This is a genomic window from Streptococcus suis (assembly GCF_024509555.1).
Taxonomy (GTDB): Bacteria; Bacillota; Bacilli; order Lactobacillales; family Streptococcaceae; genus Streptococcus; species Streptococcus suis_AD.
This window is the reverse complement of record NZ_JAMWEL010000009.1, coordinates 1-57,671: the sequence shown is the minus strand read 5'-3', so window position 1 is coordinate 57,671 and position 57,671 is coordinate 1. Positions and strand designations below refer to the sequence as shown.

Below are 57,671 nucleotides of genomic sequence, written 5' to 3'. Positions count from 1 at the left end.
GCATTGTTCCCCCTCCAGAGATAGTGGATGTCTATCCCTCAAGCAAAAGAAAAAGCATTGAAAAGTATATAAAAATATACAAAAAACGCTTGACAAAAGGCTTCGGGGGGGGGGTAAAATAGTAGTGATACAATATAAAAGGAGCTTATATGAATAAGAAAAACTTGTTAAAGACAGTTACCCTTACCTCAGCCGTTCTTGCAACAGGAGTGGTTAGTTTCTCAGGTGCTGCAGTGAGTGCTAATACACTTGATTCGACATCACCAACGGCTAATGCAACAGAAACACCAACGACCAATCAAGTGACAGCTGAGCAAGTAGCTGCTGCAAAGACAGATGTCAACACTGCTGAGGAAGCAGTGAAAAATCAAGAATCGGTAGTGACCAGTGCTTCATCTGACAAGCAGGCAGCACAAACCGCTGAGACAACAGCACAAGAAGAACTTGTAGCCGCTCAAGAAACTGCAGCAACTGCAACACCTGAAGCTATCCAAGCTGTAGAAACTGAAATTATTGAAGCTGAAGCTACAGTATCAGAAACTGAAGTCTTGCTTGAAACAGCAAATCAAGACGCATCAACGGCTCAAGAACAAGCTGACCAAGCACAAGCAGTAGCTGACACAGCAAATGTAGCTTATACTGAAGCTCAAGCACAAGCAGACGCTGCACAAGAAACAGTTTCACAATTGGAAAATGAAACAGTAAATGTTGACCAAGCTCAAGCTAATGCAGATACTGCAAAACAAGAAGTAGTTTCTGCAGAAGCAAATGTTGCAACAGCAGAACAAGCCTTGATTAAAGCACAAGAAAGTGACCAAAACTTGGTACAAGAAATTGCAGAAGCAAAAACAGCAGTAGATGAAGCTAAAGTTGCAGAAAGCAATGCACAAACCACTGTTGAAGGTTTGGAAACACAAGTAGCTGAAACAGCAAGCAAGGTAAGTGAAGCACAAGCAGTGGTTGACTCACTCCAGAATGAAGTATCATACACAATTGATATCAATTTGCCACAAGAAGTGAAAGATGCTGTTAAGAAATTCATGACAACACCAAAGACCTTGGAAACGGTTGCTGAGTTGAAACAAGCTATTGAAGCTAGTGGTGTGACAACAAATCCAGAAACATACTGGAAAGTAGTTGTTTCTGGCGGAGATGAAATTGTTGACGTTGAAAACTTCACAGAAGACCAAATCAACAAATTGAATCAAGTTGCCGTAGATGTTTATAACAAATTAGCAGAAAATATTGGGCTATCTGGAGTTGTTGCAAATACAAAATTGATTGAATTAGCCAAAGTTCGTGGTGAGATGTATGATGAGAAAAATGGTCCATTCGAACACGATAGAACAATCTTACGAGCTAGTGAAGACATTGTATTTCCAAATACAAGTGTTGCTGCGAGTGAAAACTTAGCATACGACGTGTACAAAACTAATCCAACATTTAAAACCATGGTGGAAAAAATGAGCAGAAATATATATGGTTTGACAATTAATGATGCTCTAAGCAATTATGGACATTGGACCAATTTTGATAACGCGGAAAGTATCGGATTATATATTCATAATGAAGAATCAATGAATGTTGGTGGGTATCTAAACGATGGTTTGAAACCATGGACCGTTTTCGCAACATACAGTGACAAATTCACAGCTGGAGGTCTACTCACAAATGCAGTTGAAGCTAATAATTTAGTACATGCCACAGATGTAACATTCACAAATGATTCTAGCTCATTAACTGAAGCAAACACACAATTGGCACTTGCTAATGTGGCTCACAATCGCGCACAAGCTGATTTGGCACAAGCTGTAACTGTCTTGAATCAAGCAAAAGCCGAAGTTGAGTCAGCAACAAACGCATATAACGCTTTGTTGTCTACAGAAAGTGAAACAACAAAAGCACAAGCAAACTTAGATGCAGCTAAAACTAAATTGTCTGACGCACAAGCGAAATATAACTCAGCTTTGACGGTATTGACAGCTGTGACAGAAAGTAAAGAAGCTAAAGCACAAGCCTTGACAGATGCTAAAGCAGCATTTGATACAGCACAAGCAAAAGCAGACAAATTGCGGGCAGATTATTTGGTGAAACAAGCAGACGCTGACGAATTGAAAGAGAAAGCAGAGCAAGCATCTCAAACCGTACAAGCTTTGGAAGTAATCTTGAAAGACGCAAAACAAGCCGTAATTGATGCTAAAGCAAAACTTGTAGACTTGAAAGAAGCAGAAGCAAACCTTGTTAAAGCCCAAGACGCTTATGACAAGGCTGTGAAAGCCAGAGAGGAAGCATGTGCAGCATATCAACAAGAAGCTGCTAAGTTGACCGAATTACAGGATAACTACACTCTTGCGGTGAAACACTACCTAAATCTCCTGAACCTTTACAATCTCCAGGAACAAGTGAAGGCTCCGACAGAGGAAACTGGTGATGACCAAGGAACAGGAAGCACCTCTGGTTCTCCTGCATCAGGTCAAAACCCAAATGGCACGACTGTAGTAACGAAAGGGAACAGCCAAGCACCGCTTGGTACAGAAACACCAGCAAACGTAACAACTATAGGTACTAGTCAAAAACTCGATGCTCAATCAGGCAAGGTAGTTACTATAAAGACAACTGGAATGGCCCCTACTTCTAAAGAGCAAACTCGATCCATTGATGTAGATAAAGCCCCAGTTCAGGCAGCTAGCCTACCACAAACAGGAAGTAAGGACAGTATCTTGTCTAGCTTAGCTGGTTTCACGGTACTAGGTTTAGGGTTATCCCTCGCAATCAAGCGTCGGAAGGAAGTCGAAGAATAATGGTAGACAACACTCTTCGCTATCAATTTGGGAATACAAGATGAAGAAGAGTGTTCTGCCTTTTTTACAAAGAAATTCAGTTTAAGGAGTAACAATGTCTAAGTACGATAAGTTGAATGAGTTTATGATTGAAGAGTTTCTGAAACGAACTCCTTACAAACTCTTGACCAAAGAAGGTCCGATTGGGAGTGTGGAAACCCGTTTTAAGCTAGCAAACGGCAATATTAACTTTTATTCCAATGGTTCGATCACTACGGATGGGAAAGAAGCTTCTATATTAAGTGAGCGTTTGGACTACTGGAATGAAAAGGTGACCAAGCTTAAGAAAACTATCTTCATCGTCTATGCATTTCAGAATAGAGAAAAGAAAGATGAAGTTAAACGGTTACTTTCGGAATGGGGCTTTGAGGTTGAAGTGATGGAAGACCGAGCTGGGAATGGAGTTTCTCTCTTGAATAAATTGGAGAAATCCGTTGCCAAGGCGGATTACGGAATCGTGCTTTTATCACCAGATATTGAGATTGAACCAGGGAAGTTTCTACCTCGTCCAAATGTTATGATGGAACTAGGTATGCTTTTGGGCTATTTAAAAAACTCAGAGCATCGTATCTCGGTAATAAATTATAAAACAGATAAAGAGGATGTAGAAATAGCATCGGATATTCTCGGTGTTGCCTATGAAGAATATAGTCCAGCAACAATTGCTACAAAATTGATGAATGAGGTTTATCATTTGTATGAATTTGATGAAGTGAGTATTCTTTGATTGACATGGCAAGAGGCTGGCAACCTCGTACGTGAAGAAGAATTTAGAAATATGATGCCGGCCTCACTCAATGTCATTCAGCAGCAATTGGCAAATATTTCTGTTCAACTGGCTGAAGTCAACGAATTATTAGAGCAAGGTATCACACTTAACTGGTAGTATGTCGTTAAAACAACTCAGTTTACCCCTTTAACCAAACCTCGAACGGGTTTGGTTTTCTTTAATCATAAATTGTATGAATTGCCGTATTGTTCGGATTTTTCAGAAAATTTCCATTTTTCTGTTGACAAGTAAAAAAAAGTGCGTTATCATAGTCAACAAGTAAAACACAGAAAGGAAAAGTCAAATGAAACCTGTCACTACAAAATTCTTTGCTTTGTTGTTGCGACGGTCGGGCTAGTGCTGAAAGAATGCATTAGTCCTGTTTGGCTTACCAAGCGGGCGCTGTTGACAACATCTCGCAGGTAATAGTCCTCGAGGTGTTTTCTTTTTCTTAGTATACTTTGAAAACTAAGAAAGAGAACCTAATGTCATTTAAAGTTTGTATTGTTTAGAAAGGTATTCTTATGCGTGTGATTGAATTTTTAGATACAACTTTGCGAGATGGTGAACAGACGCCGGGTGTGAATTTTTCTATCAAGGAAAAAGTGACCATTGCCAAGCAGTTGGAAAAATGGGGGATTTCTGCCATCGAAGCGGGTTTCCCAGCGGCCAGTCCTGATTCGTTTGAAGCGGTTCGTCAGATTGCGGCGGCGATGACTAAGACGGCTGTGACAGGTTTGGCTCGGTCAGTGAAATCAGACATTGATGCTTGTTATGAGGCTCTGAAAGATGCCAAGTATCCGCAGATCCATGTTTTCATTGCGACCAGTCCCATCCACCGTGAATTTAAACTTCAAAAGTCCAAAGAAGAAATTTTGGCGCAAATCACTGAACATGTCAGCTATGCACGTGAGCGTTTTGAGGTGGTCGAGTTCTCGCCAGAGGATGCGACACGGACGGAGTTGGATTACTTGCTTGAAGTGGTGCAGACAGCGGTAGATGCTGGTGCGACCTACATCAACATTCCAGATACAGTCGGCTTTACGACTCCTCAGCACTACGGAGAAATTTTCCGTTACTTGACAACAAACGTCAAATCGGACCGTGAGATTATTTTCAGTCCGCATTGCCATAATGACCTAGGTATGGCTGTTGCCAATACCCTTTCAGCTATTAAAAACGGTGCCGGTCGTGTCGAGGGGACCATCAACGGTATCGGTGAGCGAGCAGGGAATGCGGCCCTTGAAGAAGTAGCTGTTGCCCTTGAGATTCGGAAAGATTTCTATGATGTGACTAGTCCGATTGTTCTTAAGGAAACGCTCAATACTTCGGAATTAGTATCTCGCTTTTCTGGGATTGCCATTCCACGCAATAAGGCGGTTATCGGTGGCAATGCCTTCTCTCACGAGTCAGGAATTCACCAAGATGGTGTCTTGAAAAATCCATTGACCTATGAAATCATTACACCTGAGTTGGTAGGGGTCAAGAAAAATTCTCTGCCACTGGGTAAACTATCTGGTCGCCATGCCTTTGTAGAAAAGCTGAAAGAACTAGACCTGTATTTTGAAGAAGGAGACGTTGCTAGCTTGTTTGCTCGTTTCAAAAACCTGGCAGACAAGAAGGAAAAAATCACGGACGCTGATATTCGAGCTCTAGTAGCTGGGACAGAAATTAGCAACCGTGATGGCTTCCAATTTAAAGATTTGCGTTTGGATAGTCAGTCTGACGGAAGTATTCAGGCTCAGGTCATCTTCATCAATCAGAATGAGGAAGAAGTGGTCGTTGTGGAGTCAGGCAAGGGCTCGGTTGAGGCTGTCTTTAATGCTATTGACCAATTCTTCCACCAAGAGATTAGCTTGGAACGCTACCATATTGACGCCATCACCGATGGAATTGATGCCCAGGCGCGTGTGCTTGTCGCTGTAGAAAATAAGGCAACGGAAACAATCTTTAATGCCTCTGGTATTGACTTTGACGTGGTGAAGGCTTCTGCAATTGCCTATATCCATGCTAATGTCATGGTGCAAAAAGAAAATAGTGGACAGATAGATAAGAAACTATCTGAGAAGGACATGCCACACATCTAGGAGGAAGTATGACGAAAAAAATTGTAGCCTTGGCTGGAGATGGAATTGGCCCTGAAATCATGGAGGCTGGCCTAGCAGTTCTCGAGGCTGTGGCTGGGCAAGTAGGATTTGATTATGAGATTGAGGAGAGAGCTTTTGGTGGCGCTGGGATTGATGCGGCTGGCCATCCTCTACCAGATGCTACCTTGCAAGCCTGCCGTCAGGCAGATGCGATTTTGTTAGCAGCAATCGGTAGCCCTCAATATGATGATGCAGTTATTCGACCAGAACAAGGTCTGCTTCAACTTCGGAAGGAACTGGGTCTCTTTGCCAATATCCGTCCGGTGAAAATTTTTGATAGCTTGAAAGACTATTCTCCCCTGAAAGCAGACCGGCTGGACGGTGTGGATTTGGTCATGGTGCGGGAGTTGACAGGCGGGATTTATTTTGGGGAGCATATTCTGGAAACAGACCAAGCCAGCGATAGCAATACCTATCAAGCAGAAGAGATTAAACGGGTTGTCCGCTCTGCCTTTGACCTAGCCCAAAAAAGACGAAAAAAAGTCACCAGCATTGATAAGCAAAATGTGCTGGCAACGTCAAAATTATGGCGGAAGGTAGCGGAAGAGGTGGCCAAGGACTACCCAGATGTGGTCTTGGAGCACCAGTTGGTAGATAGTGCAGCCATGCTCTTGATTACGGATCCTAGTCGGTTTGATGTCTTGGTGACGGAAAATCTCTTCGGTGATATTTTGTCGGATGAGGCCAGTGTACTGACAGGAACGCTAGGTGTTCTGCCTTCTGCCAGTCACGCGGTGGCAGGTCCTAGTCTTTATGAACCTATTCACGGTTCGGCTCCTGATATTGCCGGTCAGGGCATTGCCAATCCGGTCAGTATGATTCTATCTGTTGCCATGATGCTAGAAGAAAGTTTTGATATGGTCCAAGCTGGTCAGGCCATTCGCCAAGCCGTTGAAGCGGTCTTTGCAGAGCGCATTTTCACCAAAGATCTCGGCGGCACTGCCTCTACCAAAGAAATGACAGAGGCCATTATTGCCCAAATTGGAGGTGGGTAGATATGAGTGGAAAATCCATTTTTGATAAGCTCTGGGACCGCCATGTGATTACAGGGCAGGAAGGTCAGCCCCAGCTCCTCTATGTGGACCAGCACTATATCCATGAGGTGACCAGTCCCCAGGCTTTTGATGGTTTGCGAGAGGCAGGACGTCAGGTCCGTCGGCCAGAATTGACCTTTGGTACATTTGACCATAATGTTCCGACGGTTAATATTTATGATATTCGTGATGTTATTTCCAAGGCACAGATGGATGCCTTAGCTCGCAATGTGGTGGAATTTGGTATTCAACATGCACCACATGGGTCAGCCAACCAAGGCATTGTCCACATGGTGGGGCCAGAGACTGGTTTGACGCAGCCAGGGAAATTCATCGTCTGTGGAGATAGCCATACGGCAACCCATGGAGCTTTCGGCGCCATTGCCTTTGGGATTGGGACAACAGAAGTAGAGCATGTCTTTGCGACTCAAACCTTGTGGCAAGTCAAACCCAAAAAGCTCTTAGTACGGTTTACAGGTAAGCCGAAAAAGGGGATATACTCCAAGGATTATGTCTTAGCATTGATTGCTAAGTATGGTGTGGCACTGGGGGTTGGTTATGTAGTTGAGTATGTGGGTGAGGCTATTGATGCTCTGACCATGGAAGAACGGATGACAATTTGTAACATGTCTATCGAGTTCGGATCCAAGATGGGGATTATGAACCCAGATCAAACCACTTTTGATTATCTAGCGGACAAGGAAAAACGCCCCAAAGACTTTGAGGCAGCGGTGGCAGATTGGAAGACATTGGTGTCTGATTCAGATGCAGTTTATGATAAGGTCATCGAGATGGATGTTTCGAATCTGGCACCGATGGTAACATGGGGAACAAATCCTTCCATGGGAGTCTCATTTGATGAGGCCTTTCCTGAAGTTCGCGATATGAATGATGAACGAGCGTATAAGTACATGAACTTACAGCCTGGACAAAGTCCAAGGGACATTGAAATTGGCTATGTTTTCTTGGGGTCCTGTACCAATGCCCGTCTTTCTGACTTGCAGGTGGCCGCCAAGATTGTTGAAGGCAAACGTGTGGCAGATCATGTGACGGCAATTGTGGTTCCGGGTTCGAGGCCGGTTAAGTCAGCTGCAGAAGCACTAGGCTTAGACAAAATTTTCTTGGAAGCTGGCTTTGAATGGCGAGATCCTGGTTGCTCCATGTGTCTGGGGATGAACCCAGACAAGGTGCCGACAGGTGTCCACTGTGCATCGACTAGTAACCGAAACTTTGAGGATCGACAGGGTGTTGGATCGCGAACCCACCTTTGTAGCCCAGCCATGGCAGCAGCGGCAGCTATTGCAGGACGCTTTGTAGATGTTCGTGAATTGGAGGTGGTCTGATGGAAAAGTTTACAATCTACACTGGGACGACCGTTCCACTCATGAATGACAACATTGATACCGATCAGATTTTGCCCAAGCAGTTTCTCAAGCTGATTGACAAGAAGGGTTTTGGCAAGTACCTCATGTATGAGTGGCGTTATTTGGATAACAAGTACACTGAGGATCCTGATTTTATCTTCAATACGGCCCCATATCGTCAGGCAACGATCTTGATTACAGGGGATAACTTTGGGGCAGGTTCGTCTAGGGAGCACGCCGCTTGGGCACTAGCTGACTATGGCTTCAAGGTTATCATTGCAGGTTCCTTCGGGGATATTCATTACAACAATGACCTCAACAATGGCATCTTGCCAATCGTTCAGCCCCGTGAGGTTCGGGAGAAATTGGCTGCGCTGGCATCAACTGATGAGGTGACTGTCGATCTCTACCAGCAAAAAATTATCTCTCCAGTCGGAGAATTTGATTTTGAGATCGATGCAGATTGGAAACACAAATTACTCAACGGTCTAGATGATATTGGGATTACCCTTCAGTATCAGGAGTTGATTGAGGAGTATGAGAGGAATCGCCCAAGTTACTGGTAGGAATAAAATAAAGATAAGAAAACAAGCAGGTCGCTCTGCTATGAAACAAAAGAAAAGAGGAAACTATTATGACGAAACAAATTCACTGGGATGGCGCACTTTCACAAGAAGGATTTGACATTATTAAGGGTGAGGGAGGCGTGATTGTCTGTCCGACTAAGGTTGGTTATATTATCATGACTGCCGACAAGGCTGGCTTGGAGCGTAAGTTTGACGCTAAAGAGCGTAAGCGTAATAAGCCGGGCGTGGTCCTTTGCGGTAGCATGGAGGAGCTTCGTGAGTTGGCGCAGTTAACTCCTGAGATTGATGACTTCTACCAAAAACATTGGGATGAGGACATTTTGTTGGGCTGTATCCTGCCGTGGAAACCAGAGGCTTATGCTAAGTTGCAGGCTTATGGCGATGGTCGTGAAGAGTTGATGACCGACGTTCGTGGGACTTCATGCTTCGTTATCAAGTTTGGTGTAGCTGGTGAGCAGATAGCCAAGGAAATGTGGGAAAAAGAAGGTCGTATGGTCTACGCTTCTTCTGCCAATCCATCAGGTAAGGGAAATCGTGGCAAGGTAGAAGGTATCGGTGAGCGTATCGCGTCTAAAGTAGACTTGATTATCGAGGCGGATGACTATGTGGCATCTATCCAGCCAGATAAGACCATTGAAACCCGCTATGAGCAAGGGGTTATGGTGTCTATGGTAGACAAAGATGGTAAACTGATTCCAGAACAAGGTGCAGATAGCCGTTCTATCAGCCCATGCCCAGTTGTCATCCGTAAGGGGCTGGACATCGATAAAATCATGATGCACCTGTCTGATCATTTCAACTCTTGGGATTATAGACAAGGGGAATATTATTAAAATATAGTCATTCAGTTTCTCTTTTATTACGTCGACGAACGTGGAAACTCCGTTTCCCTATTTCCAACTTCAAATAATTTCATCATTATTTGACTCGCTTTGCCGTACTTTACAAGCGTTACTTACTATCGTAAGTATGATTTCTAAACTTCCACAGTCACTACTCTGACTGTTGAAGCTGTTTGCAGCTGTTGATGCGAACTTTGTTCGTTTTACTTCCAACCTCTAACTGTCTCCCAGATAGCTAGAGCAAGTACTAAAAACAAACTGAAAGACTATAAATAGGAACGATCCGAAAGGGTCGTTTTTTCGTACTCACAAAAAAACTGACCGAAGATCTCAGTCAGTTTGGTGTTGTTTGATAAGAAATTGGAGGTTGTCGAGTAGGCTTTGCTCGTCCGTCAGTTCCAAGATTTGTAGTCCTTTGTCAATCGATACCTGCTTGTTTTGGGCTATGCCTAGGTAGACATAGGCACGGGCTAGTTGGTCATAGCGTTTTTCTTGCTTGGCTAGGTCCATGAGTTTGGTGGCAAAAAAAGTAGACTTGCTGTACTGTCTTTGTTCCAAGAAAAAATAAGAAAGAGACTGATAGTGTGATAGTATGGTCGGCTGGATCCGCTTGTAATCTTTGTATTTCTCCAATCGTTTTAGAAGAAGATTGGCAGTTTCTTCAAGGCTATCAAGGGAAGAAATCTTAGACAGAAGAGTTCCGACCAAGATAATATCGTTATGGTACCAGTTGTCATATCGTTCCAATTCTGACCAAAGGAGTTTGGACAGGGTTTCAGCTTCGTCGGAAAGCTGGGTGATAGAAGAACTTTTTCGGACAGCTACAACGGTCTCCAGGAGGAGGCACTTTCTGTGAATAGGAATATCATTGGGTTCTTTTTTCAAATGGTCCTGGCAACGCTTTATCAAATCCTCCATGGTCTTCGTGGTCGGATTTCTGAGATTATCGATATCATAGAGCAGTTGTTGGCGTTGGCTGGGCTGATAGTAGTTACAGAGGTATTCAAACTCCTCGAAGGTCATATCCACTTGCTTGAGCAAGAACCGCATGAGCTCGTAGCTAGGAATGGTTTGATTTTTCTCGAAGCGAACCAAGGTCGTCCGATTGATATAATTCCCACAAATCTGCTCCTGACTCAAATGCTTACTTTTCCGAATGCTCTTATACACACTTCCGTAATCCCACCGCATAACCTACTCCTTTCAAAAAACTGTGAAAATATGTAACAAAATAAATTATATTTGTAAAAATAGTATATCATAATAATGTGGAGATATTGTTTTTTTGTATATAGAAAATAGGCTGATGAAAGGTGTAACCTAATGAAACAGCTTGATAAAAAAACCTTATTTTTAAGTGCAATTATTGTTCTTTCGTTTAGTGTCCTATTATTTCATATGGACTCGATTCAGATTGTAGATAGAGAGATTTGGCTCTGGCTACATTCATTTATTCATGTGCTATTTTTAAAACATGCTGCTAGTCTAGGCTTTCTTGTGGGGCTTTATCTGCTATACAAGGCTCTCAAGAAGTAGTCGAGCTAACTAAGCTGATGAAAGTCTGCTGCACCGCTCTGCCATTTCTCCAAGGAAGGAGTTTCTATGCTAAAAGTAGTTGATGTCTGCAAGCGATACGGTGCCCACCAGGTCTTGTCCTATGTGTCCTTTGAGCTGCAAGCGGGGGACTTGGTGGCTCTTGTGGGTCCCAATGGTGTGGGGAAATCCACCCTCCTGAATATCATCAGCAACACAGAAACCGCTGACCGTGGGTCGGTAACCATCAATGGTCGGCCCAATAGTGACCGAGCGATTTTTCAGGACATGTCTGTTATGTTGGATGCCCAAGCCCTTTATCCACAGTTGACGGGTTATGACCATCTGACCTATGTGGCTGCGACCCACAAGCTGGGGAAAAAGGAAGTGGATGCGTTGGTAGAAGAATTGGGGATGGGCTACTATGTCAAAAAGCGGGTAGCTGGCTACTCCATGGGTATGAAGCAGAAGCTGCTCTTTGCCATGGCTGTCCTTCCCAAGCCCAAGCTCTTGTTGCTGGATGAACCCCATATCGGCTTGGACCCGACCAATATCATCCAGCAGCGGGAATTTCTTATGAATTTACAGGCAGAAGGTGTTGCCATTTTGCTTTCTTCCCACCATCTGTCAGAGATTGAGAAGCTGACCAATCAGGTTTATTTTCTCAAGGCCAGCAAGTTGATTGCCACAGAAGTGGAGTTGACGGCGGATTATGATTACCATCTGGCTGTGGAAAACTCCAAGCAGGTTCAGGAGTTTTTACGGGATTATCCTCAACTCTTGTGGAAAAAGGCAGAGCAAGGTCTGGTGGAAATCTTCTTACCCGAGCGAGATTTACTGGATTGTTTGGATTGTATTCCGATCCAGCAGGTGGCTGGCCTTACAAAAGCCAGTGACTATATGGAATCTCTTTACCGTGATCTCTATGTGGAAGAAGGTGGTGAGGGGACATGAGGCTGCACTTTGAAATTAAGAAAATTCTCTGGTCGCCTCTCTACTGCCTGCTTTTGCTGGGTTTTCTAGGTCTGGCCTACCTTCCCATCTCACAAAGGCAAGCCCATCAAGCGGCCTATGTGGAAACCTATAAAGAAGAACTGAGTGAATTGGCTAGTGTCTTGGCAGATATAAAAATTGAGGAGGGGTCAGAAGAAGCACCACGGATGGTGGGCTTGAAATCCGATATTGAAAGTGTCAGTCAGGCCTTGGATGAGGGGAAGTTTGAAGCTATCCCCAACTACCGCAAACTCATGTATCAGGACCTAGATTATTTTATCGGTCAGTATCGGAAAAACTTTCAAACTCGGAATTCCTTGACGCAAACGGAAGTCGAACGTTTGGCCAGATGGAATGACTGGTTACTTGAACATCAATTAGCAGATGGTCCTGAAAACCAAGCTTGGTCAACAGGGCGTATTGTTCAAGCCTACTTAGAAAGTTTGTTTGGTTTTCTTCCTGTATTTTTGGTGCTTGGTTTTCTACTTGCCAATCAGTTATCGGAAAAGACACTGGCTCATCAAGTTTGGCAGTTGCGGCAATGGGATAGTCTGAGTTTGCAGGGGATGAGGCGTTTGGTTGCTTCCTTGTTTTCGCTTTTGCTGGTTGTGGGGATAGGCTTGCTCTTTATCCTGGTCTATGATGGGCTGACAGGTCAGTTGGCTTTATCTAGTTTTCAAGCTCCTCTTGAGATGTTGGGTCAGAGTCAGTTGATCAGCTCTTGGCTTTACGGGCTTATTTTGCTTGGTTTTTGGTTGGTATTGCTTCTTGCTGTTCGCCTGCTATTTGGATTTTTGGACCACTTGTTAGCCAGTCGGCTGATTTTTGTAGTGACGGGGTTACTATTGGCTCTGGGGCTTTCCTATCAGGCGGGTGCAGTAGCCGGTTGGTCAGGTCAAGTATTTCCCTTACTGGCCTTTCCTAGTTTTTTAGACACAGGCGTATTTTCACAGGTCTTTGTAGCGGTGGATGTCTTTCTCCTGCTGACCATTGGGCTTTTCGTTGCCTATTATGTGCTGACAGAAAAGAAAAGGCTGGTCCTGACCGTGGGGCATCAGAAGGAGTTAGACACAGGTCCTTTAGACAAGGCTTGGTCTTTTGATGTTCTCATCCTTAGTCGGCTCAAGACTTGGAAAGGGCTCGTCTTAGTAAACTTGCTCCTAGCTCTGCTATTTTCCCTAGTAACAGGCCTACAAAAGCAAGAGGTTGCCCAGGAGGAGAGGGTTTCGATGGAGTTGGTTGCCCAGTCCTATGAGCAAGACGGGGCCTATGTGGAGAGTTTGCAGTCGGAAATCAACCGTCTGAGGCAGTTGGTCAAGGAGGACGCGAGCTATCAGGAAGAGTTGGAGCGAAGAGTTGAGCTTTTACAGGAATATTATATCTATAAGGACCTCTATGTCAAGCAATGGCAGGTTTATCAGGAAAAACCTCAGGCCCTGCCGGCTAGTCACCTTGCTATGCTGGAGGCAGAGCAGGTCTATCTATGGGCTAGAGAGGAGAAGGCTTTTGCCAATGGTGATATTGGGGCCAGCCAGACGGTGGATAATCTTCGCCGTTACCAGACCCGCAATCAGGTCAGTCAGTATTACTGGCAGCAGCTGATGGAGGCTGGTGTGCCTGCAACTAAGCGGGGCAAGGATGTCATTTTGCCCAGCTTGGAAAATCGTTTTGATACCAATGATGCCTTGGTTCCGGTAGATGATCCCTCTTGGGACCGTTCCAGAGATTTGTCAGGTATCGGCAGTCTGCGCTCTCTCTTTGATGGTCCGGCCTATTTGGTGGTGCTATTGCTGGCGGTTTGGATTGGCAGTCGGGGCAAGGCGGTGGAGGTTGCAGGAAAAAACTGGCGTCTCTATCAGACCCAGCCTGTGGATTTGCGTCAGGTTCTATTTACCAAATGGTTGCTGGGACTGGGCCAGGCACTAGGTTTTACAATGCTCTTTCTAGCTAGTCTTTTCCTAGTCAATAGTCTGGTCGGAGGAATCGGTTATCTGGAAGATGGCCTTATCTTGCTTTCGCATTCGGAGAGGGGGATTTTTCTGGAACTCCTGAGGGGACAAGAACTCTGGGCTTGGTTCCTGCCCAATGCTCCTTATCTCTTGTGGATGGTGCTTAGCTTGCTTGTCTTGGAAATTGGATTGGTTAGTCTCAATCATCTTTTGCAAGTTCGATTTTCCAATCGTTTGGTCGTTTTTATCCTGTTAATTGGATTGCTGGCTCTGCTGGACTACCTCCTCTTGCAAGACCTGATTTTGGATGGGCAGGAAATTTTTAGGCAGTTAGCTCTGCTATTTTCATAAAAAAAGAAAAAACTGGCTGAAAATTTTTCAGTCAGTTTCTTATGTTTATTCAATTACCAACATGCCTTCTTTAACAGCCAGTGGGTGTTCTGGGTCGATGCGGTCGTAGAACATGACACCGTTGAGGTGGTCGATTTCGTGTTGGACCACGATGGCATTAAAGCCTTTGAGTTTGATACGGTGTGTTTCTCCATTTTTGTCCATGTAGTCAACAGTCACGCGCGCGTGGCGGACTACGTAGCCTTGGACTTCGCGGTCAACAGATAGGCAACCCTCGCCCCCTTCCATAGCCGCTTCTTGGACAGAATGTGCCACGATTTTAGGGTTGTACATGACCTCTTGGAGGGAGTAGGCTTGGGCAGGTGGATTGCCTTCCTCATCTTCTGGATTTGGGACCAAGACAGCAATGATGCGTTTGGAAACATCAATCTGAGGCGCTGCTAGACCAACTCCGCCACGGAGTTTCATTTTCTCCGCCATGACTGGATCCTGCGAATGTTTGAGAAATTGCAACATTTTTTCGCCTAAAATAATTTCTTGATCAGATAGGGGAAATACAACTTCTTCAGCGACCTGGCGTAGGGTTGGATGCCCTTCACGGATGATGTCATCCATGTCAATCAAATGGGCAGCTTTTGTCAATCGTTCAATAACAGACATAATTCTCTCCTTTGGGTATTGATAGATTAAGTATAGCATGAAATCTAGGAGAATAAAAGTCTCAGTCACCTATCTATTCTGTCTCAAATCTGCTATACTAGTAAAAGACGAACGTTGAAAGGGAGAAAAATGAAAAGAATTTTAGAAAAAGCCAGTTTGCTGGCCCTGTCCACCATGCTGGTTTCGACATTTGCTGTCTCGCCAGCTATTCCACAGATGATTGAGCATTTTGCCCAGCAGGGAATTGCAGCGGCCCAGGTGGAAAACTTAATTACGGTGACCTCTTTTGCTATTATGGTTACTCTATTGGCAAACGGTCTAGTTGTCCGTTTCTTGTCTGAACGAAACATTATCATTGCAGGGCTTTTGCTTATGGCCATCGGTGGAGCTTTGCCCATGTTTCTAACTGCTTATCCTCTGATTTTATTGGCTCGTATCTTGCTTGGTTTGGGGATTGGCCTAATCAATGCGCGTGCTATTAATATCATCGGTAATTTTTTCACTGGTCAGGAGCGGGTGCAGATGATGGGCTTGCGTGGTTCAGCAGAGGTTTTGGGAAGCGCAGGGCTTACCCTCCTTGTCGGTTGGTTGACCCAGTTTGGTTGGCAACCTGCCTTCTTGGTCTACCTTTTTGCCTTGGTTATATTGGCTCTCTTCCTCCTCTTTGTTCCCAAGGAGGAATTGCTGGCTCGCATGGAGGTGAAGGTTGAGGAGAACGCGCCCAAGGTCAAACTGGATAAGACCATGTGGATGATGGGCATTTATCTGGCATTCTTAGCCTTCTTTGTTATCAATGTCAATACCTTCCTGACCATTCGTATTCCTCAGATTGTTTTGGCAAAGGGTATCGGTACTGCTCAGCAAGCCAGTCTCATTCTCAGTCTTATGCAGGTTATGGGGATTGTGGCAGGGACGGTCTTTAGTAGCCTGGTTGGTCGTTTGAAGGGTTGGCTTTTAGCGGTTTCCTACGTGGTCTTTGGACTCGCGGTTGTCGGCATTGCCTTTGCGGATAATCTCTGGGTGCTGGGACTTGGTGGTATGGTGTCAGGATTTTTCTACAGCATCATTCTAACCATTGTCTTTAGTCAGGTAACAGACCGTGCACCCAAGGCCTTGCTCAATGCGGTCATGACCATCGTCCTTATGGGTTGCAATATCGGTGGTGCCACATCTGCTATCTTGCCGACTTATCTGGAAAAACTCAACCCAACCCCAACAGGAGCCTTTGGTATCTACGCCATCGGCTGTGCCTTGATAAGCGCAGGCTTGATTTATAAACAACTGAAGAAATAGGAGCGGATTTCCGCTCCTTTTTGGTATAATATTCCTATGTTAGAAAACAACCGCTTAAATGAATTAATACTTCGCTTTCCCGAGGATGCTCAGTTGATTTTTAAAGACATGATTCCCTCTTATCAGTTGGGCTATGTGGATTATGTCTATCAGACAGATCATTACGCCACCCAAAACCGTCGGATTAAAAATTTGGCAAAAAATTTTCGGCGGATGGATTATTTTTACATCATGCCCCTGCCCCAGGATCTGGCATTGGAAATTGCTAACCATTGGCGCTATCAACCACCTTTGGATGCCTATACGATTAGTGCAAACCCCAAGATTTATGCTGAGATGATTTCACCAGAGGCGCGTGGGGGCCGCTTTTTTGCAGTCATCCGCAATGCTGCCCTCATGGGCTATTTCTGTATTGACCAAGATGGCGAGACAGTTGACATTCGTTTGGGCATGAAACCTTCTTTGACAGGTCAAGGAAATGGCAGAGCTTTCTATCAGACTATTGAAGACTATTTAGTAGAGCATGTTCAGCCAGCTAGTATCAAACTGACAGTTGCTAGCTCTCATCAAGTTGCCCAAAAACTCTTTCATGCTCTTGGTTTTACAGAAATAGAAAAGCAAGCAGAATATATCAAAATGGAAAAGAAAGTCGTATGCGATTAGATAAATTTTTAGTGGATTGTGGTGTTGGCAGTCGGACAGAAGTCAAGAAACTCCTGAAAAACAAGCAAGTCACAGTCAACGGCCAAGTAGAAACCTCCCCAAAACAGCAGATTAATGAAAAGTCAGATCAGATTGCAGTAGCAGGCCAGGTCTTGAGTCATGAAACCTTTGTTTACTATCTGTTAAACAAGCCCAAGGGTGTGATTTCAGCCACCGAGGATGACCGTCATCGGACTGTCTTGGACCTGCTAGATGATACAGCTCGCCATAAGGAAGTTTTTCCTGTTGGACGCTTGGACATTGATACCCATGGCTTGCTCCTCTTGACCAACAACGGTCAGCTGGCTCATGCTATGCTTTCTCCGAAAAAACATGTTGATAAACTCTACCGTGCACAGGTTGACGGGATCATGACCCAAGAGGATGTCGAACGATTTGCGGCAGGAATTGAGCTGAAAGACTTTACCTGTCAACCAGCTCAGTTGACCATCCTCTCTACAGATGAAGCTAAGCAGACCTCGCTCGTTGACATCACCATCCGAGAAGGGAAATTTCACCAGGTCAAACGCATGGTGCAGGCCTGTGGAAAGACGGTGACAGACTTGCAACGATTGACCATGGGGCCTCTTCGCTTATATCCCAAATTAGCGCTTGGAGAATACCGCAGGTTAACAGAAGCAGAATTGATTAGTCTGGAAGTCTTTGGTGTGGAATTATAGATAATATAGAAGAGACTTGCTCCCGATTGGAAGCAAGTCCTTTTAAATATCCGCAGCTGCAAAAACAACCTGTCCATCTTGGAATTTTTCAATACGAGCGAGAGAAGTAACAGGGACACCTGCATCCAGTAAGAGCTGGCGACCATCTTGGAAGGACTTTTCGATGATGATACCAACCCCAGCCACTTGCGCCCCAGCCTGTTGGATAATATCAATCAAGCCTTTTGCTGCTTGTCCATTGGCCAAAAAGTCATCAACGATTAGAACACGGTCCTCAGGCGACAAAAACTTACTAGCGATAGAGACGGTGCTGGTGACTTGCTTGGTAAATGAATAGACTTCGGCGGTCAAAATGCCTTCGGTCATAGTAATATTTTTATGCTTTTTAGCAAAAATCATTGGCACATCTAGGCTTTCTGCAACATAGACGGCTGGTGCAATACCCGAGGCTTCGATTGTGACAACCTTGGTAATTTCTTTAGAGCGATAGGCATCTGCCAAGACCTGCCCCATTTCTTTCATCAATCGAAAATCAACCTGATGGGTCAAGAATGAGTCAACTTTTAAGATGTTTTCTCCTAATACCTGACCATCTTTTAAAATGCGTTCTTCCAAAGCTTTCATGTTTATCTTCTCCTCCAAATGCTACTTTTGTGTATTATAGCATTTTTTTGATAAAATCAAAACAATAAACGAATTCTCGGGTTGAAATATTGTATATATTGACAAAATCAGTCAAAAAACACGAACGTTTTGTGCTATTTATAACAAAATGTATTGAAAATGGTTGTGTTTTCTGATAGACTAATAGCATTATTTAGGAATAAAGAAGGAGAACTCATGTCTCAGAAAACAACAAATGAACATTCATCAGAAATGCTCTATGGAATTGATGAACAACCACCAAAAGGGATGGCAGTTTTGCTTGCTTTTCAGCATATTTTAGCAGCTTTTGCAGGAATCATCGCAGTGCCTCTTGTCGTTGCAAGTGCCTTGGGATTATCGGTAGAAGATACTTCTATTATGGTATCAGCCTCTATCTTTGTTGCTGGTATTGCCACCATTTTGCAATCTAAAGGTGTTGGCCCAGTAGGTTCACGTGTCTCTGGTATGATGGGGACGGACTTTACCTTTGCCAATCCAGCTATCAGTGTTGGTAGTCAGTTGGGAATTGCTGGTATCGTGGGTGCAACCATTGCTGGTTCATTTGTTGAGATTGCTCTCAGTCGTTTTGTAAAACCCTTGATGCGCTTCTTTCCGCCATTGATTACAGGGACTGTTGTATCCCTCATCGGTATTACCCTCATGCCAGTAAGTATGGACTGGGCAGCTGGTGGAGCTGGCGCTTCAGACTATGCTTCTGTTGAAAATATCAGTATTGCCTTTATCGTCTTGGTTTTCACTTTGGCTTTAAATCATTATGGTAAAGGAATGCTGAAAACAGCCTCTGTCTTCTTTGGGATGGTTTTTGGTTACATCTTGTGTATTTTTCTTGGGAAAGTTGATTTATCGGCTGTTGGAGAAGCGGCCTGGTTTGCTCTTCCTAAAATTTTCCATTATGGTGTAAAATTTGACCTATCTTCTATTCTAGCCTTCATTCCAGCCTATGTCGTATCCTTGATCGGTACAGTCGGAATTATGATGGCCATTGGAGAAGCTTCTAACCAGAAGATTTCTTCTGAGCGGGCAGCAAATGGTGTTCTGGCAGACGGAGTTGGTTCCTTGATTGCAGGTGTTTTTGGGGCTGGTCCAAATACAGCCTTCTCACAAAATGTTGGTCTCATTACCTTAACAAAAGTTGCTAGTCGTCATGTCATGATTTTAGCAGGTATTATCTTAACCCTACTTGGTGTCTTTCCAAAATTATCTGCCTTGATTTCCATCATGCCTCAGCCTGTTCTTGGTGGTGTTGGGATTATCATGTTCGGTTTGGTTGCAGCCCAAGGGATTAAGACTCTTGCAATGGTTAAAATTGGGGATCGTGAGCTCTTGATTATTTCCATTGCCTTTGCGCTTGGGATTGGAGTGACCGTTCGTCCAGAATTATTGAGTCATCTTCCATCAGCTCTTCAAATGGTCTTCTCATCAGGTATTTCAACAGGGACCTTGGCAGCACTTGTCTTGAATCTTGTCTTGAAGGAAAAATAAAGTAGTTTGTTAGAATGAAATCAGTTTGTTAAAAGAGGCTGAGCTCAAGTCTTAAAAATAGAAAACAGCTTAGAATTACTGGGAAGCAGATAGTCAAAAATATTGACTATCCTTCTTTTTCTGTTATAATAGTAAAAAGATTTGACTAATTAAAAAAAGAGGGGGGATGCCTATGAAGGCTGTTGTAGTTTCAAAAGCAGGTGGTCCAGAGGTTTTGGAAGTAAAAGAAGTTGCCAAACCGCAGGTTAAAACAGGCTGGTCTTTGGTGAACATTAAGGGCTTTGGCATCAACCATTCGGAGATTTTTACCAGACAGGGCCTGTCACCATGTGTAGTATTTCCACGCATTTTAGGGATTGAGTTGGTCGGCGTCATTGGGGAAACGACGGAGCCAGACAGGTTACCAGTCGGGCAAAAGGTTGTATCTATCATGGGCGAGCTGGGTCGAGCCTTTGACGGTGGTTACGCAGAGTACGCCCTGGTGCCTAATCAAATCCTCTACCCTGTCCAGACCGATTTGGGTTGGGCGGAGCTAGCTAGCGTCCCTGAAACCTACTACACTGCCTACGGTTCCATGAAAAATCTCAAGCTGGAAGCGTCAGATCGAATCTTGGTGCGTGCGGGGGCTAGCGGGGTTGGACAGGCCTTTGTCAAATTAGTGCGGAGCCAGTTTCCAGACCTACCTATCTACGCTTCTGTTCGCAAGGTAGAAAAGACCGATCAACTGTTGGCCTCTGGTTTCAGCCAAGTCATCCTCGAAAAAGAGGGGCGTTTGCAGACAGACTTGACTTTCAGCAAGATTCTTGAGTTAGTTGGGCCTGCTACTCTAGCGGATTCCCTGGCTCATCTGGAGGAGGGCGGCATTGTCTGCTCGACGGGGCAGTTGGGTGGCAAGTGGTATCTGGAGGACTTTGACCCCATTGAGCAGTTGCGGCAGAATGTCTATTTGACTACCTTTTATTCGGGCAATGTCAATCAGGACAAGTTGCAGGAGATGTTTGACTACCTAGCTCGTTATCAGGTGCCAGTTGGGCCTGAGAAGATTTTTAGTTTGGATAGCATACAGGAGGCTCACTGCTATTTAGAAGGGGTGGAGGCTTTTGGCAAGGTGATTGTGCTCAATAGGGAGGAAGATGATGACAGAACTGAGACAGCGGAGTAAGAACTTGGCCCGTATCTTTGACCAGCAGGTCGGGCTCTATGAGGGTTATGCAAGGCGACAGTGGCTAAACGGCAAGTGCCTATCGATCCTTATGTGGCTTTATTATAATCCCGGAGGTATGACACAGAATTGGATCAGTAAGAAGACTTACTCTAGTAAGCAGGTGGTCAATGCCACCATTAAGAAATTTCTTGATAAGGGCTATGTCTTTTTTGAGGAAAATCCTGCAGATAAACGACATAAGAAGGTCAAGCTGACTGAGGAAGGCCGTGTCTATGCCAGTCGGATTTTGGACCCCTTAGAAGAGGCAGAAAAAACAGCCCTGTCCCAGTTCAGCTTGCAAGAACAGGAGCAGTTACTGGACCTCTTTGGACGCTATGGGCAGGCCTTGACAGAAATCATAGGAGGAGAAACCAATGATTGAGTACCAAAATGTGTCCTTGACCTATCAGGTCAACGGACCAATCTTGAAAAATTTGACCTTTGATATCCAAGAGGGAGAATTCTTTGTCCTGATTGGACCAAGCGGTAGCGGAAAAACAACCACGCTGAAACTGATCAACCGTTTGATTGAGCAGACAGACGGAGATATTCGGATTCAGGGCAAGCGGCTGAAAGACTTTGACTTGCGTGAGTTACGCTTGGAAACTGGCTACGTCCTGCAACAGATTGCTTTATTTCCAAATATGACAGTGGCTGAAAATATTGCTCTTATTCCTGAGATGAAGGGCCTGAACAAGGAAGAAACCTTGAAAAAATCCAGACAACTCTTGACCAAGGTAGGTCTGGAGCCGGACAGCTATTTGGACCGTTTGCCCAAGGACTTGTCTGGCGGAGAAAAGCAACGGATTGGGATTTTGCGAGCGATCATTGCCAATCCCAAGGTCTTGCTGATGGATGAGCCTTTCTCAGCCCTAGACCCTATTAGTAAAGGGCAGTTGCAGGACTTAATCAAAGACTTGCATGAAGAGTTCAAGATGACGACGGTTTTCGTCACGCATGATATGGACGAGGCGGTTAAGTTGGCAGACCGTATTTGCTTGATGAAGGCAGGAGAAGTAGTCCAGCTGGGAACGCCCGATGAGCTTCGCAACCAGCCTGCTAATGACTTTGTTGTTGAATTTATGAAAAATCGGGGAGGTGCCTAATGGATCAGTTGATAACAACCTTTCTGGAACGCAAGGCGGACTGGCTGACAGCCCTCTTCGAGCACCTGCGGATTTCCCTTCTGGCCTTAATTATCGCTATTGCTCTTGCGGTGCCACTGGGCTTGGTCTTGTCTAACAAGAAAAAGCTGACCGAGTGGAGTTTGCAGGTGACAGGCGTTTTCCAGACCATTCCGTCCTTGGCACTGCTGGGACTTTTCATTCCCTTTATGGGTATTGGTACGCTCCCTGCGGTGGTGGCTCTGGTTATTTATGCTATTTTCCCCATTTTGCAGGGGACGTTGACCGGACTTTCAGAAATCGATCCCTCGCTGGAAGAGGCTGCGACAGCCTTTGGAATGACCAAGCTAGAAAAATTGCGTAAGTTTCAGTTGGCTCTGGCTATGCCTATTCTCATGTCTGGTATTCGGACGGCGTCCATTATGATTATTGGAACGGCAACGCTTGCTGCCTTGGTCGGTGCAGGTGGTTTGGGCTCCTTTATCCTCTTGGGAATTGACCGCAATGATTCGGCCCTGATTTTGATTGGAGCGGTGTCGTCGGCAGTCTTGGCTGTCCTCTTTGGCTCGGTCATCAAGTTCTTGCAGGACAAGAAGCCTCGCACCATTCTAGCCGCTCTCTTGGTGACACTTTTGGCAGTCGGAGCTAGCTATGTTCCGCTCAACCAGTCTTCATCGAAAAAGCTGGTCATCGCTGGGAAACTAGGGGCAGAGCCTGAAATCCTCATCAATATGTACAAGCTCTTGATTGAAGACCAGACGGATATCGAGGTGGAGCTGGAGCCAAACTTTGGCAAGACCAGCTTCCTCTATGAAGCCCTCAAGTCAGGCTCGATTGATATTTACCCTGAGTACACTGGTACCATTACGACCACTCTTTTGATTAGTCCACCGTCTGACCTGTCCAACAATCCTGAGGAGGTTTATACCTACGCAAAAGAAGTGATTTTGGAACAGGATGGCCTGGTTTACCTAGCACCGACGGATTTTCAAAATACCTATGCTGTGGCAGTGACGGAAGACTACGCTCAAGATCATGGTCTTGAAAAGATTTCGGATTTGGCAAAAGTGCAGCAGTCAGCTGTTGCAGGCTTCTCCTTGGAGTTTAACGACCGTGAGGACGGGAATGTCGGTCTGACCAATCTTTACGGGCTCAACCTCAATGTTAAAACCATGGAGCCTGCCCTTCGCTACGAAGCCATTAAAAATGGAGATGTGCAGCTAGTTGATGCCTACTCAACGGATAGCAAGATTGTTTCTTACAAGCTGAAAATCCTGGAAGACGACAAACAGCTTTTCCCACCTTATCAGGCCGCTCCGCTATTGACCAAAGAAACCTTGGACAAATATCCCAAGTTGGAGCAAGTCTTGGGGGCTTTGGCGGGCAAAATATCGACCAAGGAAATGACCAAGATGAACTATGCGGTCGATGTGGAAGGCAAGTCGGCAGAGCAAGTGGCGAGGGAATACTTGGAACAGGAAAATTTACTGAAATAGGAGAAAATCATGACTAATCAACTAGAAAATGCTAAAAATCTCTATCTCCGTGGCATTCGCGACGGGGAAATCAAGGAAGTCCATGAAAACTATATGGGAGCTACTTACACCCAGCATAGTACAGGTGTGCCGGATGAGAAAGAGGGCTTTGCGGCTTTCTTTGAGGACTTTTTCAAACGCAATCCCAAGCGGGAAATAAATATTGTGCGTGCCATTGAAGACGGAAATTTTGTCTTCGTCCATGTCCACCAGAAACTCAATGACGGTGAGGCTGAGTGGGTGACGGCGGACATTTTCCGTTCTGATGAAAACGGCCGTATCGTCGAGCATTGGGATGTCATCGATGCCTATCCAAAAACCATTGGCCAAACAGACCCGATTTATGCCGACTTTGAGTTGACAGACCTAGACAAGACTGAGGACAACAAGAAAATCGTCCGTCGTTTCTTGGTCGATGTCCTTCAAAATGGGGAAATCGACAAGTTTAACGACTATGTGGCGGCAGACCTGATTCAGCACAACCAAGAGATTGCCCAAGGCGGTGCGGCCTATAAGGACTATCTTGTCGAGAATCAAGTCACCTACGACTTTGTCTTCAAGGTGATGGGACAGGGCGACTATGTGGTGGCTTACTCGAAAGTCTGGATTGCAGGTCGGGACTACGCCCACTTTGACATCTACCGCCTCAAAGACGGCAAGATTGTGGAACACTGGGATAACAAGGAAGTCATGCCAGGGAAGAAAGACTTGACGAATCTAGGGAAGTTTTAAGAGGGAATGTCTCCTTCTTTTTTCTTGACTTGTTTGGTTTCTTGGTTGATAATAGAAAAAAAGATAGTGGAGTAGTTGCTCATGCTTAAATACCTTCGTGCTCTTCCCTTGATTGTGGTGGCAGGTGCAGTTGTTTATTTTTCGATTTTGATATGGATTGATAACGGGGATTGGACCTACATCATTGCCAGAGTATTTGGTATGACGGAGAAGCACGCTAACAATTTATCCCTAATCGCCATTGCCATTCAGTCCCTCTTTTTTACGTCCGACTGGTTTTATAGCCGTATTCGTGCTTTTCTCAATCGTCGGTTGGAACGCGCCAGGGGGCTCAATCGGCAGATTTATCTGGGCTATAAGGCTGGAGTTGAATTCCTGATGGCCCTGCCCAAACGGACCATCTTGTTTAGCTTTTACTTGCTCTTGACTATTTTGGAAAACCTAGGTGTGATTGATAGTGCCAAAGACTATGCGGTGGTCATTGTGTTTATTATTGCCGTGGACCGTGTGACCAAAATCTGGCCGGAGGAAAAGCGGAGGATGATTGAGTTTAGTCAGAAGATTAAGAAACGGATAAGAGATGCAGGTGATAGCTAAGTTTACTGCTCTGCCATTTCCCGAACAATGCTAAAAAAGTCTCGAAAAATCCTTGCCAAGATTAAGGGCTTGTGTTACAATACCAAAAGCGTAGGTTTTTAAACTCATCCCGTGAGGTGAGAAAGACAACAGGATCATTCATTAAGGGCCTATGACTATGTATATTTAGAAAGTCTGGGTCTTTTTGTGTACCCAGAATGGGAGATTTATGAGTACAAAAGCCAATCTTTTGTTTGATGTCCATGAGAAACCAGCCCCGCTTCAAGGGATTTTGTTGAGTTTCCAGCACGTGTTCGCTATGTTTGGTGCGACGATTTTGGTGCCGCTGATTCTCGGTATGCCAGTTTCGGTTGCCCTCTTCGCATCAGGTGTCGGGACCTTGATTTATCAAGTAGCGACCCAGTTTAAGGTGCCGGTTTACTTGGGTTCATCCTTTGCCTACATTTCTGCTATGGCACTTGCTATTAAAGAAATGGGTGGCGATGTGTCAGCTGCTCAGACAGGTATTCTCTTCGTTGGTTTGATTTACGTCTTAATCGCTGCACTTGTCAAAGTAATCGGGACTAAGTGGATTGATAGCCTCTTGCCACCGATTGTCATCGGTCCTATGATTATCGTGATTGGACTTGGTCTTGCCAACTCTGCTGTGACTTCGGCAGGCTTTGTCGCAGACGGTGACTGGAAAAACGTCGTTGTGGCGATCGCAACCTTCTTGATTGCGGCTTTTGTCAATACCAAAGGGAAAGGCTTCGCCAAGATTGTTCCTTTCTTGATTGCCATCATCGGTGGTTATGTGATTGCTATCTTCCTCGGGCTAGTTGACTTTACACCCGTTTTGGAAGCAGCTTGGTTTGAATTACCAGGTTTCTACCTACCATTTGAAACAGGTACTTTCAAATCCTACAATTTCTACTTCGGTCCAGAAATGATTGCCATCTTGCCAATCGCAGTGGTGACCATCGCAGAGCATATCGGAGACCACACGGTTCTAAGCCAAATCTGTGGCCGCCAGTTCCTGAAGGATCCTGGTCTCAGCCGTACCTTGATTGGTGACGGTGTGGCGACTGCCGTATCTGCCTTTATCGGCGGACCGGCCAACACCACCTACGGTGAGAACACAGGGGTTATCGGTATGACCCGCATTGCATCAGTATCCGTTATCCGCAACGCCGCCCTGATTGCCATTGCCTTCTCATTCCTAGGTAAATTTACAGCCCTTATCTCCACTATTCCAAGTGCTGTTCTTGGAGGCATGTCTATCTTGCTCTACGGCGTTATCGCTTCAAACGGCTTGAAAGTTTTGATTGAAAGCCGTGTTGATTTTGGTCAAGTCCGCAACCTGATTATTGCAAGCTCAATGCTGGTATTGGGTCTTGGTGGAGCAGTACTCAACATCGGAGCCATCACCCTCTCAGGAACAGCCCTCTCAGCCATTGTCGGCATCGTTCTCAACCTCATTTTGCCAAAGGCGGAAAAGTCAGAATAAGATAAAGTGAAAGTCAGCAAAAGCTGGCTTTTTTTGAAAATAGCAGAGCTACTCAGCTAGTTTTCAAATCAGTTGACAAAAAAGACAATCCTTGATAGAATAAATGAGGTCCAGAAGGACAAATCTAGCTTTTTCTTGGTTGCAGGTCGCCAACCTGTCACTCGGATTAGGCTCAAAAACAAAGGAGAACATATCATGGCAATCTCAAAAGAGAAAAAAAATGAAATCATGGCACAGTATGCTCGTCATGAAGGCGACACAGGTTCAGTTGAAGTTCAAGTAGCAGTACTTACTTGGGAAATCAACCACCTTAACGACCACATCAAACAACACAAAAAAGACCACGCAACTTACCGTGGTTTGATGAAAAAAATCGGTCGCCGTCGTAACTTGTTGGCATACCTACGCCGCACAGACGTAAACCGTTACCGTGAATTGATTCACTCACTCGGACTCCGTCGTTAAGATAGGATACAAAAGCCGTCAAAAACGACTGAAAAATAGGAAACTGCCATGTCTTCGGACATTGGCAGTTTTTCTTCTTCGCTAGGATTTTAGCTCGCTCCAACAGTCTGGGGATAGACTGTTGGAGGTTGGAGATGAAGCGAACGTAGTTCGTGTCAACAATTCAGAAAGAGCCTGTTTATCAGGCTTTTTTGTTTTTCTTTTTTCCGAGTTTTTAGGCTGTGTTAGACTGCTCAAGATACGGAGGTGTGAGAAGTACAGCGAAATTAGGAAATTTTTGTAACAAGTTTACTTGTCAAAAAAATTATCTATTTCGCATAGTTTCTAGCCGAAGTTCAATTCAGATAGAACCTGGTTTTAGGTTCTTCAGATTGAAGAAAAAGTCCATTTTGGACAATTATCTTCAATCTCTTTTCTTTATGTTGAAAATAAAAAATTCTCAGAAACGCCGAAATATCAATGTTTCTAAGAGTTTAACAACTTGCTATCTTTCGCAAACTTCTTCAATTTTTTATATTTTTAGGAGTTTGTCTACGTTCTGTAGAACCTGATTTCAGCTTCTTTTTTTGTTGTCCTGTTTTTATTTTTTTCGACTTTTTAGGCTGTGTTTTGCTTATTAAGATTTGGAGTTTAGAAATGAATCGAATGTGACTCGTATCATAGACAGTCGCTTCGATTGGCTTATGCTTTGAAATCTTCAAAGAAAAAGAACGTAAAAAAAGAAATAGCCGTCCATACTTTGCAAGTGGGGCTATTTCTTTTGGTAAATAAACTACGAGCCACCGTTTGTTTTAACAGTTATAGGTTGAGGTTGGATTCAAATCCAACCTCAACTCTACTTTTTCATTTCTAGGCTCAGACTGAGACAGTTGACTGGATTAGCTCCTTTTGTTCGGGTTAAAACAGTAACTACCCTGACTATTTTATCCAACCTTGTCTAAGGTGACAAATATCTGAGGTTCTGTTATTAGATCATAGGTAGCTTCAACGGAGGCATCTATAGGATTTACCCAGGCGATAACCTTGTATTGTTCATTTTCCAAAATAAATCCAGGTGTGATTCGCCCACCGAGTCCAGTCATGCCAGGAAGAAGTGCTGAAACTTGATTTTCAGCATTTCGTATGATGAAATGGTTGGGTTTATACTCGACAAGGTCAGAAATTTTAGCCGTAAAAGTCTGAACAAACTCGCTTGCACTTTCATCCTCGCTTTGACGGAAATCATTTGTAACAGTTATCGTTCCATCTGCAGAGACTTCCATATCAATGTGACGAGCTTGTTGGCTACTTCCTTGCCATTTTCCAACTAATTCATTAGGGATGCTTGTTGCTGGAAGGGTGAGCAGTTGGCTATGGGTTGTGGTGCTACTGACAATATTTTCTCTTTCATGAGTGCCTTGGTTTTCTTGGCTCTGTTGCGTTGTTTCTGTTGAAATGCTACTTGATGCTGTAGTTTCGGTTGAACTAGAAACGGTAGTTGAGCTAGTGCTGGTTTGTGTAGTACTTGATTGACTTGTAGAAGTGTTTGTCTGAATTTCTTGTTTTTTTGATGTGCAAGCAACCAATAGGCAGCTTGTTGCTAATAGGATTACAGTTTTCAAAGCAGAATTTTTCATTTTCATTACCTCCCAATATAGATAAAGTATAGCAGGAAATGAATGTATTGTCAATACGAATTTGTAATATTTGTAACGGTTTTGTAACAAAAGAAATAATTTTGTTATATAATTTTGAAGAATTCCTCAATATCTGCCTCTTGGATGCCAATCATGGGGTCGATGGTTAGTAGGTTGTCTACAGTCAAAATGTATTCTGTGGGTTGGGGACTTATTTTTTCTGGTTGGTCTTGATCAAGAAGGGAGAGTTGTTGGCTGTTTTCTTTGAATACTTTAACCTGTTCTTTTCTGTCTGGCTGTGTAGGTGGCTGGGTTTGCGTGGTTTCAGTTGTTTTGTTTTTGTCTTTTTCAGTCAAAGCTTCCTTATTGTCCTGCTCTGCCATTTCTCCTTGGAAACGTGGGACCAGATAGGTTTTTCGGAGGGTACCGGCGTTTTTGACGGCATAGTCAAAGGCGGAGATTTCGCCCAGGAGGATGAGCTTGCTCTTGGAGCGGGTGATGGCGGTGTAGACCAGATTGCGCTGGAGCATGCGGTGGCTGGTGCGGGTGATAGGAAGGATAACGACCTGGAACTCGCTGCCTTGGGACTTGTGGATGGACATGGCATAGGCCAGGGTAATCTTGTACCATTCATTGCGTGGATAGGTGACCTCGCTACCGTCGAAGTTGATGGAGATTTCATCCTGCTTGGAGTCGGTGTACTTGGCCGGTAGGAGGTCGGTGATGTAGCCCAAGTCGCCATTGAAGACATTGGCTTCGGCGTCGTTGACTAGATGAATGACCCGGTCGCCTTGGCGGAAGGCTTGCTCGTTATGGAGGAATTCTAACTCTCCCTCTTCCAGTGGATTGAGCAGGGCCTGGGTCATGGTGTTGAGTTGGTCAATACCTGCAGCACCCCGGTACATGGGAGCGAGGATTTGTACTTCGTTTGCAGGAATGCCCGACTTGATGGCTGCGCCGACAATGCGCTCAATCAGGGCTGGAATTTGTTCGTTTTGAGCTTCAAAATAGGAGCGGTCAGCCTTTTTCTCACGGAAATCGCTAGGCAGGGCTCCTTGACGAATCTGGCTGGCAAGTGTAACAATGGTCGAATCGTCTGATTGGCGATAGATACGTTCCAGAGTGATGCTGGGTAGCTTGTCAATCTTTAAGAGGTCAGCTAGGACTTGGCCGGGACTGACAGAAGGCAATTGCTCTGCATCGCCGACAATCAGAACTTGGGTTTGGGAGGAGATGTTTTGGAAGAGTTGATTTGCCAACCAAGTATCGACCATAGAAAATTCGTCTACGATGATGAAGTCAGCTTCGAGGTAATCATCTCGATAGGATTCTTCCTGTCCTTCGACAAGCCCCAGATGGCGGTGGATGGTGGCGGAAGGTAGACCTGTCAATTCGTTCATTCGTCTGGCTGCTCGTCCAGTTGGAGCTGCGAGTAGGACTGGGCATTCTTCTCGATTGCGAGTTAGGTCAATCTTATGCAAGATGGCATAGACTGCGATAATTCCGTTGATGACGGTTGTTTTTCCAGTCCCTGGTCCGCCTGTCAGAATGAAAAGCGGATTGGTAATGGCTTGGACGATGGCCTCTTTTTGAATGTCATCGTAGGTCAGGGAAGACATAGTTTCCAGCTCAGCTATAGCAGTCTCAACGTCTGCGCGTGGGAAGGGTTTAAAGCCATTTTTTCCCATCAGGCGAGTTAGGTTTGTATGAATTCCTTGCTCGGCAAAGTAGAGGCTGTTGTCGAAAATCTTGGTGCCTTCTTGCTGTACCTTGCCATCTTCTATCAGACCGGTCAATTCTTGAGCAACAGCAGCGGGGTCTAGCTCGGTATGGCGGGATTTTTCAAGCAGTTCGAGGGTAGCCTCTAATAAATCTCTAGCTTCGACATAGGTATCGCCTTTTTCCATAGAGCGATGAATGAGGCTAAAGAGCATACCAGCTCGGAAACGTTGGGGAGAGTCACTGGCAATGCCCAAATTTTCTGCGATTCTATCGGCAATAGTAAATCCAAGTCCCTGTACATCTTCGACTAGCTGATAGGGATTTTCCTCAATAATTTGAAGCGTTTTTTCCTTGTACTGGTCTTGGATTTGAAAGGCCAACTTGTTTGGAATGCCGTATTCAGCTAGTTTGGCCAGTATCAGCTCCGTTCCATAATTGAGGCGGAGTTTTTCGATAAAGGCCTGCCTATTTTTGCTGGATAGTCCAGAAATTTGGGTCAGTTTTTCAGGCTCGGCCAAAATCTTTTCAATAGTATCATCGCCATATAGCTCCACAATTTTCTCGGCTGTCTTACGACCAATTCCTTTGAAATGGTTGCTGGAAAAATACTTGACTAGCCCTGTGGAGGTTGGTTTGCTCCGTTCATAGCGTGTGATTTGCAGTTGCTGACCGTATTTGGGATGGGTGACTAAATTGCCATAAAATCGATAGTCTTCCCCTTCGATGACATCCGCAATAGTGCCTGTTATAATGATTTCGTAGTCTTCATAGTCTGCGTCTGTTTCCTCAATCTCAAGGAGCAGGATTTTATAAAAATTGCTAGGATTTTCAAAAATAATCCGGTCAATAGTCCCGGTAAAATAAACTTCGTTCATAGAGTATCATTCCTACAACTAGTGAAAAAAGAAGTTTGGAACAATGCTCCAAACTTGTTTGTGTTATACTCAATGAAAATCAAAAATAGCCTAGGAAACGAAGCCGATGATAGAACTCTGTTACTGTCTTGTTTCAAGGTAACAGGCTGAAAAGCTCCACCGGAGCTTTTCACTCATCAAGGCTCTTGACAACGGATAGTTTTGATTTTCGAAGAGTATTAATCGACAGTTCCAACACGGTTGACAGGCCAAAAGCGGAAGACAACTTCTCCCTTGATTTTATCCCGTGCGAATGTTCCTACGTTACGGCTATCTAGAGATACCAGGCGGTCATCACCTAAGAGATAATATTGTCCTTCTGGCACTGTGACGCTGAAATTAATAGAACGATTGGCATCTTGTGTAAAGGCTTGGGCCGCTTGTGCAACTGCTTGGAATTGCTTGTTGTATGCATACTCCTCTTGCAGTTTATCCTTTTGAAAGGCAGCGAGATATTCATCTAGGTAGGGTTCGTCAACTTCCTGATCATTGATATAGAGAACATCGTTTTCATAGCGAATGGTGTCGCCGGGCATGCCGACAACTCGTTTGACAATGAGCTTTTCTTTACCATCGCTATCTGTTTCGCTGGCCACGACAATATCAAAACGATCTATAGATGTTGTCTTGAACATAACCAATTTTTCTTGGTGTTGGAGAGTCGGATCCATAGAATGACCATCAACGGATACAGGGTCCCATAGAAAATATCGGCTGGCAAATATTGCTAGCATAAAGAGAATGAGGGGGCCCCATTCTGCAAGAAAGTTAGCAAAGCTTGAACGTTTTTTATTTCTGGTCATAAATTTTTCCTCATTTCACTAATTTTTGTGCTTTTTGTGTATTGGCAAAGTGGAGTTTGGCGGTTTGGTTGAGTCCAGCCATACCGTAGTCTTTTAAGATGCTGGCTGCGACTTGGTCGGATTTACTGCCCGCACCAGAAGGTAGGTTTCTGCCTACCAGTTGACCAAGCTGGACAAGATTTTCTAAAAACATAGCTCTAGCAATGATTGAAGATACTGCCACAGCCAGATACTTGCCCTCAGCTTTTTCTTCTAGAGTGATGGGGTTGGCAAATTGATTGGCTTCCTTCTTCAAGTACTTTTGATAATTTTGACTGGAAGTGAAGGCGTCAATGACAATCTTCTCAGGCTGGACACCCTTTTGCAAGAGTAGGAAAATAGCCTGATTGTGCAGGGCGACCTTGACAGACACCGCATTGTAGCCTTGCTCGATGACTTCGTTGTATTTTTTCGGTGACAATAGCAGAGCTTGGTGGGGGATTTTCTCTTTTAAGAGAGGGGCGATTTGGCAGATTTTTTGGTCTGTCATTTTCTTGGAATCATCCACACCAAGCGACTTGAGAAAGGCATGGTCTTCTGGGCGGACAAAACTAGCAACGACTGCCAAACCTCCAAAATAAGACCCGTTTCCAACCTCATCGGTACCAATCATGGGCAGGTTTTGACCAGGTATGGTCGTCTGTCCAGAGCTTTCTGGCTCATAGCCCCAGAGCCCTGCTTCCTGCTCTGCCATTTCCCCCTGAAAAACGACTTTTCCAGAAGTGTAGATGGACAGGCTGGCACCGGTCAGTTTGAAAAATGCTTCTATGTAAGGATTTTTGCTGGTCTGCCGATAGCGGTCATAGTGAGCCATCATGGCTTGTTTTTGCTGGGCAGATGCCTTTAGTACAACGGTATTCATGTTCTTATTGTAACACAAATGCTAGTTAGAGTGTGCAGAAAAGGGTGGAATTTACTATAATGGTAGAAGAAAGTGAGGTACACTATGGAAGTGCAAATGAAGTATAAATGGGCGACTCTGGGAACAGGTGTCATTGCCAATGAATTGGTTCAGGCCTTGCAGGCTATGGGAGGAAATCTTTATTCGGTAGCCAACCGTACCTATGACAAGGGTGTGGAATTTGCGCAAAAATATGGCATTGAGAAAGTTTATGAAGAAATCGATCAAGTATTTGAGGATCCTCAAGTGGATATTATCTATATTTCTACACCTCACAATACCCATATCAATTATTTGAGAAAAGCTTTGAAGGCAGGGAAACATGTCCTCTGTGAGAAGTCTATTACGCTTAATTCAGAAGAATTAGCAGAAGCCATTCAACTGGCAGAAGAAAATCAGGTTATCTTGGCAGAAGCCATGACCATTTTCCATATGCCAATCTATCGTCAGTTGAGTGAAGTGGTGGCCAGTGGTAAGCTGGGAGAGTTGAAGATGATTCAGATGAACTTTGGTAGCTACAAGGAATACGATATGACCAACCGCTTTTTCAATAAGAACTTGGCAGGCGGTGCTCTCTTGGATATTGGTGTCTACGCTCTGTCATTTGTCCGTTGGTTTATGACGGAAAAGCCTAGCCAGGTCTTGTCCCAGGTCAAATTGGCTCCGACAGGTGTGGACGAGCAGGTAGGGATTTTGCTCAGCAATGATGCAGGAGAAATGGCGACTATCGCCCTGACCCTCCATGCCAAACAGCCAAAACGTGGAACGATTGCCTACGATAAAGGCTACATCGAGCTTTACGAGTATCCACGTGGTCAGAAGGCAGTCATCACCTACACTGAGGACGGCAGCCAGGAGGTCATCGAGATAGGCGAAACTGCCAAGGCTCTTTCTTATGAAGTGGCGGATATGGAAAAAGCTGTCGCAGGCATCGAAAACACCATGCACCTAGCATTTACCCAAGATGTCATGGACATTATGACTCAACTCCGCAAAGAATGGGGCTTGGTTTATCCGGAGGAAATGTAGAGCAACTTTATTTGGATAAGTATTGAGGAACAAGTGATGGCCTGTTGGCAGTTTTCTACTTGTTCTTTTTTTAATGTGTCGGTTATGTGACAAGTATATGGATTTGATGACGAAAAATGTCTAAGATTACATAGTGGATACAGTTTATTTAAAAGAGACAGAAATGCCTTGTTTTTCAGTTCTGATTTAGGTAAGATATAGCCAACCCAAATGAAAAGGAATGATTATCAGAATGAAACGTAAGAAAACAAATAAATCAATTTATATGAAACGAAAAAAGAAATCTACATTGTTGAAACAGAATAAAAAGATGTTATATACTTCCTCCCTAGTATTGTCCTTGTTTGCTGCAAGTATGGCCACTTCAACAATATCAGCCCTTGAATGGAGCCCGAGAACTGTAGAGGAGGTTAGGCCAGAGATTGTTCAAGAAAATGGACAAGCAACCTACACCATCAAATATGGAGATACCTTGAGTGTTATTGCTGCTGCTATGGATATCGATATGGAAATCCTTGCCAAAATGAACCAAATTGCAGATGTCAATTTAATTTTTCCATCAACGGTTTTAACAACCACCAAGGATCAAAATAATCATGTAACCCATATTGAGATTGAAACCCCTAGCCAGCAAAATCCAACTGAAACAGTACAAGCAAGTATCGATGTTACTGCAAATGAAGTAAATATTGACAATACTATTGTAAACTTGGATGAAGTTTCCACCGAACAACCAACAAACGAATATCAAGCCTCAGCCGAGGCTCAAGTGGCAACCGAGGCCCAAGTGGCAGCCGAAACTCAAGCTTCAGCCGAGGCCCAAGCGGTAGCGGAGGCCCAAGCGGTAGCGGAGGCTCAAGCAGTAGCGGAGGCTCAAGCAGCAGCGGAGGCCCAAGCGGTAGCGGAGGCCCAAGCGGTAGCGGAGGCCCAAGCGGTAGCGGAGGCCCAAGCGGCAGCGGAGGCCCAAGCGGCAGCGGAAGCTCAAGCAGCGGCGGCAGCCCAAGCAGTAGCGGCAGCTCAAACTCAAGCAGCAGCTCAAACTCAAGTAGCGACTAGCTCATTTGATGTAGGCTTGCAACCTCAGGTCGCAGCTTTCCGTGCAGAAGTTGCAGGAATATTTGGTATCACCTCCTTCTCAGGATACCGTGCTGGAGATCCTGAAGACCATGGTAAAGGATTGGCAATTGACTTTATGGTTCCAGTTAGCTCGGCTTTGGGTGATCAGGTGGCAGAGTATACGATTGCTAATATAGGTGCGAAAAATATTTCATATATTATTTGGAAACAGCGTTTCTATTCTCCTTATCCAAGTATCTATGGACCAGCATATACTTGGAATTTGATGCCAGATCGTGGAAGTGTGACTGAGAATCACTACGATCATGTCCACGTATCGTTTAATCCATAAAATAACTATAGCCAAACTCATCTGAGCTTGGCTTTTTGTATGCTATTGTCATTTGAATTAACCTTGACACTTTGTCACTTTTGGTTAGCCGTACTCTGCGGAAGTGACTTGCTTTGTATGTTATTTCTCCAACCTAGCACGGTAACTAGGCTGTGCTAGCAACCTACACCTCAGTTCCTTATCAGAAAACTAATTCATTCGACTATAAATGACGGAGGATAGTTACACTATATTCCCAGTCTATCTCCAAAACTTATCATAGCCTTTCTTATCTTCCATGTTAAAGGCGATGATATTGCGGAGCAGGTCCCAGTTAACTTCTTGGTCTTCCTTAATTTTGAAGAGGTTGGAAGTCGCATCGTAGCCGGCTTCCTTGATGTCCTTGGCAAAAGTCTCCATAGTAACCGTTTCAGGTGCAACGGAAATATGAGCCTTGGCAGCGGAGAAGCCGATAATAAAAGTTCCGTCCATGATAAACATGGGCTGGTTCCACTTGATTTCAGTTGTCAGACTTGGAAATTCCTGCTGAATCTGATTGAAAATGCCTTCTAGTTTGTCCTTCAAGACAGGATTCTTGACCTTGTTCAAAAATTCTTGAAGCATAAGTGTTTCCTTTCTTTTTTATTTCATTCTATCACAAAAGAGGAGTCTCCTCCTCTTTTCTTGATTATTTCATCAAAATCGCCAGTGCCTGATAAGGTTTGAGGGTGATTTTCTTACCTAGTTTGTTGTCAGGATAGTTGCTAATAAGGACTTGGCCGCGGGCATAATCGTCTGCTAGGTCTAGCTCAACCTCTTCTGCGAAGAAATTGTTGAGGACTAAGAGTTTTTCGCCATTTAGTAAGCGTTCAAAGGCATAGACTTTCTGGCTATCCTTGTAGGCGGCCTTGTAGTCCCCTTCTGAGATGAGAGGGAGCTCTTTCCGTAGGCGGATGAGTTCTTGGTAGAAGGTAAAGATTGGGCCAGTTTTTTCCTGTTCAACGTTAATCGTTTGGTAGGATTTGCCAGCCTTCAGCCAAGGGGTGCCTGTTGAGAAGCCTGCATTGTCAGAAGCGTCCCATTGCATCGGAGTGCGGGAATTGTCACGGGACTTGGCCTGGATAATCTTGAAGGCCTGCTCAGGTGTGTGACCTTGATCCAAGAGCATCTGATAGGCATTGATAGACTCCACATCGACATAGTCGTCCATGCTGTTGTAGTCAGGGTCAATCATGCCGATTTCCTCGCCCATGTAGATGTAAGGCGTACCGCGTGACAGATGGATAGAGGCTGCTAGCATGGTCGCTCCTTCGTTGCGGAAATTCTCCACATCGACAAAGCGGTTGAGGGCACGAGGTTGGTCGTGATTGTTGTAGAAAAGGGCGTTCCAGCCATTTCCAACGGACATCTCTTCGCCCCAAGTGTGGAAGAGGCGTTTGAGTTCTTCAAAGTCGAAGTCCATAATGGTCCATTTTTGCCCGTCCTTGTAATCCACTTTCAAGTGGTGGAAGTTGAAGGCCATGGACAATTCTTCCCGTTCAGGAGCTGTGTAGAGAATGCAGTTTTCAATGGTGGTGGCAGACATTTCCCCAACGGTCATGAAGCCTTTTTCGCTACCAAAAGTAGCATTATTCATCATCTTTAGGTAGTCGTGGGTGATTGGGCGGTCGGTGTAGGCTGGCTTGCCGTCATTGATTGGGCAGTCTTCGAGGACTTCGTCCTTACCAATCAGGTTAATGACATCGAAGCGGAAGCCTTTGACACCCTTGTCTTTCCAGAAGTTGACCACCTTGAAGAGTTCTTCACGGACATGTGGATTTCGCCAGTTGAGGTCGGCTTGGGTCACGTCAAAGAGGTGGAGGTAGTATTTCCCAGTATCTCCAAAAGGAGCCCAGGCATTGCCACCAAATTTAGACACCCAGTCAGTTGGCTGGTCACGCAGGATAAAGAAATCCTGGTAATATTTGTCGCCAGCTAGGGCTTTTTGGAACCATTCATGCTCCGTTGAGCAGTGATTGAGGACCATGTCCAACATAAATTCAATACCCAGCTCTTTACCGACAACCACCATTTCTTCAAAGTCGGCCATGGTGCCGAAATCAGGATTGACAGTTGTGTAATCGGAAATGTCATAGCCGTTGTCCCTTTGCGGACTTGGGTAGAAGGGATTGAGCCAAATCATATCAATGCCTAGCTCTTTTAGATATGGAAGTTTTTCAATAATTCCTCGTAAATCCCCGACACCATTTCCGGTCGTGTCCTTGTAAGATTTGGGGTAGATTTGATAGACGACTTTACGTTTGTCAATGGTCATGATGATAGTACCAATTCCTTTCTCAAAAATGATGTAATCAACGGCAAAGAGTTGGGGTCACCAACTCTCTACTCTTATTTTGTTTTATGCTTTTGTTGCTTTCAAGATTGCTTGGCCACGTTCTACTGAACGAGGAAGGCTTCCAAGAACCTCTGTATTGAAATCAGTTTGGTTGGTCACGATGACTGGTGTTTCAGCGACGAGACCAGCAGACTTGATGACATCGATGTCAAAGCTAATCAATTTATCGCCAGCTTTTACCTTGTCACCTTGTTTGACGTGAGCTGTGAAACCTTTGCCTTCCAATCCAACAGTATCCATACCGATGTGCATAAGGAGTTCAACTCCGTTTGCAGCAGTGATACCAACAGCGTGGTTAGTAGGGAAGAGGACGGATACTTCACCATCGACTGGAGCAACTAAGAGACCTTCGCTAGGATCGATAAGGACACCTTGTCCCATGACCCCAGATGCGAATACAGGGTCAGTTGCCTGTGACAATTCTTTTGCTTGACCAGTTAGGGGGCTGATCAATTCGATAGCAGAACCAGTTTCAACGACAGTTTCAGTTACGACTACAACTTCTTCAACAGTTTCTTCTTTTTTTGAAAATGCACCTGTACGTTTGAAAACAGCTGTCAAAATCATTGGGACAACAATCGCAACAATCATTGTCATAAAGAATGCACCCCAGTATTCAGCCTTGATAGACAAGATACCTGGAAGACCACCGATACCGATAGAAGCAGCTTGGATGTTGAAGGTTACAGAAAGTAGGCCAGCGATACTTGAACCGATCATAGCCGCTACGAATGGGTAAACGTATTTCACGTTAACACCGAAGAGGGCTGGTTCTGTAACACCAAGGTAAGCAGAAATGGTTGCAGGAAGAGAAACTTGAGCTTCTTTTTCATTGTGACGGTTCATGAGGAAGTAAGCAAATACCGCAGAACCTTGAGCAATGTTTGAAAGAGCAATCATTGGCCATAGACCAGTTCCACCAGCATCCGCGATCAATTGCGTATCGATGGCATTGGTCATGTGGTGAAGACCAGTGATAACAAATGGCGCATAGAGGGCACCGAATACCGCACCGAAGAGCCATTTCAATGGACCAGTCAAACCAGCCAATACGACAGTTGACAACCATTGACCGATTGTCCAACCGATAGGACCAAGGACAGTGTGAGCCAAGATGATGGCAGGAAGAAGTGATAGGAATGGTACGAAGATCATTGAGACCACTTCTGGAACAACCTTACGCCAGAAGATTTCTAGGTAAGACAGTGCCAAACCAGCAAGGAGGGCAGGGATAACTTGCGCTTGATAACCGATACGAGCAATACTAAATGCACCGAAGTTCCAAGACCAGTCGCTGGCAATAGTTGCTGCATCTGTACCAGGTACGGCATAAGCGTTGAGCAATTGAGGAGAAACCAAACAGATACCAAGAACGATACCAAGGATTTGTGAAGTTCCCATTTTACGAGATACAGACCAAGTGATACCTACTGGCAAGAAGTGGAAGATGGCTTCACCTGGTAACCAGAGGAAGTGGTTGACTCCATTCCAGAATGGTGATACTTGAACGATAGTGTTCCAGATTGGTTTACCACTTGCATCAAAGAGGAGTTCTCCATCTTTCATAGCTTGACCAAGTGCTTCGAATTGTACGCCTTCCAAAACGTTACGGAAACCGAGAATCAAACCGCCGACGATAAGGGCAGGAATGATCGGTGTGAAGATTTCCGCCAACATAGTCATAACACGTTGGATGGCATTTTGGTTGCTTTTGGCAGCAGACTTGGCTGCTTCTTTTGATACACCTTCGATACCAGACACAGATGTAAAGTCATTGTAGAAGATTGGAACGTCGTTACCGATGATGACTTGGAACTGACCAGCATTGGTAAAGGTTCCTTTTACAGCAGGGATATCTTCGATGACTTTTACATTTGCTTTTTTCTCATCAGCAAGAACAAAACGCATCCGTGTCGCACAGTGAGAAACTGCTGAGACATTGTCTTTGCCGCCAATAGCGTCCAATAGCTGTTTGGCTTCTTTTTCAAATTTTCCCATATATTTTTCCTTCTAGACGGCTTATGGAATCCGTCACCCTATATTTTTTAGACATCTCCCGAAGTATGTTCTTTTTTGAAATTTGTACGGACAAATTTCATTTGTGTTAATATTGTATCCGATTTCAAAAAAGAATGCAAGCCTTTTTTTAAAAAATTTTTTATTTTTTGATATAATAGTAATGTTGTATGATGGAAAGCAGTCAATATATGAGGGTTAACAATGAAAAAATACCAAGAAATTTATAATGATTTAAAAGAAAAAATCCGTACAAATGAATATGCGTCAGGTTCCTTGTTGCCAACCGAGCAACAATTTCAAGAGATGTATGGTGTCAGTAGGGATACGGTTCGTAAGGCACTTGCTATTTTGACAGAAGGAGGTCTCATTCAAAAGGTTCAAGGAAGAGGATCCATGGTGTTAGAACAGGAAATCTTAAACTTCCCCGTTTCAGGGTTGACTTCTTATAAAGAACTAACTCATTCTTTGAAAATATCGACCAAAACAGATGTTGTCAGTCTGGACCAAATTGTAGTCAATAGCAATCTCTCTCATTTAACGGGTTTTGAGCCTCATAGTAAGGTTTGGAAAATTGTACGTACACGTTCGATTGATGGCAAAATTGCAGTTGTGGATACTGATTATCTTGCAGCGGAGATCGTTCCGGATATGACTGTAGAAATTGCAAGAGGCTCTATTTATGAGTATCTTGAAAACCAGTTAAACTTAGATATTGCCTACGCTCAGAAAGAGATTACGGTGGAGCCCACGAGTCGTGAAGAGCGTGATCTAATGCAGTCGCAGGACGACTACCTTGTGCTCATCAAATCTAAGGTATATTTGAGCGATACACAACAGTTCCAGTACACTGAAAGCAAGCACAAGATTGATAAGTTCAGATTTGTGGACTTTGCTCGTAGAAAACAGTCCATGTAGGGCTATATTCGTCAAATTTCAGCTTTTATGTTACAATAGTGGTTGAGGTGTATTATGGCAAACTTAAACAGATATAAATTTACATTTGGTGATAAACAATTAACATTAACAACTGAGCATGACAATGAATTTATGGAAGAAATTGAGCATTTAGCTCAAGAAAAATATCAAGCTATAAAGGAAAAAATGCCGACGGCAGATTCTGAAACCTTGGCCTTGCTTTTAGCAATCAATGCTCTTTCTGTACAGTTGACTCGCGAGAAGGTTTATGAGCAAACGGAGCTTGAGCTAGAAAGTTTGAAAGAAAAGGAAAAGACCTCGAAACAGAATGTAACCTTAATAGACTTAGATGAGTTTGAGGAGACTAGATGATTTCTTTAGTAATTATTCTCATTTTAGGATGGAGTTTCTATATCGGCTACAGTCGTGGGTTAGTTCTACAATTATTCTATAGCTTTGCTGCAATCCTATCTTTAGTGGTTGCCACAATGAGTTATAAGCAACTAGCACAGATTCTTTATCTTTGGGTTCCGTTTGCCAATGCGACACAAGGAAGTTCGACCTATTTTTTTGATGAGCAGTACCTATTTGATTTAGATATGGTGTTTTATGCTGGCTTGGCTTTTCTAGTGGTCTACACACTGGTCTATGTTGTCATGAGATTTTTAGGCATCTTCGTGCATTTGTTGGACCAGTTTGATCCAAGTACTCGAGCAACCGATTTGATTAGTGGTGGACTAGCAGTTTTTGTTGCTTTTCTAACTCTGCAGATGATTTGTATCCTAATGTCAACCATACCGGTGGCTTTGGTTCAAGATAGCCTCCATAATAGTTTTTTGGCAAATTTCATGATTCAGTATGCACCATTTACCAGCAGCTTCTTTAAATCACTCTGGTTGAGTAATATAGCAGGGTAGGATTTTCCTACTCTTTTTTATAGGAAGGTAGAGGACAGGGGAGTGAGATGCCTCTGTCTTATTATGTGAAAGATGAATACAAAAATTTTAGAAACCCTTGAATTTAACAAGGTCAGAGAATTGGTCCGGCCTTTTGTTTTGACCGAACAGGGCTTGGAAGAACTAAGGCAGTTGGAGCCTATGGTGGAAGTCCACCGTATCCAACAGGCCTTTGATGAATTATCGGACATGGGGCAAATATTTGTTGAAAGTCCTTACTTTAGCCTCTCAGCAACCAATGATATTAATCCAGCCATGCGCCGTTTAGAATTGGATACAGACCTGAATATCAGTGAGCTACTGGCAGTCAAGAAAGTCTTGGAAGTATCTAAGTCCCTCTTGGATTTTTATGGCAATCTTGAAAATGTCAGCCTTAGCCAGCTAGATAAATTGTTTGAGAAAATTGAGCTTTTTCCACATTTACAAGGATCGCTCCAGTCTATCAATGATGCTGGTTTTGTCGAGGATTTCGCTTCTGAAAAGCTAGCAAAAATCCGCAGAAAAATCCGAGAATCAGAAGATCAGGTCCGTCAGGTATTGCAAGATATTTTGAAGAACAAGAGCGATATGCTGTCAGATACTATTTTAGCTAGCAGAAATGGGCGCAATGTTCTTCCTGTTAAAAATACCTATCGCAATAAAATTGCAGGTGTCGTTCATGATATTTCCGCTTCTGGTTCGACGGTTTATATTGAACCTAGAGCGGTCGTTACGCTCAATGAGGACATTACCAATAGCAAGGCAGAGGAACGGCATGAAATCAGTCGAATCTTACAAGAATTGTCGGATATGCTGCGACCACACAGTGGTATTATTCGCAATAATGCTTGGGTGATTGGGCATTTGGACTTTATCCGAGCCAAGCACCTCTTTGCAAGAGATTTCAAGGCTGTTGTGCCTACTATTTCGGAAAATCAGGATATCGCTCTTCTTAACGTCCGTCATCCTCTGATTGCCCAGCCCGTACCGAATGACCTCTATTTCGGTAGCCAGTTGACGGCTATTGTCATTACAGGTCCCAATACGGGTGGTAAGACCATCATGCTCAAGACCTTGGGGCTGACGCATCTCATGGCCCAGTCTGGTTTGCCAATCTTGGCTGATAAGGGGAGTCGGGTGGCGATTTTCAAGGAAATCTTTGCGGACATTGGTGATGAACAGTCCATCGAGCAGAGTTTATCGACCTTCTCCAGTCACATGACCCATACGGTCACCATTTTGGCGGAGGCGGATCAAGATTCTCTTATTCTTTTTGATGAGTTGGGAGCGGGTACCGATCCGCAGGAGGGTGCTTCCTTGGCTATGGCTATTTTGGACGACCTTCGTCTGCGGGGTATCAAGACCATGGCAACTACACACTATCCGGAGCTCAAGGCCTACGGGATAGAAACCTCTGGTATTGAAAATGCTAGCATGGAATTCGATACTAATAGTTTGCGTCCGACCTATAAGTTTATGCAGGGGGTTCCTGGACGTTCCAATGCCTTTGAAATAGCCCGTCGTTTGGGTTTATCGGATATCATCATCCAGTCAGCCCAGTCTTGGACCGATACAGACAGTGATGTCAATCGCATTATTGAGAAATTGGAAAGCCAGACAGCAGAAAGCCGCCATCGACTAGATAAGATTCGCGAGGTTGAACAAGAAAATTACAAGATGAACCGAGCCCTCCGCAAGCTCTATGACGAGCTCAATCGTGAGCGGGAAAATGAGCTCAACAAGGCACGCTTGGAAGCCAAGGAAATTGTAGATATAGCATTGGCAGAAAGCGAGGATATTCTCAAAAAACTCCATGCTGCAGCCAGTCTTAAGCCCCACCAGATTATCGAAGCCAAGGCAGAGTTGAAAAAGTTGGCGCCTGAAGTGGTGGATCTGTCTAAAAACAAGGTTCTGAAGAAAGCTAAAATTCAGCGGGAAGCCAAGGTGGGCGATGACATTATCGTTACAACTTATGGACAACGTGGCACCTTGACCAATCAGCTCAAGGATGGGCGTTGGGAAGCCCAGGTTGGCTTAATCAAGATGACCTTGACCAAGGATGAGTTTGAGCTTGTTAAGGCGGAAAAGGCAGAGCAGCCTAAGAAACGCCAGGTTCACACAGTCAAACGTGCCCATGTACGAGGACCAAAAGCCCGCTTAGATCTCCGTGGCAAACGCTACGAAGAAGCTATGATGGAATTGGATGAATTTATCGATCAGGCCTTGCTCAACAATCTGGCACAAGTAGACATTGTCCACGGTATTGGTACAGGGGTTATCCGAGAAGGCGTGACCAAGTACCTCCGTCGCAACAAGCAGGTCAAGGAATTCGGCTATGCTCCACAAAATGCAGGTGGTTCAGGTTGTACCATTGTGACGTTTAAATAGCAATCAACGGAGGGAGATTCTTATGATTATCAGGAAATATGAAGCGGCTGATGAAAAAGGCTGGGTTTACTGTAAGGCACTCAGCTATCTCTTCTCTCCATTCTTTGATGATAGAGAAACTGAAAAGCCCGAACTACTGACAGACGTTTATGATCATCGTGTGGAATGGGTGGCTGAAGTAGATGGCTCAAACGGTTTGGGGAACCGTTTGAGGTTGGAGATGGGACTTGCGTAGCAAGTTTCTGTTATTAAGTTGGTCTAATCGATATTGACATTTACACTGAGGAGTGCAGCCGGTCTTATATTTACGCACCAAGTAAGCGAACAGCTTATTTTACTAACCTAGCAGTCCACCCTGATTTTCAAGGGCAGGGCATTGCCCAGGCGCTTTTTGAAAAAGCAGAGCAGGAATTGCGTGAACAGGCTGTCGAGAAATTAGCCATCTTTACCAGAGAGGGAGATGTAGCCAATCATTTGTATCAGAAATGGGGCGGACAGCTAGTTTGCTCGGACTATCTAGTCGTCGGAGCACCCAAGGACATCCCAACCATCCGTTTTGGAATTGATTTAGAGCGAGGTAGATTGTCCTTTTCAGATATGGAAGGTCAGCCAGTTCCCTACTATTTGAGAGAAGGTGTTTATGTAGTCAGTGAAGAAGCTGGCTTGGATCTCTTTGACATAGAAGACGCCTACCAAGAATTGACCTATGTGGTGGATTTAACAGAAAAAAGTTGAAACACTTTCAACTTTTTTCTTTTTTGTAAATGAATCTGGTACGTGATTCCCCCTCGTCCTCCTGCGGTCTAGTTTAGAATGATCAACATGCTTTCAAATCACAATTGTTCAAGCATGACTATCTCATTTCTCTTCCGTAGCACCTACTCCGTCACTTGTCTCATTGCTACAACTGGACTTGATAAGCAAAACAGTCTCCCAGTTCCCCCTTGTCACCCTGCGGTCTAGTTTAGAATGACCAACATGCTTTCAAATCACAATTGTTTAAGTATGACTATCTCATTTCTCTTCCGTAGCAAAAATTCGCATTCTCTCTTCATTTGGTGTAAAATGATAGTACCAAAATCAGAAATGGAGAAAATCATGGTTCAAGTTATTACAGATGCAAACTTTGAAGTTGAAACACAAGAAGGCGTAGTCCTTGTAGATTTCTGGGCACCTTGGTGTGGTCCATGCCGCATGCAGGCACCAATCTTGGAACAATTAGCAGGCGAAGTGGATGAAGATGAACTGCGCATCTACAAGATGGATGTTGACGAAAACCCAAACACAGCCCGTCAATTCGGTATTATGTCAATCCCAACCCTTTTGTTCAAAAAAGATGGACAAGTTGTGAAACAAGTTGCTGGTGTTCACACCAAAGACCAAATCAAAGCAATCTTGGCAGAGATTGGTTAATTATGTAGGTTGAGGAAACTCAGCCTTTTTCTGTATCGAAAGGAAACTCACATGAAAGAAATTTACCTAGCAGGCGGTTGTTTCTGGGGGATGGAAGGCTACTTTTCCCAGATTGATGGCATTCTAGACACCAGCGTTGGCTATGCCAATGGACAGGTGGAGACGACCAATTATCAACTTCTCAAACAAACAGACCACGCAGAGACGCTCTATCTAGCCTATGATGAGGCTCGTATCCATTTGCGGGAAATTCTCCTCTACTATTTCCGTGTCATTGATCCCTTCTCTGTCAATCAGCAGGGACCTGACAAGGGGCGCCAGTATCGGACTGGTATCTATTACACGGATGAGGCTGATTTGCCGACCATCGAGCAGGTCATGACGGAGCAGTCCCAGCTCTTTGGCGGCCGCCCCCTAGCTGTTGAAGTGGAGCCACTCGCGCATTACATCCCCGCCGAAGACTACCATCAGGATTATCTCAAGAAAAATCCCCAAGGGTACTGCCATATCGATCTTGGGCAGGCAAAAATCCCTCTGATTGATGTTGCAGACTACCAAAAGCCAGACCAGCAAGTCTTAAAAGACAGCTTGACTGAACTCCAATATCAAGTCACTCAAGAAGCTGCGACGGAAAGACCCTTCGAAAATGAGTTTTGGAATAGCGACCAAGCTGGCATTTACGTCGATATTACGACTAGTGAGCCCCTCTTTCTCTCGACAGACAAATTTGACTCAGGCTGCGGCTGGCCCTCCTTTACCAAACCAATCAGCAAGGAAGTGGCGACTTATTTTCAAGATCTTTCCCACGGTATGAATCGTATTGAAGTCCGCAGTCGGGCTGGGCATGCTCATTTAGGTCATGTCTTTGATGACGGACCGCGTGACAAGGGTGGATTACGTTACTGTATCAACTCAGCAGCCCTTCGTTTCATACCGAGAGAGGAAATGGAAGAAGCAGGATATGGCCTGTTTTTGGATTTGCTGCAATAATTTTTTGAAAACTTGCTTGATTTTTCCTGAAAAATAGTCTAGAATAGAGCAAGATAAAACTGAATAACCGGTTGATAGTGGGCAGAAAGGCAACTGACTGTCCAAAGGACGGAACTCTGGAGAGACCATTTTGGCACCGAAGGGGCAAGGTAGTCCTGCTTGGAAAAGTAGAGCTACTGAAACTCTCAGGTAAAAGGACAGAGCGTTGAAAAATAGGCTTTTTCTGTATTTTTCACGTTGATTCTAGAGGTTGAAGTATTCAGCCTCTTTTTGTTTTTTCCGGCAGCTTTATCGGATTTGAAAAAAATGCTTAGGAGGAAGCTATGTTAGAATTGATGCAAAACATCAATAATTTTGTTTGGGGACCGCCCCTCTTATTACTCTTGGTAGGGACGGGTGTTTATTTCACTCTTCGTTTGGGAGTGTTTCAGGTCAGCAAGTTACCGACCGCCTTTCGTTTGATTTTCTCCAGTGACCAGTCTGGTCAGGGAGATGTGTCCAGTTTTGCGGCTCTGTGTACGGCCCTTGCGGCAACGGTTGGTACGGGAAATATCGTTGGGGTGGCGACTGCCATTACGACAGGTGGTCCTGGGGCCCTTTTCTGGATGTGGGTGGCGGCCTTCTTCGGGATGGCAACCAAGTATGCGGAAGGTTTTTTAGCTATCAAATATAGAACTAAGGATGCCAACGGTCAAGCGGCAGGTGGTCCTATGCACTATATCACCTTGGGGATGGGACAAAAGTGGAAGCCCTTGGCAGTTTTCTTTGCCATTTCAGGTGTCTTGGTAGCCCTTTTGGGAATGGGGACCTTCTCTCAGGTCAACTCCATTGCCTCATCTATGTCTGCTAGTTTTGGTCTGGCTCCTCAGTTGGTCAGCATTGTGACAGCCATTTCCATTGCCTTCTTTATCTTTGGGGGAATTGAAAAGATTTCGGATATTTCGACAAAAATTGTTCCTTTCATGGCGATTTTGTATATCTTAGCAAGTGTCACTGTCTTGGTCCTGCATTGGGAACAACTCTTGCCGACCCTGGCCTTAGTGTTCAAATCTGCCTTTACTCCTGCTGCGGCTGTGGGTGGTTTTACAGGTGCGACTGTGCAACAGGCTATCCAACGAGGTATTGCACGTGGGGTTTTCTCCAATGAATCTGGTCTGGGATCCGCTCCGATTGCGGCTGCGGCTGCCAAGTCTGATAATCCAGTGGAGCAGGGCTTGATTTCTATGACGGGTACCTTTATCGATACACTCATCATCTGTACCTTGACAGGTTTGACCATTTTGGTGACTGGTCAGTGGTCTATCGAAGGATTGGCAGGTGCTCCGCTCACTCAGGCAGCCTTTGCTTCTGTCTTTGGACAGCCAGGGGCCTTGGCTCTAACCATCAGTCTGGTTCTCTTTGCCTATACGACCATTCTGGGTTGGTCTTACTATGGGGAGCGCTGTATCGAATTCCTCTTTGGCACCAAGTCTATCTTACCTTACCGTTTGGTCTTTGTAACCATGGTTGCTCTTGGTGGCTTCCTCAAACTGGACTTGATTTGGACCATCGCAGATATTGTGAACGGGCTCATGGCCCTACCAAACTTGATTGCCTTACTAGCTCTCTCTCCTGTCATCATCAAGGAAACACGCCAGTATTTTGCTAAGAAGAAATAAAAAATAAGTGCAAAGGATTTTATTCCTCTGCACTTTTTTGCTGGCTTTGTGGTAGGAAATCCTGCCAAAATTCGTTCCAGGGTTTAACAATATAGGCATAGCCTGATGATGGGAAGGTCCAGTCGATATTTTCAAAGTAGGCCATGGTAGCATTAGGTTCGATACGGTCGATGTTAGAAATTTGTTTGTTGAAGCTACCGAAGTTTTTCAAGGTCAGGCAGAGTTTGCGTTTTTCATTGGTCCGAATACGGACAGTGACCTTGAAACGTTTGGCCGGAGAATGCAGGCGAAAACTGCCGAACCGAATGGGAAAACTGGCAAAGTACTTGGTCTGCAAGTCAATGTGGTAGAGTTCAGAAGCAGGAAGGTTCTCTACTAAGAGGCTACGTTTGTAAGGGAAGCGATGTTTTTCAATATCCAAATCTTCGTCCAGAACCTGCACCCTATCGGAATAGTCGATTTGGTTAATTTTTAGACTGATAAAGTGATTATTGCTTCGTAAGGCAGGTGTGGAGTAGAAGGCGTTTAGGATAAATCGGTCCTTATGAGGATGGACAGGATTGGGATAGTGGGAGATGAACTGCCGTTTGACTAGGACTTTATATTCTTTTTTCTTCATATCGGGATGGATAATGATGTCCCGTTCGTAAGATTGGTAATAGCGTCCTTGTTGGATAGCTTCCTCTAAGTCCTGATTGAAGTGGAGGCTATCAAGGAGGGAGGTTTCCTCTTGTTGACAGTTAAGGATATTGGGAACATGGATAAGGGAAAAGAGGATGGTTGATGCGATATAGTGGTGGTATTTTTCTTTGGAATAAAACTTCTCTGCTCTTGTTTTGATAGCAACAAAATTGCCGGTTTCAAGTTCTGGGTAACAGTCAGACTGGGAAATTGGTTTTTCTTGAGCTAGAAAATAGAGTTTTTTGGCGACGTCCTTGCTAGGAAAATGATTGCTTGCTGCGATGGTATGAACCAGTTTTTCCTGCAGGGTTTCCCAATCTGCTAAGAGTAGTTGCTTGCGAGCCCACTTAGGGATATTTTTCTTAGCATTGCCATATTTGGAACAGGCCGAGCTAGAAACGTAGTCATCTTGATCAGTTGAGTAGGGGCTATTGTGGATGTCCAGTGTATGAAAAATGAAATTGATGATAGCTTCTTGTTTGGTCCATTTGGAACTGCTTGAGCTAGCTTTACAAGTCTGGGATATAGCATGAACCAGGTCATGAAAACGTAGGAATGTCATAGGAAACCTCTCGATATAAGGGGATGGACTGGAGTAAGGGCTGCTTTTTCCAATAGTATAGTCATTTGAAGAGCTTTGATATATGGTCACTTTCGAGTACGAAAGTGACTTGTTTGGCAAGTCTTATTCCAACCTAGAACAGCCTCTAGGCTATTCTAGCTGCCTGCACCTCAGTTCCTTGTCTGAAAGCTCTTCATTCGGCTATAGCTCCCTTGCCATAGGCTAGCCAGTCAGAGGGATGTTTCGGACGGTCGAAGTTTCTTATCAGGCTTGCCTAAATAGTGATTGTGCCTGATTGAACCGTCAAGATTTCAAAAAGAATGTGGATTAGAGTCTTTTCTTTGAGGCGGTCATTTTACGCATTCAGTATATCAATCTATAAATATTTTTTCAAATAATTATCGGCAATCTTGCCAGATTTTAGGCTAATTATTTGAGAAATTTGCCAGAAAAAGTGGAAACTTTATTTTTTAAGGTGGAAAGGAAATAAATGATAAAAAATGGTACATTAGTATATATAGTTAGCGCTTTCAAATGACAATGAAACAAGAAGAAGTTCTTGTTAACAGGAACAGGGTTTTTAAGGCATTTGGTAGGGAGCTAGCCAGACAAGACTATTCGTGACTTATAGGAGGATTGTAGCATGGTATCGAAGGACGACTTTTTAGCCTTGGGCGTATCTGAGCGCTCTTTGGTTCGTAAACTGACAGCTCTCGGGCTTTCTTTGGATAATCTACCCAGCGATCAAGAGGCGGTTCTTGGACTATATGAGGAATTAAGAGCAGGTTCTAGTCTGATTTTATCGGAGGGAGAAGCCCTGGATGCTTCCCTATTCTTTGATCAAGATGTAAGAGTTGGGGACGCTCTAGCTCGGGATTTGTCCAGAAACTATGACCTGATTATGCTGGATACCTGTTGCTTACTAAAGGGAAAATCGCCTTTGTTTTTGTTGGAATTAGAGAAAGCTCTTTTAAAGTTTAAAAAACAAGTGACGGTTGTCAAGTATGTGTATGATGAATTAGAACGTGTGCGAAATTGCAAGAAAAAGGAAGGGAAATTTAAAGAAGTCCGCATTGCGCGTGAGAGTATTGATATTCTGGAGCGGATGTTCCAGAAAAATCTGTTAATCCAGTCAGAAGATAGGGAGAGGAGAGGTTATGGTCTGGCAGACCAAGAAATCTTTGAAATTTATAATTATGAAATCAACAAGCCGGGTAAGAGGGCAAGGAGTGTTTTGATCTTTACAAATGACAAAGGTTTACAGTTTGACCTGTATTGCCGTTCCTTGCGAGCCAGCGTTGTTCCAAGCAAGTATTCGGAAGAAGGGAAACGGGTGGTCAACACGGACATTCACTGCCTAGTGGCCCGTGTTCGGCCAGAGGATGGTAAGATTCAACGGGTCTTTTACTCCAATCACCAGAAGCTCAGGGTCTACGATGATAAGTTTAAAAACTACTATGTCAATCTCTATTCTACTCAGGCACTAGCAAGGTGTGTTGCAAAATATCGGAAGGAAGAGGGCAAGCATTCGATTTGGGAGATTACCTTACGTGATAAAGATGGTGAGGTTGGTCAGGCTAAGAAAAAGTCGTGATGCTTGGTTAGGCTAGAGACCAAATAGAGGATAGAGGAGGTTAGCCAATGAAACGATACGAACATACCAATGTTTTTCTGCCTAGGGGAGAAATCGTTTCGATTAAGAATTTGTTAAATCAAGGTGGTGAGGGAGCCATTTTTGCAACCAATCAAGGGGACTTACTGGCCAAGATTTACCATAGTCAACCACCGAAAGATAAGATTAAAAAGTTGAAATTACTGATTGACTATGGCAAGCAGGCTGAGGATTTAGGGATTAGAGGGATTGCCTTTCCAAAGGAACTCTTGTATGACAACCAGAAGCAAGTGATTGGTTTTCTGATGAAACGGTGCTATGGTAAGGAATTTCAGTATGTCTGGAGGGATTTTACCAGAAGTGAGTTGGTAGCAGTTGTGCGCAAGCTTTGTGTCTATATCAATTTCCTCCATAACAATCAGATTTTTATCGGTGATGTGAGTTTGGGCAATATCTTGTTTGATGTAGGCAATAAGCAACAGGAATTTTATTTCATCGATACGGATAGTTTCTTGGTTACTGGAAATTACAAGATGCTAGGTCACACCCTTCCCTTTGAGGCTCCAGAAATGCTGAAAAGGGTCAATGGTGAGGTCTGTATCGTTGAAAATTTTCAAAGGGATAGCCAGAGTGATGTCTTTTCAGTAACGGTTCTTCTCTACCATCTCCTGCTCTTAAATGACTCCCCTTATCTTTCCGTTGACAGCCTGGAACCCATCTTAGACGGGGATGTCAAGTTTGCTGACTGGCAAGAGGTAGATTGTAATAAAAATAGGGCTAGAAAGAACTGGCATATACTACCAAGCTATATTCGTCAGCTTTTTATGGATATTTTAACTCCTAAGGGCCGCTATTACCAGCACCGTAATCGTCCGTCCATGGAGGTTTGGCTAGAGGCGATTAAGCGTTATGAGGAGGAATTGCCAAGCCTCATTCGAAAAAATGCCTGCTATGGTCAACTAGTACCAGACAGTGTTCCTGCTAACACAGGGGCTAGCCCTGTTTCATCAAAATCCTCTCCTAAAAATCCATTTAAGGATAAGTTTACAGGCTTTGCTAGCTACCGTTGGTCAGACGGTTCCGTTTACAAGGGACATTTTGACCGAGGACTGCGGTCTGGTCGCGGAAAGATGAAATGGGCGAGTGGTGAATGTTATGAGGGTGGCTATCTGAATGATAAATTGCACGGTCAAGGTAAATATACCTGGTCTGATGGCAGGGTATACGAGGGGGAGTTTCTAAATGGTAAATTGCACGGTCAAGGTAAGTATATCTGGTCCGATGGTAGGGTATATGAGGGGGAGTTTCTAAGTGGCTCCCGTGCTGGTCAGGGCACTCTAGTCTGGTCAAACGGTGCTAAGTATGAGGGAAGCTGGCAAGATGGTAAACGCCATGGTCAGGGGACAATGACTTATGCAGATGGAGGCAGTTATACAGGCAACTGGCAAAACGATAAACGTCATGGTCATGGAACGATGAAATGGGCCAATGGCAATTATTATGAGGGAGAATGGCTAGTAGATCAGCGAACTGGTCGTGGTACATTGAAATGGCCAAACGGTGCTAGGTATGAGGGTGGCTGGCAAGATGGTAAACGCCACGGTCACGGGGAAATGACCTATGCAGATGGTAAAACATACAAAGGCTTGTGGAAAGATGGTATGCATTATGGCCAACTTGTACAAGACAGTGTTTCTTCTAATACAGGAGCTTCAACTAAATCCCTTCCTAAAAATCCATTTAGGGATAAGATTACAGGCTTTGCTAGCTACCGTTGGTCAGATGGTTCCATTTACGAGGGAAATTTTGACCGAGGACTTCGGTCTGGTCGTGGAAAGATGACTTATGCAGATGGCAGAGTTTACGAGGGCAGCTGGCAAGGAGATAGGCGCCATGGTCGGGGTAAGCTGACCAATTTGGACGGCACCATTTATGAAGGCTTGTGGCAGGATGATCGGTACTGCGATCCAGACAGCCCTACTTCAACGACAGGAAGAAGCACTTCAACTCCAACCTCTCCTAAAAATTTATTTCATGACAAGTTTACAGGCTTTGCTAGCTACCGTTGGTCAGATGGTTCCATTTATGAGGGAAATTTTGACCGAGGACTTCGGTCTGGTTGGGGAAAGATGACTTACGCGGATGGTCGAGTATATGATGGCGACTGGCGAGCAGATCAGCGTTCCGGTCAGGGAGTTCTTGTCTGGACAAACGGTGCTAAATATGAAGGCTCTTGGCGATATGATAAACGTCATGGTTGGGGGAAAATAACCTATGCAGATGGAGGCGGCTACACAGGCGACTGGCAAAACGATAAACGTCATGGTCAAGGTAGATTGAAATTGGCAAATGGTGATTGTTATGAGGGTGACTGGCACGAAGACCAGCGAACTGGCTATGGTAAATATGTCTGGCCCTCAGGTGTCGTCTATGAAGGAGATTTTCACAAGGGTGAAATCAAGGGACATGGTATCAAAATTTGGCCAGATGGTTCCAAATACGATGGTTCCTGGGAAAGGGATAAACGCCATGGTCATGGGACAATGACCTATGCAGATGGAGGCATTTATACAGGAGAATGGCGAGAGGATAAACGCCAAGGTCATGGGAAAATGACCTATGCAGATGGAGGCGGCTACAAAGGCGACTGGCGAGCAGATAAGCGCCATGGTCATGGAACGATGACCTACGTGAGTGGATCTATTTATGTAGGTAAATGGGAGAATGATGTTTGTACAGGTTATGGTCGGACTACCTGGCCCGATGGCAGGTGATATGAGGGGGATTATCTCAATGATAAGCGCCATGGTCGTGGAACACTGACCGATGTGAATGGTTCTACCTATACAGGTGATTAGAAAGACGATGTTCGCACAGGTCAAGGCAGGCACGAATGGCCCGATGGTACCGTTTATGAAGGTGGCTATCTGAATGATGGACGGCACGGTCAAGGTCAGATGTCCTATATAGATGGTTGTAAGTATGACGGAGACTGGAAAGAGGATAAGCGCCATGGTCACGGGCGCTTGGTGTGGCCCGATGGAAAATCGTGTGATGGTTCCTAGGAGAATGGAAATTTTCAGGGACAGGGAACCTATAAATGGCCCGATGGTAGGGTCTATGTAGGGGAGTTTCAGCATAATGACCGCCATGGTCAGGGGGTGCTGACTTGGTCAGATGGTAGAAAGTACGATGGTCCGTGGCAAAATGATAAGCAACACGGTCATGGGACAATGACCTATGCAGATGGAGGCATTTATACAGGAGAATGGCAAGATGGTAAACGCCATGGTCATGGTACGATGAAATGGACCAATGGCAATTATTATGAGGGAGAATGGCTAGAAGATGATCGCCATGGTCATGGGAAAATGTTTTTTGTGAGTGGCAATACATATGATGGTTATTGGGAGAATGACAAATGTCATGGCCAGGGGAAAAAAGTTTGGACTAACGGAGATATCTATGAGGGCGAATGGAAAGGAGGTAACCGTCATGGTCAAGGGAATATGTATTATGCAGATGGCGGGAAGTATGAAGGTTCCTGGTATTCGGATAGATGTAGTGGTCGAGATAAAAACCTCTGGAAAGATAGTCAATATGAGGATGATTTCAAAGATTTGAAGGCTTACGATTGGTATTTATTCCCTGGTAAAGGGAAGTATATGTGGCCTAATGGAGACTATTACATAGGTGAGTGGTGGTATGGAGAGCAACACGGTTTCGGTATTCTTACAAAAGCTGGTAAAACCTATTCTGTTGTATACAGGGAAGGACAAGAAGTATTGCGAGAGCCTTACCAAAAGAATAGTAAAATAAATCTAAAATGGAGAAACAGGTCGAGCTAGGTCTTGACTGTCGATAAAAGAAAGGAGCAAGCTATGTCACGCTTAGTTGATAAAGTCCAAAATGAGGACTTGTCTGATTATCAGGGAGGTAAAAAATTACCCATTATCTTTTGTTTTGATACCAGTCAATCCATGAATACGGTTGTGGATAGCACCAATACAAAGATTGTCGGGGAAACGTTGACGGAAGATGGTCGAAAGGTCAATCTGGTTTCAGGGGGAGTTACTAGGTTTCAGAAAATCAAGTCGGCTGCCTTGGATGGGTATGCTGCCTTGAGGGCAGACAAGAACCATGCTCAAATGGAGCTAGCAGTTGTAACCTTCAATGATGAGGTTCAAATTATTGAACCCTATCGTAGTTTAGATAAATCCCAGTTAGAGAGGTTATTGCCAGATTATGGTAGGGGTCAAACCAAGCTAGGAGAGGCTGTCTCAGTCTGCTTAGATTTGGCGCTGAAGCGTAAGGAAGAGTATAGAGAGGAAAGTGTTTCAAATAACAGACCATGGATCATCCTGTTTACAGATGGTGAGGATAGGGGGGACACTTCCTTGATGGAAGAAGTGATTGCCCGAGCCAATCGCTTGGAAAACGAGGGGCAACTGATGATGTATTGCATCGGGATCAACGATAAGGACTTGAACCTTGAAACCCTTCGGCGGTTGAACAATCAGTACCGTATCTATCCAATAGATGTCATGAAACATATCACCTCTGTCTTTACAATGTTGACAGAAGCCATGAGAGAAACCTTGGCAGGCAACATCACCAATCCAAAACTAAAATTGGATGAGCATATGTCGAAATTGATTCAGTGAGGTTAGCGATGGTTAGGAAAGAAAGAACATATTCTGATAGGTCTGGAAAAAATAAGCAGTTGGTAAATAAGTTTGATCGAACCTCTCCCAATGAGGTGACCGGTGTGCGAATTCCTATTTGCTTTTGCATTGACACTAGCCTGTCCATGAATGCCTTAGTGGATGATGCGGATAGTCAAGCACTGGGTAAAACGGTAACCGTTGATGGGCAAACTTATGATTTGGTGACGGGAGGACGGTCGATTAAGGATATTATCAATGAACGTTTAAAAGACTTTTATTCCGAACTGGTTAAGGAGTCCCATCTCCCTGGTATTGAAATTGCCATTGTGACCTTTGACGATGTTGCCCGTGTTAGTCAGCAGTTTTCAAGTGTAACAAGGACCACTAAAGTTCCAGTCATTGCGGCCCTTGGGCAGGAGACTTGCCTTAGTGATGGTCTAGCATTGGCGATGGAACAGGTTCGGTTGCGGAAGGCTCACTATGACCAGCAGGAAGTATCCAGACGGCAACCCTGGTTAATTATTATGACGGATGGAAAAACGCAGGAAGTAGATGGAGAGATTGATCAGATTGTAGGGTCTATTGTCCAAGATACCAAGGATTTAAAATTGAATCTTATTGTCGGGTCAATCTCTGATGATTTCCAAGGATATTTGAAGGAGTTGCAAAAAGGCAATGACTATTTGAATGAAAAGAAACCTGGTTTGGGCAATCCTCCCTTCTATCTGGATACAGAATCAAATATCAATCAATTTTTCCGCTACATAACAAAAACAATAACTGAGAGTAGGAAGAAGACATGACAGTAAACTGGAAAATAGTCGGGGCCTCCGTTACGGGTATGGGGCACGAGAGGTTAAATCAAGATTGTGAAGACCATGTTACGCGCTTGGTGGCAAATGGTGTGTTCTGTATGTCTTTGTGCGATGGTGTCGGAAGCGCAAAGAGAGCCAAGGAGGGGGCTAGATTCTTCTCGCAAAAAATTTGTCAACTGCTGGTAGAGGATTTTGAGCATTTTTATACCAGTCCGACTGTTCAAGTAAAACAGGAGGTTATCAGCACTCTCCATCAGGATTTACTCTCTCATCTTCCCCCTTCTGCAAATCTTTCAGATTTTGCATCTACCCTACTGTGTGTAGCCTTGAAAGATGAGAAGTTGCTCATTCTCCATCTGGGAGATGGTGTTATTGGTTGCTTGAATGAAGGGGAGTTAGCTGTTTTATCGGAGCCTGTAAATTTTGACTATGCCAATGTTACGGTAGCCGTCACCAGTGAGGGAGCCGAGCAGTATTTGAAAGTTTTTCAAGGAAAAATCAATCAGTTGGACAGTGTCTTCCTTATGAGTGATGGGGCTGAAACCAGTCTGTATAGCCAGAGGGAGAAGCGGTTTTCTGCCATTTTGCTAGACATTGTCAATCTCATCAAGGAGGATGAGAAAGAGGCTTATGAGCAACTGGAGGAATTGATTCGGGTCCGTTTTCGGGAACGGACATCGGACGATTGTTCCTTGATTTTATTGGTAAAAGATGACCAAACTGTTTTTGCCAACCTAGAGTTGGCTGACTATCCTTTTGTTGAAACAGCAAAACGGTACTACCTGCTGAACAGTCTACCCAAGTCTGAAGTTAAGGGGCTGTCTGTTCGTAAGGTAGACCGGGTCATTGAACCGATTGTTCAATATCGGACCATTAAGCGGACAGAGTTAAAGGCTTTTTGTCGAGGAGTACCACCTCTAGCTGTTCGTCATACCCTTCGGTTGTTTATGAGGCGAGATTTAATTGGTTACGATGCTTCTAGTAATGAATTTTACATCTGTTTCAATAGAGATGAGGATTAGTAAATTTTTTATAAAAGACAGTCGTTTGAACCGCACCCCAAAAGTTAGACAGAAAAAATCTAACATTTGGGGTGCTATTTTTATGAAATTGAGCTATGAAGACAAAATCGAAATCTATGAACTACGCCAAAGTGGTCAGTCTATCAAGAACTT

49 protein-coding genes, 4 pseudogenes and 1 riboswitch are annotated in these 57,671 nt (G+C 44.3%); of the genes and pseudogenes, 42 read left to right on the top strand and 11 right to left on the bottom strand.

Annotated elements, in window-relative coordinates; all coding sequences use genetic code 11:
* Nucleotides 1–149: 149 nt before the first annotated feature.
* The 8 genes from NF418_RS05380 to NF418_RS05345 all read left to right on the top strand — a co-directional run bounded on the left by NF418_RS05380 (nucleotide 150) and on the right by NF418_RS05345 (nucleotide 9,574).
* A complete protein-coding gene (locus NF418_RS05380; RefSeq protein ID WP_256778748.1) occupies nucleotides 150–2,801 on the top strand; it encodes an SEC10/PgrA surface exclusion domain-containing protein in 2,652 nt (883 codons plus the stop codon).
* A gap of 94 nt (nucleotides 2,802–2,895) precedes the next feature.
* Nucleotides 2,896–3,567 carry a TIR domain-containing protein gene (locus NF418_RS05375; RefSeq protein WP_256778747.1) on the top strand — a complete coding sequence of 224 codons (672 nt, stop codon included), beginning with the start codon at nucleotides 2,896–2,898 and terminating at the stop codon, nucleotides 3,565–3,567.
* A complete protein-coding gene (locus tag NF418_RS05370; protein ID WP_256778746.1) occupies nucleotides 3,568–3,726 on the top strand; it encodes a hypothetical protein in 159 nt (52 codons plus the stop codon).
* Between the two features lie 407 nt (nucleotides 3,727–4,133).
* Nucleotides 4,134–5,696, top strand: coding sequence for a 2-isopropylmalate synthase (locus NF418_RS05365; RefSeq protein ID WP_256778745.1), 1,563 nt, complete (start codon nucleotides 4,134–4,136; stop codon nucleotides 5,694–5,696).
* A gap of 8 nt (nucleotides 5,697–5,704) precedes the next feature.
* The gene (gene leuB / locus NF418_RS05360) at nucleotides 5,705–6,751 is read left to right on the top strand and encodes a 3-isopropylmalate dehydrogenase (RefSeq protein ID WP_256778744.1); all 1,047 of its coding nucleotides are present in this window, start codon (nucleotides 5,705–5,707) and stop codon (nucleotides 6,749–6,751) included.
* A 2-nt stretch (nucleotides 6,752–6,753) separates the two neighbouring features.
* Nucleotides 6,754–8,133 carry a 3-isopropylmalate dehydratase large subunit gene (leuC, locus tag NF418_RS05355; protein ID WP_256778743.1) on the top strand — a complete coding sequence of 460 codons (1,380 nt, stop codon included), beginning with the start codon at nucleotides 6,754–6,756 and terminating at the stop codon, nucleotides 8,131–8,133.
* Nucleotides 8,133–8,720 carry a 3-isopropylmalate dehydratase small subunit gene (gene leuD, locus NF418_RS05350; RefSeq protein ID WP_256778742.1) on the top strand — a complete coding sequence of 196 codons (588 nt, stop codon included), beginning with the start codon at nucleotides 8,133–8,135 and terminating at the stop codon, nucleotides 8,718–8,720. Before leuC ends, leuD begins: the two co-directional genes overlap by 1 nt.
* A 68-nt stretch (nucleotides 8,721–8,788) precedes the next feature.
* A complete protein-coding gene (locus NF418_RS05345; RefSeq protein WP_256778741.1) occupies nucleotides 8,789–9,574 on the top strand; it encodes an L-threonylcarbamoyladenylate synthase in 786 nt (261 codons plus the stop codon).
* A 339-nt stretch (nucleotides 9,575–9,913) separates the two neighbouring features.
* On the opposite strand, the gene NF418_RS05340 is transcribed toward NF418_RS05345, so the two are convergent.
* On the bottom strand, nucleotides 9,914–10,774 hold the full coding sequence (locus tag NF418_RS05340) for a helix-turn-helix domain-containing protein (RefSeq protein ID WP_256778740.1): 861 nt from the start codon (nucleotides 10,772–10,774) through the stop codon (nucleotides 9,914–9,916).
* A 411-nt stretch (nucleotides 10,775–11,185) separates the two neighbouring features.
* On the opposite strand from NF418_RS05340, the gene NF418_RS05335 reads away from it, so the two are divergent.
* Nucleotides 11,186–12,070: an ABC transporter ATP-binding protein gene (locus NF418_RS05335; RefSeq protein ID WP_256778739.1), complete on the top strand. Its 885-nt coding sequence runs from the start codon at nucleotides 11,186–11,188 to the stop codon at nucleotides 12,068–12,070.
* The gene (locus NF418_RS05330) at nucleotides 12,067–14,409 is read left to right on the top strand and encodes a hypothetical protein (protein WP_256778738.1); all 2,343 of its coding nucleotides are present in this window, start codon (nucleotides 12,067–12,069) and stop codon (nucleotides 14,407–14,409) included. The genes NF418_RS05335 and NF418_RS05330 overlap by 4 nt, the downstream gene beginning before the upstream one ends.
* Before the next feature lie 45 nt (nucleotides 14,410–14,454).
* Here NF418_RS05330 and def read toward each other — a convergent pair whose 3' ends face one another.
* Nucleotides 14,455–15,069 (bottom strand): peptide deformylase, encoded by a 615-nt coding sequence (gene def, locus NF418_RS05325; RefSeq protein WP_256778737.1) that lies wholly within the window; start codon nucleotides 15,067–15,069, stop codon nucleotides 14,455–14,457.
* A 129-nt stretch (nucleotides 15,070–15,198) separates the two neighbouring features.
* Between def and NF418_RS05320 the strand changes: the two genes are divergently transcribed.
* From NF418_RS05320 to NF418_RS05310, 3 genes are all read left to right on the top strand, one after another.
* On the top strand, nucleotides 15,199–16,362 hold the full coding sequence (locus tag NF418_RS05320; protein ID WP_009910852.1) for an MFS transporter: 1,164 nt from the start codon (nucleotides 15,199–15,201) through the stop codon (nucleotides 16,360–16,362).
* A 93-nt stretch (nucleotides 16,363–16,455) separates the two neighbouring features.
* Nucleotides 16,456–17,025, top strand: coding sequence for a GNAT family N-acetyltransferase (locus NF418_RS05315; protein ID WP_256778736.1), 570 nt, complete (start codon nucleotides 16,456–16,458; stop codon nucleotides 17,023–17,025).
* A complete protein-coding gene (locus NF418_RS05310; protein WP_256778735.1) occupies nucleotides 17,016–17,744 on the top strand; it encodes a pseudouridine synthase in 729 nt (242 codons plus the stop codon). Before NF418_RS05315 ends, NF418_RS05310 begins: the two co-directional genes overlap by 10 nt.
* Before the next feature lie 42 nt (nucleotides 17,745–17,786).
* Here NF418_RS05310 and NF418_RS05305 read toward each other — a convergent pair whose 3' ends face one another.
* Nucleotides 17,787–18,368 carry a xanthine phosphoribosyltransferase gene (locus NF418_RS05305; RefSeq protein ID WP_172062165.1) on the bottom strand — a complete coding sequence of 194 codons (582 nt, stop codon included), beginning with the start codon at nucleotides 18,366–18,368 and terminating at the stop codon, nucleotides 17,787–17,789.
* 216 nt (nucleotides 18,369–18,584) lie between these two features.
* Between NF418_RS05305 and NF418_RS05300 the strand changes: the two genes are divergently transcribed.
* The 9 genes from NF418_RS05300 (at nucleotide 18,585) to rpsO (ending at nucleotide 27,035) form a co-directional block, all read left to right on the top strand.
* Complete coding sequence (locus tag NF418_RS05300) at nucleotides 18,585–19,892, top strand: nucleobase:cation symporter-2 family protein (RefSeq protein ID WP_256778734.1); 1,308 nt, start codon at nucleotides 18,585–18,587, stop codon at nucleotides 19,890–19,892.
* A gap of 172 nt (nucleotides 19,893–20,064) precedes the next feature.
* Nucleotides 20,065–21,054 (top strand): zinc-binding dehydrogenase, encoded by a 990-nt coding sequence (locus NF418_RS05295; RefSeq protein WP_256778733.1) that lies wholly within the window; start codon nucleotides 20,065–20,067, stop codon nucleotides 21,052–21,054.
* On the top strand, nucleotides 21,029–21,478 hold the full coding sequence (locus NF418_RS05290; protein ID WP_256778732.1) for a MarR family winged helix-turn-helix transcriptional regulator: 450 nt from the start codon (nucleotides 21,029–21,031) through the stop codon (nucleotides 21,476–21,478). Before NF418_RS05295 ends, NF418_RS05290 begins: the two co-directional genes overlap by 26 nt.
* Entirely contained in the window at nucleotides 21,471–22,202 is a 732-nt protein-coding gene (locus tag NF418_RS05285; RefSeq protein ID WP_256778731.1) for an ABC transporter ATP-binding protein, read from the top strand. Before NF418_RS05290 ends, NF418_RS05285 begins: the two co-directional genes overlap by 8 nt.
* The gene (locus NF418_RS05280) at nucleotides 22,202–23,716 is read left to right on the top strand and encodes an ABC transporter permease/substrate-binding protein (RefSeq protein ID WP_256778730.1); all 1,515 of its coding nucleotides are present in this window, start codon (nucleotides 22,202–22,204) and stop codon (nucleotides 23,714–23,716) included. Before NF418_RS05285 ends, NF418_RS05280 begins: the two co-directional genes overlap by 1 nt.
* 9 nt (nucleotides 23,717–23,725) lie before the next feature.
* Nucleotides 23,726–24,487: a nuclear transport factor 2 family protein gene (locus NF418_RS05275; protein ID WP_256778729.1), complete on the top strand. Its 762-nt coding sequence runs from the start codon at nucleotides 23,726–23,728 to the stop codon at nucleotides 24,485–24,487.
* An 81-nt stretch (nucleotides 24,488–24,568) separates the two neighbouring features.
* Nucleotides 24,569–25,084: a hypothetical protein gene (locus NF418_RS05270; protein ID WP_256778728.1), complete on the top strand. Its 516-nt coding sequence runs from the start codon at nucleotides 24,569–24,571 to the stop codon at nucleotides 25,082–25,084.
* Nucleotides 25,085–25,292: 208 nt separating this feature from the next.
* The gene (locus tag NF418_RS05265) at nucleotides 25,293–26,570 is read left to right on the top strand and encodes a uracil-xanthine permease family protein (protein ID WP_256778727.1); all 1,278 of its coding nucleotides are present in this window, start codon (nucleotides 25,293–25,295) and stop codon (nucleotides 26,568–26,570) included.
* 195 nt (nucleotides 26,571–26,765) lie between these two features.
* Nucleotides 26,766–27,035, top strand: a complete 270-nt coding sequence (rpsO, locus tag NF418_RS05260; protein WP_002938849.1) for a 30S ribosomal protein S15 — start codon at nucleotides 26,766–26,768, stop codon at nucleotides 27,033–27,035.
* Between the two features lie 923 nt (nucleotides 27,036–27,958).
* Here rpsO and NF418_RS05255 read toward each other — a convergent pair.
* The 4 genes from NF418_RS05255 to rnhC form a co-directional block, all read right to left on the bottom strand.
* A complete protein-coding gene (locus NF418_RS05255) occupies nucleotides 27,959–28,657 on the bottom strand; it encodes a hypothetical protein (RefSeq protein ID WP_256778726.1) in 699 nt (232 codons plus the stop codon).
* Nucleotides 28,658–28,755: 98 nt separating this feature from the next.
* Nucleotides 28,756–31,248, bottom strand: a complete 2,493-nt coding sequence (gene recD2, locus NF418_RS05250; RefSeq protein WP_256778725.1) for an SF1B family DNA helicase RecD2 — start codon at nucleotides 31,246–31,248, stop codon at nucleotides 28,756–28,758.
* 218 nt (nucleotides 31,249–31,466) lie between these two features.
* Entirely contained in the window at nucleotides 31,467–32,090 is a 624-nt protein-coding gene (gene lepB, locus NF418_RS05245; RefSeq protein WP_256778724.1) for a signal peptidase I, read from the bottom strand.
* Between the two features lie 10 nt (nucleotides 32,091–32,100).
* Nucleotides 32,101–32,991, bottom strand: a complete 891-nt coding sequence (gene rnhC / locus NF418_RS05240; protein WP_256778723.1) for a ribonuclease HIII — start codon at nucleotides 32,989–32,991, stop codon at nucleotides 32,101–32,103.
* An 84-nt stretch (nucleotides 32,992–33,075) separates the two neighbouring features.
* On the opposite strand from rnhC, the gene NF418_RS05235 reads away from it, so the two are divergent.
* A complete protein-coding gene (locus NF418_RS05235; protein WP_256778722.1) occupies nucleotides 33,076–34,059 on the top strand; it encodes a Gfo/Idh/MocA family protein in 984 nt (327 codons plus the stop codon).
* A 232-nt stretch (nucleotides 34,060–34,291) separates the two neighbouring features.
* Complete coding sequence (locus tag NF418_RS05230) at nucleotides 34,292–35,467, top strand: LysM peptidoglycan-binding domain-containing protein (RefSeq protein WP_256778721.1); 1,176 nt, start codon at nucleotides 34,292–34,294, stop codon at nucleotides 35,465–35,467.
* A 240-nt stretch (nucleotides 35,468–35,707) separates the two neighbouring features.
* On the opposite strand, the gene NF418_RS05225 is transcribed toward NF418_RS05230, so the two are convergent.
* From NF418_RS05225 to treP, 3 genes are all read right to left on the bottom strand, one after another.
* On the bottom strand, nucleotides 35,708–36,070 hold the full coding sequence (locus tag NF418_RS05225) for an iron chaperone (protein ID WP_256778720.1): 363 nt from the start codon (nucleotides 36,068–36,070) through the stop codon (nucleotides 35,708–35,710).
* Nucleotides 36,071–36,134: 64 nt separating this feature from the next.
* Nucleotides 36,135–37,760, bottom strand: coding sequence for an alpha,alpha-phosphotrehalase (gene treC / locus NF418_RS05220; protein WP_256778719.1), 1,626 nt, complete (start codon nucleotides 37,758–37,760; stop codon nucleotides 36,135–36,137).
* A gap of 84 nt (nucleotides 37,761–37,844) precedes the next feature.
* On the bottom strand, nucleotides 37,845–39,839 hold the full coding sequence (gene treP / locus NF418_RS05215; RefSeq protein ID WP_256778718.1) for a PTS system trehalose-specific EIIBC component: 1,995 nt from the start codon (nucleotides 39,837–39,839) through the stop codon (nucleotides 37,845–37,847).
* Between the two features lie 222 nt (nucleotides 39,840–40,061).
* Between treP and treR the strand changes: the two genes are divergently transcribed.
* The 8 genes and pseudogenes from treR to NF418_RS05175 all read left to right on the top strand — a co-directional run bounded on the left by treR (nucleotide 40,062) and on the right by NF418_RS05175 (nucleotide 48,159).
* Complete coding sequence (treR, locus tag NF418_RS05210) at nucleotides 40,062–40,775, top strand: trehalose operon repressor (RefSeq protein ID WP_256778717.1); 714 nt, start codon at nucleotides 40,062–40,064, stop codon at nucleotides 40,773–40,775.
* A gap of 54 nt (nucleotides 40,776–40,829) precedes the next feature.
* The gene (gene zapA / locus NF418_RS05205; protein WP_256778716.1) at nucleotides 40,830–41,147 is read left to right on the top strand and encodes a cell division protein ZapA; all 318 of its coding nucleotides are present in this window, start codon (nucleotides 40,830–40,832) and stop codon (nucleotides 41,145–41,147) included.
* Complete coding sequence (locus tag NF418_RS05200) at nucleotides 41,144–41,692, top strand: CvpA family protein (protein ID WP_256778714.1); 549 nt, start codon at nucleotides 41,144–41,146, stop codon at nucleotides 41,690–41,692. Before zapA ends, NF418_RS05200 begins: the two co-directional genes overlap by 4 nt.
* A gap of 72 nt (nucleotides 41,693–41,764) precedes the next feature.
* Nucleotides 41,765–44,098 (top strand): endonuclease MutS2, encoded by a 2,334-nt coding sequence (locus tag NF418_RS05195; protein WP_256778713.1) that lies wholly within the window; start codon nucleotides 41,765–41,767, stop codon nucleotides 44,096–44,098.
* Between the two features lie 22 nt (nucleotides 44,099–44,120).
* A pseudogene (locus NF418_RS05190) lies at nucleotides 44,121–44,833 on the top strand (GNAT family N-acetyltransferase).
* Nucleotides 44,834–45,196: 363 nt separating this feature from the next.
* Nucleotides 45,197–45,511 carry a thioredoxin gene (trxA, locus tag NF418_RS05185; RefSeq protein ID WP_002941035.1) on the top strand — a complete coding sequence of 105 codons (315 nt, stop codon included), beginning with the start codon at nucleotides 45,197–45,199 and terminating at the stop codon, nucleotides 45,509–45,511.
* A 51-nt stretch (nucleotides 45,512–45,562) separates the two neighbouring features.
* Entirely contained in the window at nucleotides 45,563–46,501 is a 939-nt protein-coding gene (gene msrB / locus NF418_RS05180) for a peptide-methionine (R)-S-oxide reductase MsrB (protein WP_256778712.1), read from the top strand.
* Nucleotides 46,502–46,607: 106 nt separating this feature from the next.
* Nucleotides 46,608–46,712, top strand: a riboswitch (glycine riboswitch).
* Between the two features lie 112 nt (nucleotides 46,713–46,824).
* Nucleotides 46,825–48,159 (top strand): alanine/glycine:cation symporter family protein, encoded by a 1,335-nt coding sequence (locus NF418_RS05175; RefSeq protein ID WP_256778711.1) that lies wholly within the window; start codon nucleotides 46,825–46,827, stop codon nucleotides 48,157–48,159.
* Nucleotides 48,160–48,178: 19 nt separating this feature from the next.
* Here NF418_RS05175 and NF418_RS05170 read toward each other — a convergent pair whose 3' ends face one another.
* Nucleotides 48,179–49,402, bottom strand: a complete 1,224-nt coding sequence (locus tag NF418_RS05170) for a hypothetical protein (protein WP_256778710.1) — start codon at nucleotides 49,400–49,402, stop codon at nucleotides 48,179–48,181.
* 643 nt (nucleotides 49,403–50,045) lie between these two features.
* Here NF418_RS05170 and NF418_RS05165 point away from each other — a divergent pair.
* From NF418_RS05165 to NF418_RS05140, 10 genes and pseudogenes are all read left to right on the top strand, one after another.
* On the top strand, nucleotides 50,046–50,996 hold the full coding sequence (locus NF418_RS05165) for a hypothetical protein (RefSeq protein ID WP_256778709.1): 951 nt from the start codon (nucleotides 50,046–50,048) through the stop codon (nucleotides 50,994–50,996).
* A 47-nt stretch (nucleotides 50,997–51,043) separates the two neighbouring features.
* Nucleotides 51,044–53,788, top strand: coding sequence for a hypothetical protein (locus NF418_RS05160; RefSeq protein ID WP_256778708.1), 2,745 nt, complete (start codon nucleotides 51,044–51,046; stop codon nucleotides 53,786–53,788).
* 6 nt (nucleotides 53,789–53,794) lie between these two features.
* A pseudogene (locus NF418_RS10680) lies at nucleotides 53,795–53,872 on the top strand (hypothetical protein); the annotation flags it as partial.
* A 60-nt stretch (nucleotides 53,873–53,932) separates the two neighbouring features.
* Nucleotides 53,933–53,986 (top strand): annotated as a pseudogene (locus NF418_RS10675) (hypothetical protein); the annotation flags it as partial.
* A complete protein-coding gene (locus NF418_RS10670) occupies nucleotides 53,972–54,079 on the top strand; it encodes a hypothetical protein (protein ID WP_373325948.1) in 108 nt (35 codons plus the stop codon). The pseudogene NF418_RS10675 and the gene NF418_RS10670, both read left to right, overlap by 15 nt.
* Before the next feature lie 3 nt (nucleotides 54,080–54,082).
* Nucleotides 54,083–54,262 (top strand): annotated as a pseudogene (locus NF418_RS10665) (hypothetical protein); the annotation flags it as partial.
* Nucleotides 54,248–54,862, top strand: coding sequence for a hypothetical protein (locus NF418_RS05155; RefSeq protein WP_373325949.1), 615 nt, complete (start codon nucleotides 54,248–54,250; stop codon nucleotides 54,860–54,862). The pseudogene NF418_RS10665 and the gene NF418_RS05155, both read left to right, overlap by 15 nt.
* 33 nt (nucleotides 54,863–54,895) lie before the next feature.
* The gene (locus tag NF418_RS05150) at nucleotides 54,896–55,678 is read left to right on the top strand and encodes a vWA domain-containing protein (RefSeq protein WP_256778706.1); all 783 of its coding nucleotides are present in this window, start codon (nucleotides 54,896–54,898) and stop codon (nucleotides 55,676–55,678) included.
* Nucleotides 55,679–55,782: 104 nt separating this feature from the next.
* Nucleotides 55,783–56,484 (top strand): vWA domain-containing protein, encoded by a 702-nt coding sequence (locus tag NF418_RS05145; RefSeq protein WP_256778705.1) that lies wholly within the window; start codon nucleotides 55,783–55,785, stop codon nucleotides 56,482–56,484.
* On the top strand, nucleotides 56,481–57,518 hold the full coding sequence (locus NF418_RS05140; protein WP_256778704.1) for a PP2C family serine/threonine-protein phosphatase: 1,038 nt from the start codon (nucleotides 56,481–56,483) through the stop codon (nucleotides 57,516–57,518). Before NF418_RS05145 ends, NF418_RS05140 begins: the two co-directional genes overlap by 4 nt.
* Nucleotides 57,519–57,671 lie beyond the last annotated feature (153 nt).

What these genes read in the sequence shown, in the direction of transcription:
- NF418_RS05200 (WP_256778714.1), top strand. Translation starts at nt 41,144, where the DNA reads ATGATTTCTTTAGTAATTATTCTCATTTTAGGATGGAGTTTCTATATC.
- NF418_RS05330 (WP_256778738.1), top strand. Translation starts at nt 12,067, where the DNA reads ATGAGGCTGCACTTTGAAATTAAGAAAATTCTCTGGTCGCCTCTCTAC.
- leuB (WP_256778744.1), top strand. Translation starts at nt 5,705, where the DNA reads ATGACGAAAAAAATTGTAGCCTTGGCTGGAGATGGAATTGGCCCTGAA.
- NF418_RS05275 (WP_256778729.1), top strand. Translation starts at nt 23,726, where the DNA reads ATGACTAATCAACTAGAAAATGCTAAAAATCTCTATCTCCGTGGCATT.
- msrB (WP_256778712.1), top strand. Translation starts at nt 45,563, where the DNA reads ATGAAAGAAATTTACCTAGCAGGCGGTTGTTTCTGGGGGATGGAAGGC.
- NF418_RS05345 (WP_256778741.1), top strand. Translation starts at nt 8,789, where the DNA reads ATGACGAAACAAATTCACTGGGATGGCGCACTTTCACAAGAAGGATTT.
- NF418_RS05310 (WP_256778735.1), top strand. Translation starts at nt 17,016, where the DNA reads ATGCGATTAGATAAATTTTTAGTGGATTGTGGTGTTGGCAGTCGGACA.
- NF418_RS05340 (WP_256778740.1), bottom strand. Translation starts at nt 10,774, where the DNA reads ATGCGGTGGGATTACGGAAGTGTGTATAAGAGCATTCGGAAAAGTAAG.
- NF418_RS05225 (WP_256778720.1), bottom strand. Translation starts at nt 36,070, where the DNA reads ATGCTTCAAGAATTTTTGAACAAGGTCAAGAATCCTGTCTTGAAGGAC.
- rnhC (WP_256778723.1), bottom strand. Translation starts at nt 32,991, where the DNA reads ATGAATACCGTTGTACTAAAGGCATCTGCCCAGCAAAAACAAGCCATG.
- leuC (WP_256778743.1), top strand. Translation starts at nt 6,754, where the DNA reads ATGAGTGGAAAATCCATTTTTGATAAGCTCTGGGACCGCCATGTGATT.
- NF418_RS05230 (WP_256778721.1), top strand. Translation starts at nt 34,292, where the DNA reads ATGAAACGTAAGAAAACAAATAAATCAATTTATATGAAACGAAAAAAG.
- NF418_RS05285 (WP_256778731.1), top strand. Translation starts at nt 21,471, where the DNA reads ATGATTGAGTACCAAAATGTGTCCTTGACCTATCAGGTCAACGGACCA.
- lepB (WP_256778724.1), bottom strand. Translation starts at nt 32,090, where the DNA reads ATGACCAGAAATAAAAAACGTTCAAGCTTTGCTAACTTTCTTGCAGAA.
- recD2 (WP_256778725.1), bottom strand. Translation starts at nt 31,248, where the DNA reads ATGAACGAAGTTTATTTTACCGGGACTATTGACCGGATTATTTTTGAA.
- NF418_RS05160 (WP_256778708.1), top strand. Translation starts at nt 51,044, where the DNA reads ATGAAACGATACGAACATACCAATGTTTTTCTGCCTAGGGGAGAAATC.
- NF418_RS05375 (WP_256778747.1), top strand. Translation starts at nt 2,896, where the DNA reads ATGTCTAAGTACGATAAGTTGAATGAGTTTATGATTGAAGAGTTTCTG.
- treP (WP_256778718.1), bottom strand. Translation starts at nt 39,839, where the DNA reads ATGGGAAAATTTGAAAAAGAAGCCAAACAGCTATTGGACGCTATTGGC.
- treR (WP_256778717.1), top strand. Translation starts at nt 40,062, where the DNA reads ATGAAAAAATACCAAGAAATTTATAATGATTTAAAAGAAAAAATCCGT.
- NF418_RS05255 (WP_256778726.1), bottom strand. Translation starts at nt 28,657, where the DNA reads ATGAAAATGAAAAATTCTGCTTTGAAAACTGTAATCCTATTAGCAACA.
- def (WP_256778737.1), bottom strand. Translation starts at nt 15,069, where the DNA reads ATGTCTGTTATTGAACGATTGACAAAAGCTGCCCATTTGATTGACATG.
- NF418_RS05295 (WP_256778733.1), top strand. Translation starts at nt 20,065, where the DNA reads ATGAAGGCTGTTGTAGTTTCAAAAGCAGGTGGTCCAGAGGTTTTGGAA.
- NF418_RS05300 (WP_256778734.1), top strand. Translation starts at nt 18,585, where the DNA reads ATGTCTCAGAAAACAACAAATGAACATTCATCAGAAATGCTCTATGGA.
- NF418_RS05380 (WP_256778748.1), top strand. Translation starts at nt 150, where the DNA reads ATGAATAAGAAAAACTTGTTAAAGACAGTTACCCTTACCTCAGCCGTT.
- NF418_RS10670 (WP_373325948.1), top strand. Translation starts at nt 53,972, where the DNA reads ATGTCCTATATAGATGGTTGTAAGTATGACGGAGACTGGAAAGAGGAT.
- NF418_RS05290 (WP_256778732.1), top strand. Translation starts at nt 21,029, where the DNA reads ATGACAGAACTGAGACAGCGGAGTAAGAACTTGGCCCGTATCTTTGAC.
- NF418_RS05175 (WP_256778711.1), top strand. Translation starts at nt 46,825, where the DNA reads ATGTTAGAATTGATGCAAAACATCAATAATTTTGTTTGGGGACCGCCC.
- NF418_RS05140 (WP_256778704.1), top strand. Translation starts at nt 56,481, where the DNA reads ATGACAGTAAACTGGAAAATAGTCGGGGCCTCCGTTACGGGTATGGGG.
- NF418_RS05335 (WP_256778739.1), top strand. Translation starts at nt 11,186, where the DNA reads ATGCTAAAAGTAGTTGATGTCTGCAAGCGATACGGTGCCCACCAGGTC.
- NF418_RS05265 (WP_256778727.1), top strand. Translation starts at nt 25,293, where the DNA reads ATGAGTACAAAAGCCAATCTTTTGTTTGATGTCCATGAGAAACCAGCC.
- NF418_RS05235 (WP_256778722.1), top strand. Translation starts at nt 33,076, where the DNA reads ATGGAAGTGCAAATGAAGTATAAATGGGCGACTCTGGGAACAGGTGTC.
- leuD (WP_256778742.1), top strand. Translation starts at nt 8,133, where the DNA reads ATGGAAAAGTTTACAATCTACACTGGGACGACCGTTCCACTCATGAAT.
- rpsO (WP_002938849.1), top strand. Translation starts at nt 26,766, where the DNA reads ATGGCAATCTCAAAAGAGAAAAAAAATGAAATCATGGCACAGTATGCT.
- zapA (WP_256778716.1), top strand. Translation starts at nt 40,830, where the DNA reads ATGGCAAACTTAAACAGATATAAATTTACATTTGGTGATAAACAATTA.
- NF418_RS05270 (WP_256778728.1), top strand. Translation starts at nt 24,569, where the DNA reads ATGCTTAAATACCTTCGTGCTCTTCCCTTGATTGTGGTGGCAGGTGCA.
- NF418_RS05305 (WP_172062165.1), bottom strand. Translation starts at nt 18,368, where the DNA reads ATGAAAGCTTTGGAAGAACGCATTTTAAAAGATGGTCAGGTATTAGGA.
- NF418_RS05165 (WP_256778709.1), top strand. Translation starts at nt 50,046, where the DNA reads ATGGTATCGAAGGACGACTTTTTAGCCTTGGGCGTATCTGAGCGCTCT.
- treC (WP_256778719.1), bottom strand. Translation starts at nt 37,760, where the DNA reads ATGACCATTGACAAACGTAAAGTCGTCTATCAAATCTACCCCAAATCT.
- NF418_RS05195 (WP_256778713.1), top strand. Translation starts at nt 41,765, where the DNA reads ATGAATACAAAAATTTTAGAAACCCTTGAATTTAACAAGGTCAGAGAA.
- trxA (WP_002941035.1), top strand. Translation starts at nt 45,197, where the DNA reads ATGGTTCAAGTTATTACAGATGCAAACTTTGAAGTTGAAACACAAGAA.
- NF418_RS05155 (WP_373325949.1), top strand. Translation starts at nt 54,248, where the DNA reads ATGACCTATGCAGATGGAGGCATTTATACAGGAGAATGGCAAGATGGT.
- NF418_RS05150 (WP_256778706.1), top strand. Translation starts at nt 54,896, where the DNA reads ATGTCACGCTTAGTTGATAAAGTCCAAAATGAGGACTTGTCTGATTAT.
- NF418_RS05170 (WP_256778710.1), bottom strand. Translation starts at nt 49,402, where the DNA reads ATGACATTCCTACGTTTTCATGACCTGGTTCATGCTATATCCCAGACT.
- NF418_RS05320 (WP_009910852.1), top strand. Translation starts at nt 15,199, where the DNA reads ATGAAAAGAATTTTAGAAAAAGCCAGTTTGCTGGCCCTGTCCACCATG.
- NF418_RS05280 (WP_256778730.1), top strand. Translation starts at nt 22,202, where the DNA reads ATGGATCAGTTGATAACAACCTTTCTGGAACGCAAGGCGGACTGGCTG.
- NF418_RS05365 (WP_256778745.1), top strand. Translation starts at nt 4,134, where the DNA reads ATGCGTGTGATTGAATTTTTAGATACAACTTTGCGAGATGGTGAACAG.